Source organism: Colwellia sp. E150_009, from assembly GCF_053543955.1.
In genome coordinates, this window is sequence record NZ_JBHFOM010000027.1 from 1 (window position 1) to 57,080 (window position 57,080).

Annotated in this window: 52 protein-coding genes and 1 pseudogene; 40 read left to right on the forward strand and 13 right to left on the reverse strand. The window is 36.2% G+C overall.

All coding sequences use genetic code 11. From position 1 onward, the window contains the following. A pseudogene (locus ACE1OF_RS12465) lies at positions 1-183 on the reverse strand (transposase zinc-binding domain-containing protein); the annotation flags it as partial. Between the two features lie 362 nt (positions 184-545). Between ACE1OF_RS12465 and ACE1OF_RS12470 the strand changes: the two are divergent. Next, a complete protein-coding gene (locus ACE1OF_RS12470; RefSeq protein WP_448894899.1) occupies positions 546-776 on the forward strand; it encodes a hypothetical protein in 231 nt (76 codons plus the stop codon). Between the two features lie 710 nt (positions 777-1,486). Here ACE1OF_RS12470 and ACE1OF_RS12475 read toward each other — a convergent pair. Further along, positions 1,487-2,065, reverse strand: a complete 579-nt coding sequence (locus ACE1OF_RS12475; protein ID WP_448894900.1) for a YceI family protein — start codon at positions 2,063-2,065, stop codon at positions 1,487-1,489. 157 nt (positions 2,066-2,222) lie between these two features. Further along, on the reverse strand, positions 2,223-2,819 hold the full coding sequence (locus tag ACE1OF_RS12480; protein WP_448894901.1) for a Maf family protein: 597 nt from the start codon (positions 2,817-2,819) through the stop codon (positions 2,223-2,225). A gap of 169 nt (positions 2,820-2,988) precedes the next feature. Here ACE1OF_RS12480 and yceD point away from each other — a divergent pair, with 169 nt between their 5' ends. The 13 genes from yceD to ACE1OF_RS12545 all read left to right on the forward strand — a co-directional run bounded on the left by yceD (position 2,989) and on the right by ACE1OF_RS12545 (position 13,245). Then, positions 2,989-3,501, forward strand: coding sequence for a 23S rRNA accumulation protein YceD (gene yceD / locus ACE1OF_RS12485; protein ID WP_448894902.1), 513 nt, complete (start codon positions 2,989-2,991; stop codon positions 3,499-3,501). Between the two features lie 48 nt (positions 3,502-3,549). Then, positions 3,550-3,720 (forward strand): 50S ribosomal protein L32, encoded by a 171-nt coding sequence (rpmF, locus tag ACE1OF_RS12490; RefSeq protein WP_116000475.1) that lies wholly within the window; start codon positions 3,550-3,552, stop codon positions 3,718-3,720. A gap of 90 nt (positions 3,721-3,810) precedes the next feature. Beyond that, entirely contained in the window at positions 3,811-4,821 is a 1,011-nt protein-coding gene (plsX, locus tag ACE1OF_RS12495) for a phosphate acyltransferase PlsX (protein ID WP_448894952.1), read from the forward strand. A gap of 106 nt (positions 4,822-4,927) precedes the next feature. Continuing rightward, positions 4,928-5,884: an ACP S-malonyltransferase gene (gene fabD, locus ACE1OF_RS12500; protein WP_448894903.1), complete on the forward strand. Its 957-nt coding sequence runs from the start codon at positions 4,928-4,930 to the stop codon at positions 5,882-5,884. A 54-nt stretch (positions 5,885-5,938) separates the two neighbouring features. Beyond that, on the forward strand, positions 5,939-6,673 hold the full coding sequence (gene fabG, locus ACE1OF_RS12505) for a 3-oxoacyl-ACP reductase FabG (RefSeq protein ID WP_448894904.1): 735 nt from the start codon (positions 5,939-5,941) through the stop codon (positions 6,671-6,673). A gap of 163 nt (positions 6,674-6,836) precedes the next feature. Then, positions 6,837-7,070, forward strand: coding sequence for an acyl carrier protein (gene acpP, locus ACE1OF_RS12510; protein ID WP_159820781.1), 234 nt, complete (start codon positions 6,837-6,839; stop codon positions 7,068-7,070). Between the two features lie 132 nt (positions 7,071-7,202). After that, entirely contained in the window at positions 7,203-8,438 is a 1,236-nt protein-coding gene (gene fabF / locus ACE1OF_RS12515; protein WP_448894905.1) for a beta-ketoacyl-ACP synthase II, read from the forward strand. Positions 8,439-8,536: 98 nt separating this feature from the next. Continuing rightward, positions 8,537-9,346 carry an aminodeoxychorismate lyase gene (pabC, locus tag ACE1OF_RS12520; protein ID WP_448894906.1) on the forward strand — a complete coding sequence of 270 codons (810 nt, stop codon included), beginning with the start codon at positions 8,537-8,539 and terminating at the stop codon, positions 9,344-9,346. A gap of 21 nt (positions 9,347-9,367) precedes the next feature. Then, positions 9,368-10,372 (forward strand): endolytic transglycosylase MltG, encoded by a 1,005-nt coding sequence (gene mltG / locus ACE1OF_RS12525; protein ID WP_448894907.1) that lies wholly within the window; start codon positions 9,368-9,370, stop codon positions 10,370-10,372. Between the two features lie 52 nt (positions 10,373-10,424). Further along, positions 10,425-11,090: a dTMP kinase gene (gene tmk, locus ACE1OF_RS12530; protein ID WP_448894908.1), complete on the forward strand. Its 666-nt coding sequence runs from the start codon at positions 10,425-10,427 to the stop codon at positions 11,088-11,090. Position 11,091: 1 nt separating this feature from the next. Further along, on the forward strand, positions 11,092-12,069 hold the full coding sequence (locus tag ACE1OF_RS12535; protein WP_448894910.1) for a DNA polymerase III subunit delta': 978 nt from the start codon (positions 11,092-11,094) through the stop codon (positions 12,067-12,069). A gap of 1 nt (position 12,070) precedes the next feature. After that, a complete protein-coding gene (locus ACE1OF_RS12540) occupies positions 12,071-12,397 on the forward strand; it encodes a PilZ domain-containing protein (RefSeq protein WP_448894911.1) in 327 nt (108 codons plus the stop codon). An 80-nt stretch (positions 12,398-12,477) separates the two neighbouring features. Continuing rightward, on the forward strand, positions 12,478-13,245 hold the full coding sequence (locus ACE1OF_RS12545; RefSeq protein WP_448894912.1) for a TatD family hydrolase: 768 nt from the start codon (positions 12,478-12,480) through the stop codon (positions 13,243-13,245). Positions 13,246-13,724: 479 nt separating this feature from the next. Here ACE1OF_RS12545 and ACE1OF_RS12550 read toward each other — a convergent pair whose 3' ends face one another. Further along, complete coding sequence (locus ACE1OF_RS12550) at positions 13,725-15,305, reverse strand: cation:proton antiporter domain-containing protein (protein ID WP_448894913.1); 1,581 nt, start codon at positions 15,303-15,305, stop codon at positions 13,725-13,727. A gap of 142 nt (positions 15,306-15,447) precedes the next feature. Then, complete coding sequence (locus ACE1OF_RS12555) at positions 15,448-16,068, reverse strand: arylesterase (protein ID WP_448894914.1); 621 nt, start codon at positions 16,066-16,068, stop codon at positions 15,448-15,450. Here ACE1OF_RS12555 and ACE1OF_RS12560 point away from each other — a divergent pair. From ACE1OF_RS12560 to ACE1OF_RS12570, 3 genes are all read left to right on the forward strand, one after another. Further along, positions 16,067-16,780, forward strand: coding sequence for an ABC transporter ATP-binding protein (locus ACE1OF_RS12560; protein ID WP_448894915.1), 714 nt, complete (start codon positions 16,067-16,069; stop codon positions 16,778-16,780). The genes ACE1OF_RS12555 and ACE1OF_RS12560 overlap by 2 nt on opposite strands. Beyond that, a complete protein-coding gene (locus ACE1OF_RS12565; RefSeq protein WP_448894953.1) occupies positions 16,770-19,295 on the forward strand; it encodes an ABC transporter permease in 2,526 nt (841 codons plus the stop codon). Before ACE1OF_RS12560 ends, ACE1OF_RS12565 begins: the two co-directional genes overlap by 11 nt. 93 nt (positions 19,296-19,388) lie before the next feature. After that, entirely contained in the window at positions 19,389-20,462 is a 1,074-nt protein-coding gene (locus tag ACE1OF_RS12570; protein WP_448894916.1) for an AI-2E family transporter, read from the forward strand. 37 nt (positions 20,463-20,499) lie between these two features. Here the strand turns inward: ACE1OF_RS12570 and ACE1OF_RS12575 are convergent, their stop codons facing one another. The 3 genes from ACE1OF_RS12575 to ACE1OF_RS12585 form a co-directional block, all read right to left on the reverse strand. Then, complete coding sequence (locus ACE1OF_RS12575) at positions 20,500-20,904, reverse strand: lysozyme inhibitor LprI family protein (RefSeq protein ID WP_448894917.1); 405 nt, start codon at positions 20,902-20,904, stop codon at positions 20,500-20,502. A 149-nt stretch (positions 20,905-21,053) separates the two neighbouring features. Next, positions 21,054-21,356 carry a YciI family protein gene (locus ACE1OF_RS12580; protein ID WP_448894918.1) on the reverse strand — a complete coding sequence of 101 codons (303 nt, stop codon included), beginning with the start codon at positions 21,354-21,356 and terminating at the stop codon, positions 21,054-21,056. An 8-nt stretch (positions 21,357-21,364) separates the two neighbouring features. After that, the gene (locus tag ACE1OF_RS12585; protein WP_448894919.1) at positions 21,365-21,988 is read right to left on the reverse strand and encodes a septation protein A; all 624 of its coding nucleotides are present in this window, start codon (positions 21,986-21,988) and stop codon (positions 21,365-21,367) included. Positions 21,989-22,188: 200 nt separating this feature from the next. On the opposite strand from ACE1OF_RS12585, the gene ACE1OF_RS12590 reads away from it, so the two are divergent. From ACE1OF_RS12590 to ACE1OF_RS12625, 8 genes are all read left to right on the forward strand, one after another. Continuing rightward, positions 22,189-22,980, forward strand: coding sequence for an AAA family ATPase (locus ACE1OF_RS12590; protein WP_448894920.1), 792 nt, complete (start codon positions 22,189-22,191; stop codon positions 22,978-22,980). 37 nt (positions 22,981-23,017) lie between these two features. Continuing rightward, complete coding sequence (locus ACE1OF_RS12595) at positions 23,018-23,635, forward strand: cytochrome c oxidase subunit 3 family protein (protein ID WP_448894921.1); 618 nt, start codon at positions 23,018-23,020, stop codon at positions 23,633-23,635. Positions 23,636-23,655: 20 nt separating this feature from the next. After that, complete coding sequence (locus tag ACE1OF_RS12600; RefSeq protein ID WP_448894923.1) at positions 23,656-23,916, forward strand: cytochrome C oxidase subunit IV family protein; 261 nt, start codon at positions 23,656-23,658, stop codon at positions 23,914-23,916. Between the two features lie 37 nt (positions 23,917-23,953). Further along, a complete protein-coding gene (locus ACE1OF_RS12605) occupies positions 23,954-24,322 on the forward strand; it encodes a hypothetical protein (protein WP_448894924.1) in 369 nt (122 codons plus the stop codon). A gap of 113 nt (positions 24,323-24,435) precedes the next feature. Further along, positions 24,436-26,283: a VWA domain-containing protein gene (locus ACE1OF_RS12610; RefSeq protein ID WP_448894926.1), complete on the forward strand. Its 1,848-nt coding sequence runs from the start codon at positions 24,436-24,438 to the stop codon at positions 26,281-26,283. 10 nt (positions 26,284-26,293) lie between these two features. Then, entirely contained in the window at positions 26,294-26,488 is a 195-nt protein-coding gene (locus tag ACE1OF_RS12615; RefSeq protein WP_448894927.1) for a DnrP protein, read from the forward strand. A gap of 233 nt (positions 26,489-26,721) precedes the next feature. Further along, entirely contained in the window at positions 26,722-29,115 is a 2,394-nt protein-coding gene (locus ACE1OF_RS12620; RefSeq protein WP_448894928.1) for a phosphoketolase family protein, read from the forward strand. A gap of 250 nt (positions 29,116-29,365) precedes the next feature. Next, entirely contained in the window at positions 29,366-29,986 is a 621-nt protein-coding gene (locus ACE1OF_RS12625; RefSeq protein WP_448894929.1) for an HvfX family Cu-binding RiPP maturation protein, read from the forward strand. A 76-nt stretch (positions 29,987-30,062) separates the two neighbouring features. On the opposite strand, the gene yfaE is transcribed toward ACE1OF_RS12625, so the two are convergent. From yfaE to nrdA, 3 genes are all read right to left on the reverse strand, one after another. After that, complete coding sequence (gene yfaE, locus ACE1OF_RS12630; protein WP_448894930.1) at positions 30,063-30,347, reverse strand: class I ribonucleotide reductase maintenance protein YfaE; 285 nt, start codon at positions 30,345-30,347, stop codon at positions 30,063-30,065. A 20-nt stretch (positions 30,348-30,367) separates the two neighbouring features. After that, positions 30,368-31,498, reverse strand: a complete 1,131-nt coding sequence (nrdB, locus tag ACE1OF_RS12635; protein ID WP_448894932.1) for a class Ia ribonucleoside-diphosphate reductase subunit beta — start codon at positions 31,496-31,498, stop codon at positions 30,368-30,370. Between the two features lie 165 nt (positions 31,499-31,663). Beyond that, complete coding sequence (gene nrdA / locus ACE1OF_RS12640; protein WP_448894933.1) at positions 31,664-33,934, reverse strand: class 1a ribonucleoside-diphosphate reductase subunit alpha; 2,271 nt, start codon at positions 33,932-33,934, stop codon at positions 31,664-31,666. Between the two features lie 918 nt (positions 33,935-34,852). Between nrdA and ACE1OF_RS12645 the strand changes: the two genes are divergently transcribed. From ACE1OF_RS12645 to ACE1OF_RS12665, 5 genes are all read left to right on the forward strand, one after another. Continuing rightward, positions 34,853-36,439 (forward strand): cytochrome ubiquinol oxidase subunit I, encoded by a 1,587-nt coding sequence (locus ACE1OF_RS12645; RefSeq protein ID WP_448894934.1) that lies wholly within the window; start codon positions 34,853-34,855, stop codon positions 36,437-36,439. Between the two features lie 11 nt (positions 36,440-36,450). Continuing rightward, positions 36,451-37,605, forward strand: a complete 1,155-nt coding sequence (cydB, locus tag ACE1OF_RS12650; protein WP_448894935.1) for a cytochrome d ubiquinol oxidase subunit II — start codon at positions 36,451-36,453, stop codon at positions 37,603-37,605. 68 nt (positions 37,606-37,673) lie between these two features. Further along, positions 37,674-37,799, forward strand: a complete 126-nt coding sequence (gene cydX / locus ACE1OF_RS12655) for a cytochrome bd-I oxidase subunit CydX (RefSeq protein ID WP_448894937.1) — start codon at positions 37,674-37,676, stop codon at positions 37,797-37,799. Between the two features lie 105 nt (positions 37,800-37,904). Beyond that, positions 37,905-39,713: a thiol reductant ABC exporter subunit CydD gene (gene cydD, locus ACE1OF_RS12660; RefSeq protein ID WP_448894939.1), complete on the forward strand. Its 1,809-nt coding sequence runs from the start codon at positions 37,905-37,907 to the stop codon at positions 39,711-39,713. Next, on the forward strand, positions 39,714-41,519 hold the full coding sequence (locus tag ACE1OF_RS12665) for an amino acid ABC transporter ATP-binding/permease protein (RefSeq protein WP_448894940.1): 1,806 nt from the start codon (positions 39,714-39,716) through the stop codon (positions 41,517-41,519). Positions 41,520-41,572: 53 nt separating this feature from the next. Here ACE1OF_RS12665 and ubiG read toward each other — a convergent pair whose 3' ends face one another. Continuing rightward, complete coding sequence (gene ubiG, locus ACE1OF_RS12670; RefSeq protein WP_448894954.1) at positions 41,573-42,292, reverse strand: bifunctional 2-polyprenyl-6-hydroxyphenol methylase/3-demethylubiquinol 3-O-methyltransferase UbiG; 720 nt, start codon at positions 42,290-42,292, stop codon at positions 41,573-41,575. Positions 42,293-42,607: 315 nt separating this feature from the next. Between ubiG and gyrA the strand changes: the two genes are divergently transcribed. The 9 genes from gyrA to pyrF all read left to right on the forward strand — a co-directional run bounded on the left by gyrA (position 42,608) and on the right by pyrF (position 53,639). Beyond that, positions 42,608-45,346 carry a DNA topoisomerase (ATP-hydrolyzing) subunit A gene (gene gyrA, locus ACE1OF_RS12675; protein WP_448894941.1) on the forward strand — a complete coding sequence of 913 codons (2,739 nt, stop codon included), beginning with the start codon at positions 42,608-42,610 and terminating at the stop codon, positions 45,344-45,346. A 117-nt stretch (positions 45,347-45,463) separates the two neighbouring features. Then, positions 45,464-46,552, forward strand: a complete 1,089-nt coding sequence (gene serC, locus ACE1OF_RS12680; protein WP_448894942.1) for a 3-phosphoserine/phosphohydroxythreonine transaminase — start codon at positions 45,464-45,466, stop codon at positions 46,550-46,552. Between the two features lies 1 nt (position 46,553). Beyond that, on the forward strand, positions 46,554-47,834 hold the full coding sequence (gene aroA / locus ACE1OF_RS12685; RefSeq protein ID WP_448894943.1) for a 3-phosphoshikimate 1-carboxyvinyltransferase: 1,281 nt from the start codon (positions 46,554-46,556) through the stop codon (positions 47,832-47,834). A 104-nt stretch (positions 47,835-47,938) separates the two neighbouring features. Continuing rightward, entirely contained in the window at positions 47,939-48,619 is a 681-nt protein-coding gene (cmk, locus tag ACE1OF_RS12690) for a (d)CMP kinase (RefSeq protein ID WP_448894944.1), read from the forward strand. A 145-nt stretch (positions 48,620-48,764) separates the two neighbouring features. Beyond that, entirely contained in the window at positions 48,765-50,426 is a 1,662-nt protein-coding gene (rpsA, locus tag ACE1OF_RS12695; protein WP_448894945.1) for a 30S ribosomal protein S1, read from the forward strand. A 144-nt stretch (positions 50,427-50,570) separates the two neighbouring features. Beyond that, entirely contained in the window at positions 50,571-50,858 is a 288-nt protein-coding gene (ihfB, locus tag ACE1OF_RS12700) for an integration host factor subunit beta (protein WP_448894946.1), read from the forward strand. Between the two features lie 460 nt (positions 50,859-51,318). Then, positions 51,319-51,564, forward strand: coding sequence for a lipopolysaccharide assembly protein LapA domain-containing protein (locus tag ACE1OF_RS12705; RefSeq protein WP_448894947.1), 246 nt, complete (start codon positions 51,319-51,321; stop codon positions 51,562-51,564). Positions 51,565-51,578: 14 nt separating this feature from the next. Continuing rightward, complete coding sequence (lapB, locus tag ACE1OF_RS12710) at positions 51,579-52,748, forward strand: lipopolysaccharide assembly protein LapB (RefSeq protein ID WP_448894948.1); 1,170 nt, start codon at positions 51,579-51,581, stop codon at positions 52,746-52,748. 195 nt (positions 52,749-52,943) lie between these two features. Further along, entirely contained in the window at positions 52,944-53,639 is a 696-nt protein-coding gene (gene pyrF / locus ACE1OF_RS12715; RefSeq protein ID WP_448894949.1) for an orotidine-5'-phosphate decarboxylase, read from the forward strand. Between the two features lie 144 nt (positions 53,640-53,783). Here pyrF and gap read toward each other — a convergent pair whose 3' ends face one another. Further along, the gene (gap, locus tag ACE1OF_RS12720; RefSeq protein ID WP_448894950.1) at positions 53,784-54,788 is read right to left on the reverse strand and encodes a type I glyceraldehyde-3-phosphate dehydrogenase; all 1,005 of its coding nucleotides are present in this window, start codon (positions 54,786-54,788) and stop codon (positions 53,784-53,786) included. Positions 54,789-55,157: 369 nt separating this feature from the next. Between gap and gndA the strand changes: the two genes are divergently transcribed. Continuing rightward, on the forward strand, positions 55,158-56,687 hold the full coding sequence (gene gndA, locus ACE1OF_RS12725) for an NADP-dependent phosphogluconate dehydrogenase (protein WP_448894951.1): 1,530 nt from the start codon (positions 55,158-55,160) through the stop codon (positions 56,685-56,687). The last annotated feature ends 393 nt before the right edge of the window (positions 56,688-57,080 follow it).

Sequence of the window (57,080 nt, forward strand, 5' to 3'; positions counted from 1 at the left end):
CATAAAATAATCAACGGGTAAGCGCTTTGCTTTTTGCCTCGTTAGCCACTGTGACGTGGTGTTTTGTAAACACTGTGGGCAATTGCGGTTTCCGCAAGACAGTGGCGTTTGCTCATGGTGCGAGCAATGATGACACGCCCACAGTGATTGACGCTGCTGCGTGGTTTTACACACCAACATGGCAACACCACCAGAAACATTAGCCTAAAAAGTAATATCAACTAATAAAGAACAAACCACCAAGCATCAATTATCGATTGGCCGTTTACTGTACCTAGCGTTTACAAAAACCTAAAATATACTCACATTTTCGACAGCTTAGGTGAGTTAACCTATCTAATCGACACCTTATTTTGAAAATAGAGAAAAGTTCATCGATTGCATTTGGTAATATTTGTAATTTAATTGGATGTCCTTATTAATCTATGATAAATTAATTAAAATCTTTAACTTGTTGTTTTATTAGTTATTAAATTTACAAAATGGCAGTGTTTTCTCGAGAATAGAGAAATTCTACAGTCTCGTTATATGCAAATGGAGTTCGCATGAAGTATTTATCACTACTAATCATTATCCTTATATCAGGCTGTTCATCTCAACCTGTTAGTCATCAAGTTGCTAATGTCATCTTGGGGAAGGTTTTTGAAAAAACTACAAGTACTAAAATAAGTCACAATGCTTCAAGTTGTCCTAATGTAAAGCGAACCTGTTCAAGTGGTAATTACCAAGAGTGGTATCAAAAAAATGGCAAAAAGGCTTGTGCTTGTAATAAGTAACTGCATATAACACATATGAGCCCATCTCGCGTCAATAGTCAATAGTGTTCTGTTAGCTACCGCTAGGTAGCTAATTGTTTTCAATCAGTAAATTCGTCTTCTTCGTTATGTCAGTTAGCCATTAAACGCTCGTTTACGGCAAACACATATTGAGGCTCTCTTAGTGTGATCTCATCACTGCCTGCTTTTTCTTAATCCTTTTTGGTAGTAGGGGCACTAGACATTCATCGGTTAACCTTTTGCTGGCACTATTCAAGTAGGATGATTACTTGGTGTTAAACAGGTCTCAGTTAGTTTCAGGCTCAGTTAAGGTGTAAACGAGTTTACTCATTGCTCTTATAAGGTAATGCGCACCAATGGCGTGCCTAATCAAGACAACGTGGCTTGAACTACATGGCATAGTAATCATCATGAACAACAATTGGCTTGACGATTAATATGATGCTCTTTTTCATTCAGTTAGGCGAGAAGCTCACGCCATTGTGCTACTTAACCTTTTAAAAATTTAGTTTCATCAAATACAGTTTTATCCCTCAGCATGAAATAAATACAACGATATGCCGACAATAACATCGTCAATATAAGGTTCGAGTAATCGCAGTAAAGCCTTTGGGGATAAAGCTCAATAAGTATTAAGTCATTCAAAAGGACAAATAACAGTTGGTTTGTGCTCCTTTGTCGCTTGTTTTAACCAACTGTTTTCAATCACTTTACTTTTTATCAAAGATTAAGCTAAACGAAACAGGCACTGTTGTACTGATTGATGGAAGTTTTGCAATATCACGTAATTTGTTAATACCTTCAGCTAAATTATATTGTTCAGCATCAATAATGATTGGGGTTAATGAGAATGCTAGCAATTTATCTTTCGTTAGTTTTACAACGCGTATGTTGGCAGTGATTTCTTTTGATACACCATGCAAGGATAATTTGAATTTAATTGGGTTAGTGTAGGTATCACCAATGTTAAGCGCATTAAGCTTTTTAAGGTCTAAATTGGCAAGAATATTTGCTTTGGTAAAAGAGGTCGTTTCAAAAAGTATTGTTTTTACACGTTCATTACGAATTGGAATATTGGTTTCCACACTTGCTAAGTCGATATCTATAGATAGCGAACCATTATCATTTAATGTTCCGTTAAGCATATTAAAGTGATTTAACTCACTTACTTTTGATGATTTTATAGAAATATAATTAACCGTTGATTCATCATTGATGAGACTCCACTTTGCTAGAGCGTTTGAAGAGATAAGCAGCGTTGAAAATATAAATATATATTTTTTAAACATTATTTTTTCCTTAATTTTTAATGTATTTGATTCAATTTAGTTTACAATGAAAATAGTGTGAGTATCCGTATAAATGATAATTCAGATAGATCATTTAGTAATAAGAGTAAAAGAGCATAGCGTGAGTGTAAACTCTTTTATGTTACGTGATGTTACGTTATAGTGCGTGTTGCTCTTTTAAAGTGTCTAAACCATGTTGTTTAAGTAAAGCAACTAATTTTATGAGCGGTAAACCGATAAGCGTATTGGGGTCATCACCTTCTAATTTTTTAAATAGGCAAATGCCTAAACCTTCACTCTTGAAGCTACCTGCGCAGTTATAAGGTTGTTCTGCCTTTAAATAGCTTTCTATTTCTGATAATGACAACTCATTAAAATGTACAATAAAAGGTTCCACTAATGATTTTACGGTATTTTCACTGCTATCATAAACACATAGACCAGTGTAAAAAATAACACTTTTATTACTAAACTGAGTTAACTGTTTTACGCCGTTATCAAAAGTATGAGGTTTACCTAAAATTTCACCATCGCAAACGGCGACTTGATCTGAACCAATAATTAATGCATTTGAAAATTTATGTGCAACAGCTTTTGTTTTTTCAATGGCTAATCGTTCAACTAACGCTTGTGGTGACTCATTAACTAACGCTGTTTCATCAATATCAGGTTTAGCACATTCAAAAGGTAAGTTAAGCTTTTCTAAAATACTTTTACGAAAAGGCGAGGTAGAGCCTAAAACTAAGGTTTTCATAAAGATCCTTAAAATAAATGATATAAGTGAATCAGTTGCTCATTTTTGATACAAAATATAACAAAAATGATTATTTAGCTGCTATTATTGGGTCAATCTATCGTTTTTAAATGAAATATGCTAATTTTCTTTTGACACTTGCCGCTAGGGGCTTTATTATGCGCGCCTTATGCAGAATCTTAAGCTTCCGATAACAATTAGCCCAACCCGAAGCGCACAACGTAGGCTTGTGTGTGAAGGTATTTTTAACGTGTCGGAAATGACTCGACTGCTTGCTGTCAGCGAAATGCGAAGCGAGCATGTTCAAGTTAGTGTTAAGTTTGATGTGGATGAACGTGGTTTGACAGTAATGTCAGGTACAGCATCGGCATTAGTTGCATTAACTTGTCAGCGGTGCAATGAACTTTTTGATACTGAATTGAAAGTAGATTTTGTTTTCAGTCCTGCAAAAAATGAAGAAGCCGCGATGAATATTCCATCATATTATGATGTAATAGAATTAAATGAAGATGGTGAAGTAAACTTGCGAGATCTAGTGGAAGAAGAGTTATTACTCGCAATTCCATTAATTCCAAGGCATGAAATCGAAGACTGTTCAGCTGATGCTGATAGTGTTTGGGGTGAATTGCCAGAAGAGCTTGAGAAGCCGAACCCATTTGACGTATTAAAACAACTTAAATAGTTAAGCGCATTAAGCAATTTAACTAATAACCCGATTTAGGAGTAACTCATGGCAGTTCAAAAAAGCAAAAAGTCTCGTTCAAGACGTGGCATGCGCCGTTCACATGATGCTTTAACAGCAGAAAACTTATCAGTAGATCCAGTATCTGGTGAAACGCATCGTCGTCACCACGTAACAGCCGATGGCTTTTACAAAGGCGTTAAAGTAATCGCTAAATAAGCGATTACATTTTAACTCCCTATTTTAAGCTCATAGCTACTACAGTTAAGCTTGAATAGTCAAAAAATACTAACCTTAGCGTTAGATGTTATGGGGGGCGATAAAGGCCCCTCTATAACTATTCCCTCTGCGGTTATGGCAATTAATTATTTGCCTAATTTGCACCTGATTCTTTGCGGTGATAAAAATATCATTGCAGCAGAACTTGCCCTATTAAATATTTCTCAACAAACATTAGATAAACATAAACAACTCTCTGTTTTTCCAACAACTGAAGTGGTTGAAATGGATGAAAAACCAGCTTTTGCGTTACGAGCTAAAAAAGATTCGTCTATGCGTAAAGCATTAGACCTTGTTAATGAGGGTAAAGCGCAAGCCTGTGTGAGTGCTGGTAATACTGGTGCTTTATTTTCGATGGCGCATTTTGTCTTAAAAACTCTCCCAGGTGTTGAACGACCTGCATTAATATCTTCTTTACCAACACATAATGATGATAAACATGTATTTATGCTGGATTTAGGCGCAAATGTATTTTGTGATTCTCACGTGTTGTATCAGTTTGGTGTTATGGGATCTGTTATGGCTCAACAAGTTGATGGAATAGAAAACCCTCGCATAGCCTTGCTAAATATGGGCGAAGAAGCTATCAAAGGAAGTGATCATATTAAGCAGGCAGCACTTGAACTATCTGAAAATAAAGCGATTAACTATATAGGTTTTATTGAAGGCGGCGATATTTTTTCAAATAAAGCCGATGTAATAGTTTGTGATGGTTTTGTGGGAAATGTTGCCTTAAAAACGTGTGAAGGAGTCGCTCGTTTGGTGTTTGACAAATCTAAAACACTGTTCAAACAAAATATTTTAGTTAAAATGTTAACGTTTATTATCAAGCCTAGCTTAAAAAAATTGTTTAAATCAATGAACCCCGACCAGTACAACGGTGCAAGTTTGATAGGATTGCGCGGTATTGTAGTAAAAAGCCATGGAAATGCTAATTCAAGTGCATTTTTTTCGGCTATTTTAGAGGCAGTTAAAGAAGTTGAAAGGCAAGTACCTGAAAAAATAAAGAACTCTTTAGAACAAGGTTTGTTAGTACAATAATTGTTTATAGTACTGTTTACCTATTCATCTACATTGTCGCCCACATTGTTTTATATAAAAGCGTAATTAATAAAAGCCTAATAAATAAAAAAGAGTAACAACAAAAATGCAAAATATATCCTTACAAGGTAAATTAGCCTTCGTATTTCCTGGCCAAGGCTCTCAAGCTGTGGCGATGTTAAGTGATTTTAGTGATAACACCATTGTTCAAAAAACTTTTAGCGAAGCATCTGACGCGCTAGGTTATGATTTATGGCGACTTATTGCTCAAGGGCCTGCAGAGCAGCTCAATCAAACACATATTACTCAACCAGCATTGTTAACGGCAAGCGTGGCGTTATGGCGCGTTTGGCAAGCTGAGTCTGACGTTATTCCCTCTATTTTAGCTGGGCATAGTCTAGGCGAATATTCAGCGCTTGTTTGTGCTGGGGTGTTATCATTAACTGATGGTGTTAAATTAGTTGAAAAGCGTGGGGAGTACATGCAAACGTGTGTTCCTGCTGGTGTTGGTGCGATGGCAGCTGTTATAGGTTTAGAAGATCAAGCCATTATTGATGCTTGTACGCAAGCACAAGCTGATGAAGTGGTATCAGCCGTTAATTTTAATTCGCCAGGTCAAGTCGTGATTGCGGGTCATAAAGCGGCTGTTGAACGAGCAGGTGAATTATGTAAAGCAGCAGGAGCAAAACGTGTATTACCTTTGCCTGTTAGCGTTCCTTCTCATTGTGCTTTAATGAGTGATGCTGCTGACAAATTAGCGACTGATTTGGAAAGTATTACCTTTAACACACCTACCATTAATGTCGTTAACAATGTTGATGTGTCTATCGAAACTAGCGGAGAAGCAATAAAAGCAGCTCTAGTTAAACAATTATACAGCCCAGTACGTTGGAGCGAAACTGTCAGCCAATTGGGCGAGCAAGGTATTACTCAAATGGTTGAAGTAGGGCCTGGAAAAGTATTACAGGGGTTAGCAAAGCGTATTAATAAATCTATTAGCTGTGTATCTTTAAATACGCTTGATTCGTTAGAACAAGCGAAAGTGTTAACACAAGCAAGCTAGTAATTATCCGTTTATTTATAAATAACGAAGAAATAAAAATCAATAGGAAATAGTATGTTTTCATTAACAGGAAAAGTAGCCCTTGTAACAGGCGCTAGTCGTGGCATTGGTAAAGCGATTGCAACACAACTAAAGGTATTAGGTGCAACGGTCATTGGCACAGCTACATCAGCTAATGGTGCTGAAAAAATTGCTGAATATTTAGGTGCTGGTAATGGTTTGGTCTTAAACGTCACAAGTGACGATTCTATTGCTGAGGTCTTTACTGCAATTAAAGAAGTGCATGGTGGAGTTGATATTTTAGTAAATAATGCTGGTATCACGCGTGATAACTTGTTTATGCGTATGAAAGATGATGAATGGCAAGATATTTTAGATACTAACCTTACTTCTGTTTTTAAAGTTAGCAAAGCTGCAATTCGCCCCATGATGAAAAATCGTAATGGTCGAATTATTAATATCGGTTCTGTGGTTGGTACTATGGGAAATGCTGGGCAAGTTAATTATGCTACTGCAAAAGCTGGATTATTAGGTTTTACTAAGTCACTTGCTCGTGAAGTTGCCTCTCGTGGCATCACTGTGAACACTATAGCGCCTGGCTTCATTGATACTGACATGACAAAAACGTTAACAGATGAACAAAAAGAAGGCATTTTTTCTCAAGTGCCAGCAAATCGTTTAGGTAAACCTGAAGAAATTGCGAGCACAGTTGCGTTTTTAGCCTCAGATTCTGCCGCATATATTACGGGTGAAACAATTCATGTTAATGGCGGTATGTACATGGTGTAAGCCTTTATAATTAAGGGCTTCGTTGTTATATATGAATTTTTTTGTGGTGAAAACAGGTTAGACCACAAAAAAAAATAATCGCTTAGGCTTGCATGGCAAGCTTTTGGCGAATACACTACACGCAATTTGAAAAAATATACTTTCAGTAAGTAAAGGAAAAAAAATGAGTACTATCGAAGAACGCGTAAAAAAAATCACTATTGAACAACTAGGTGTGAGTGAAGCAGAAGTTAAAACTGATTCATCTTTCGTTGATGATTTAGGTGCTGATTCATTAGACACAGTAGAGTTAGTAATGGCGTTAGAAGAAGAATTTGATACTGAAATTCCTGACGAAGAAGCTGAAAAAATTACTACAGTTCAAGCAGCAATCGATTACGTTAACGCTAATCAGTAATTGTTGATAAGTAACGATGGGTTATGTTGAGAAACATAACCGTAAAATGTAATTGAGAAAGAGCGGTATACTTATCATTTAAGTGACCGCTTTTTTTATATCTCCTATTTAATCTTTTTGAGGTAGAACACAATGAGACGTGTTGTAGTTACCGGTATTGGTATGCTTAGCCCGTTAGGTAATACACCTGAGGCTACTTGGGAAAACTTACTGCTTGGTAAAAGTGGTATTAGTAATATTGATCATTTTGACACCACGGAATACAGCACGAAATTTGCTGGCTTAGTGAAAGATTTTGATGCACAAAACTATATGGAAAAGAAAGAAGCCAGAAAAATGGATCTTTTTATTCAATATGGTGTTGCGGCTGGTGTACAGGCAATTAAAGATTCAGCGTTTGAAGTGACAGAAGAAAATGCACCCCGTATTGGGGTCGCCGTAGGTTCAGGCATAGGTGGTTTAGGTTTAATTGAACAAAATCATGAAAAAATGGTAAAAACAGGTAGCCCTAAAAAACTATCGCCATTTTTTGTACCTTCTACCATCATCAATATGATCTCAGGTCATTTATCGATAATGTTTGGCTTACAAGGTCCTAATATATCTATTACCACCGCTTGCACAAGTGGTGTGCATAATATCGGTCATGCTGCGCGAATGATCGCCTATGGCGACGCTGATGTGATGGTGGCTGGAGGTGCTGAAAAAGCATCGACAACTTTAGGTATGGGGGGCTTTGGCGCTGCTCGTGCTTTATCTAAACGTAATGATGACCCTCAAGCTGCTTCTCGTCCTTGGGATAAAGACAGAGATGGTTTTGTTTTAGGTGATGGTGCTGGCGTTGTGGTTGTTGAAGAATACGAACATGCGAAAGCGCGTGGTGCAAAAATTTATGCTGAATTAGTCGGTTTTGGTATGAGTGGTGATGCGTATCATATGACCTCGCCACCAGCTGATGGTGCTGGTGCAGCACGTGCAATGCAAAATGCACTCAATGATGCCAAACTTAATGCAAATCAAATTGGCTATATTAATGCACATGGTACTTCAACACCTGCTGGTGATATTGCTGAAACCAATGCAGTAAAATCAATTTTTGGTACTAATGCATATAATGTAATGATGGGCTCTACAAAGTCGATGACTGGGCATTTACTTGGCGCAGCGGGAGCTGTTGAGAGTATTTTTAGTATACAAGCGTTAATCAACGGTTCAGTGCCTCCTACCATTAACTTAGATAATCCTGATGAAGGCTGCGATCTAGATTATATTAAAGGTGGGGCTCGTGATATTCATTTAGATTACGTTCTGTGTAACTCATTTGGTTTTGGCGGAACAAATGGCTCATTGATATTCAAAAAGATGTAAAGTCGCTTGAAATTATATAATTAAGCCTGAATACTTGATGCAAGTATCAGGCTTTTTTTCTGTTACTTTCTTTTTCCAATAATTAAAGAGATAACGTTATGAAGTTTTGCTGCGTTAATGGAATACAACAAAATCATATGGATATTGAAAGTCGTGGTCTTGCTTATGGCGACGGATTATTTACTACTGCAAAAATCATTAACGGTAACGTTCAATATTTAGCACAACATATCGACAGATTAGTTTTGGGCTGTAAAAAATTAGGTATTACGTCTCCTTCCTCAAGTCAATTATCAAAGCAATTAGCCATTACAGCCAAAAGCTATGCTTTAGCCGTACTTAAAGTTATTATTTCAGCGAAAGCTGGGGGAAGGGGGTATGGGCGCTCACCGTGCAACAGCCATGATTTAATTATTATGGTACATGATTACCCCAAACAGTATGATGAACAAGTTCTTAATGGTATTTCACTGGGTCTAAGTGAACAAAAAATAGGGCTTAACCCTATGCTTGCAGGTTATAAACATTTAAACCGCCTTGAGCAAGTGTTATTGAGGAATGAACTGTCAATAAGAACAGAAGATGATTTATTAGTGAGTAACTTAAATAATGATGTGATTTCAGCGACGAGTGCGAATGTGTTTATTAGCCTAGATAAAAAATTATATACACCTGACTTAACGCTAAGTGGTATTAACGGTATTATGCGTCAAGTTATTCTAAAACATTACCCAAGTGCTATGGTAAAGGCGCTTTCTGTAAATGAGATATCTCAGGCTCAATCAATGTTTATCTGTAACAGTGTGATGGGCGTAATGCCAATAGCTAATTTTAATGGACGTTTATTGTCAATAGATTTACCGTTAGCTATTCGGGATGAAATTAATGATAAAACGATAGCAAAATAATAGTGAGTTAATGGCTTTTTAATGAAAAAAATTCTTTCCATTTGCATTAGTAGCATACTTGCTTTGTTGTTAGTGTTTTTTCTTTTATTAGAAAAAAACATGAATCAACCATTACAGGTTACACAACAGCAATTGTTTACCGTTAAACAAGGCACTTCCGTTGCTTCTTTTTCAAAAAGATTAGTTAGTAATAAGTGGTTAAATAATCGCTTTTGGCTTCGAGCTTATGCGCGTTTATACCCTGAAAAAGTCGTAATCAAAGCTGGAACTTATCAAGTTGTGCCAAATATAAGCTTACAAAACCTCTTAGCACTTATTACTCAGGGAAAAGAACATCAATTTAGCTTTACCATTGTTGAAGGGACTACATTTAATCAATTAATTGCGCAATTACAAAATCAACCTCAATTAACCCATACATTAACGTCGTTCAATGGTGAGCAAATATCTAAACGCTTAGGTATTGAACAAAAAAATCCAGAAGGTTGGTTTTTTCCTGAAACCTATGCTTTTACTCAAGGCACTACAGATTTTAATATTTTAGTACGTGCACATAACGCAATGAAAACCACCCTGAATGTACTGTGGCAAGAAAGAGCTATTGCTTTACCTTATGAAACAGCTTACCAAGCGTTGATCATGGCATCAATTATTGAAAAAGAAACTAGCCACATACCTGAACAGCCATTAATAGCCTCTGTATTTATTAATCGATTAGCTAAGAACATGCGATTACAAACAGACCCCACTATCATTTATGGATTAGGTGAACGTTATCAAGGGGATATTACCCGAGCCCATATAAAAGAAAAAACAGCATATAATACTTATAGAATAAATGGTCTACCGCCAACCCCCATTGCTATGCCTGGCTTATCAGCAATTAAAGCGGCACTTAACCCAAAAACAAGTGATTATTATTACTTTGTTAGTGATGGCAATGGCAAACATATTTTTAGTAAAACATTAAAAGCGCATAATGCGACGGTTAGAGACTTTTTGAAAACACAGAGAAGTAATGAATAAAAATCTTGTTTATTATATGCTTGTAAACATACTTTACTAAATTGAGAAAACGATGAATAAAGGTTTTATGGTTGTATTTGACGGCAGTAATGGTGCTGGTAAAACAACTGTTATTAAAAGTGTTGAAAATTACCTTGTTTCTAAAGGGTTTGATGTTGTACTTACTAGAGAACCAGGTGGTACACCTATTGGTGAGAAAATTAGAAATGTGATTTTAGATCCCTCAACGCCAGAAATGTCTTTTATGACTGAGCTTATGTTGTTTGGTGCTGGGCGTGCGCAACATATTCAAGAAAAAATAATTCCAGCACTAGAAAAAGGCAAAATAGTACTATCAGACAGATTTGACGCAGCCACGTTTAGTTTTCAGCACTTTGCTCGAGGTATTGATTTAGATACTATCATTAAAATTAATAATTTAGCATTAAACGGCTTTAGCCCTAGCATGAATATCATTTTAGATTTAGAACCGTCAGAAGGGCTAAAACGAGTACGTAGTCGTGGAGAGGGGCTTGACCGTTTAGAAGATGAAAAGTCAGATTTTCTAATCAAAGCTAGGAATGGTTATCTAACGCAAGCGGCTCAATCACCTGAGAAATTTACTGTTGTTGATGCAGCACAATCGAAAGAAAAAGTTTTAGAAGAGGTAATAAAAATTATAGATACGTTAATTGATAAGTATCGATTCAGTTCGCTTCCACAGAGTATAGATAATTAAAATGCAACCTTGGTTACTTTCATCTCAGCAGATATTTAGCGATCAATACGGTCGTGATATTTTACCCCATGCAATTCTTCTTAATGGCGTTACAGGGTCGGGTAAATCTGAATTTGTACAGTGGTTATTACATTTATTAAGCTGTCAACAGCCACAACAAATAATGAATAATGAGGTTACTTTTTTACAACATTGTGGTGTATGTAAAACATGTTTGTTGATGCAGAGTAATACCTATCCTGATCACCTGAGTTTAATTGCCGAAAAAAATAATTTAGGGATTGACGATGTTCGTTATGCTAACCTATTTTTGCAAAAAAAAGCGCATTTAGGTAAATTCAAAACAGTATTAATTGAAAATGCTGAAACAATGACGATTGCAGCCGCTAATGCATTATTGAAAACCCTAGAAGAACCCAATGAAAATAGTATTATTATATTATTAACTAGTGATATCGACATATTATTACCGACAATCGTGAGTCGGTGTAGGGTTATTAATATTAAACCCAATGTTGGTCAAACATTATTGCAAAATATATCAAATCAATTAATACGTAATGAAACACAGTTTAATGTGAATAATGCTTTTACTAATATTACTCAGTTACCAGAGTTAACAGATAAGGTATTAAATGAAGCATTCGAAAGCTTTAAAATAGATTACTTTAACTTTCTTACTGGCCAGCAAACAGCATTACAGTTACTTGACCAACTATTGAAAAACGAACACGGATTACGTTGGTTAGAGCAATTGACGGTTAACTTGTTAAGAAAACAATTTATTAGTACAACAGAACCTGTAAATTATCCCATTTTAAGTGCTGAACTATTGAATAAAATCTATAAAGTTATCATTAATGGGTGTAAAGTAACAAAATCTTATGTACAAGCAAACAAACAGTTTGTTTGTGAGCAACTTATCCTGAAGATAAGTGATGAAATTGAGCAAACTAATATAAACACGCAGGAGACCTAGTTTGATCCCAATTAATATTGAATTTCATTCTGAACACGACTTATACATAGCTTATATGCCTTTTTTAAAAGAAGGAGGCTTATTTATCAGAACAGCTAAACATTTCGAATTAGGTGCAGAAGTTGAATTAAATGTATTATTACCAGACTCTTTAGAACCGTCTTTAATTATGGGTGAAGTATGTTGGTTAACACCATTAGGTGCACAAAATGGCACACCTCCTGGTATAGGTGTGAGTTTTACAAGTGATCCAGATAAAATACGGCATCAAATTGAAACGGCTATAGCTCGGCAACTAAATTCATCAGAGCCAACGTTAACAATGTAACGTATTACTTCTAAGTACTATTCTACTTAGCCCATTTATGGGTTTTTTTATTTATAATGTATTAATTTTGGAGTGTTCTGTTGTTTATTGATTCACATTGCCATTTAGATCGGCTTAACTTGTCACTGTATGAAGATGACCTAGCGAATGTTGTACAAGCGGCAAAAGAGGTCAAAGTAAATAAACTTTTGTGTGTAAGCGTTACTTTAAAAGACTTTCCTGCTATGGTGGCGAAAACTCAACAGTTTGATAATGTTTTACTTTCTTGCGGTATGCACCCACTTAATCAAGAAGATGAAGTCGATATTGATCTGCTTCGGCGCTTATCAGATGATCCCGCAGTCATTGCTATTGGTGAAACAGGCTTAGACTATCACTATGCGCCAGAAACTAAGGCCATACAGTTAGATTCTTTTAAAAAGCACATAAAAGTAGCACGTGAACTTAATAAGCCATTGATTATTCATACACGTTCTGCCCAGCAAGATACGCTTGATATGTTACGCGCAGAGGAAGCAAGTAAAGTAGGCGGCATTTTGCACTGTTTTACTGAATCTTGGGAAATGGCTGAGCAGGCAATAGCACTAGGTTTTTATATTTCTTTTTCTGGTATTGTAACGTTTAAAAATGCAAAAGAATTAAGAGAAGTTGCTAAGCTTGTGCCTGATGATAAGTTTTTAATTGAAACCGATGCACCATACCTTGCGCCTGTTCCGCATCGAGGTAAAGAAAATCAACCTGCTTATGTGGTTGAAGTTGCTAAGCACTTGGCCAGCATTCGCGGTCAATCAGTTGAAGACATTGCTAAGTTATCAACCGATAACTTTAACCGCTTGTTTAAGTTATAGGTGTTTTATGAAAAAAAAAGCCCAAACGATAAATTTGGGCTTAAAGGAATGGCTCAAAGGGGTTTGAGCCGTGCGCTATTCAATTTTCAATACTGATTAATTAACTTAATATATTTATATTAAGTTAAGTTGCTGCGAGCATTTCTCTATTGCAAAATGCATAGAGAGGAAATATGGTGATTACCAGCTACTGCTACTCGTAATATATTAGCGATGGTCTTATCCATAAAATATTTATAATAACATCGCAATAATTACTCGGTTCACACAAACTCTATATATTAAAGAGTGATTCCTTGTAACAATTAAGTGTAGTGTAAAATTACATTAACGCTAATTATTTTTGTTTGTTTTTTAGTCTGTTGAATAAAAAGGTTTTTTTAGGTTATTTTTTACAAATTATGTTTTTATGAAATATTTTTCAACAACTTTAACATGTTTTGTTAATAGGTTTGTCACAGGTTATGCACAAGGTGTTTTTAGGCTTTAATACTACTATCTTCTATCAATGCCATACTTTCATCTGCAAAACCAACACCTGCTTCATTGTAAAAGTTAAACACTTTGTCAATTCCGAATTCTTCTAATTGCAGAGGTTCATCATCGTAGCGTGCTATTGCCGCTATTTTACCTCGGTAGCCAGCAGACCTTAACTGGTCGGTTATGCTCATACTATCAATCACTTTGGGAAGAGCGAGTAAAACAAGGTGAATGTTAGATAAGTTTATACGCTCCCAAAAAAAAGCATCCTCAGCATCACCGTTATAAGCTTCTATGCCTTGTTCTGCTAGCCATGTCACTTTTTCAGGCTCAGCATCTAACCCCCAAACAAGTTTGTCACCATGCTCTGTTATCGCTTTATAAGCTCCCAAACCTACACGACCTAATCCTATAATAACAATAGGAGCTTTAGAGGGTTGACAGAAAATATCTTCAGCCAGAGGTTGTTGACGTTCAAATTGATGAAAAAACCCTTTAGTGTGTGCAAAAAAGGTGTGGGCATAACGATATGAAACAGTAGTCAGAATAAATGACATTGAAACGGCTAATGCCAAAATAACAAGCCATTCATTACTTAACCAGCCATTAGCGACACTAATAGCAGCAACTATTAACCCAAATTCACTAAAATTACTTAACGCTAAAGCAGATAAATAAGCGGCTCTACAACGAATTTTTAATAGACTTAATATGCCGAAAAATAAGGTAAATTTGATAGGGATAATCAAAACAAGTAATATGGCTAAACCTAGCATCTCTAAAGTAGGAATTGCGCTGAAGCCGATAGATAAAAAGAAACCGATAAGAAACAGATCTTTAAAACTTAATAATGATTTATTTATTTCAGTTGATTTAGCATGTGAAGAAAGGAACATGCCAATAATTAATGCACCTAAATCGCCCTTGATATTGACTAATTCAAATAATTCATAACTGCCTAATGCAATAAAAAAACCTGCTAACGGTAATAATTCACCATGTCCCACGTGGTCTATAATTTTATTAATTAAAGGTTTTAAGACAAATAAAAGTAATAATGCTAAAGCCCAAATTGAAGGTGTTTTACCTGTAGCAAATACTAAAAAGCTAACAGCTACAATGTCTTGTATTACTAATATACCAACGGCCAATTTTCCATGACGAGTACGCATTTCGCCATTCTCTTCTAATAATTTAATAACACATACAGTACTACTAAAACTCAATGCAAAGGCAATAAGGCCTGCGGTAAATACATCTAATCCTGAAAAATAACTCAGTGCAGATATCGCTAGTAATTTAATAATAATAATGGTGACAACTAGCCAACTAATGGTATGAAGTGAGCTTGTTAACCAAACCTCTTGCTTGAATAAACTGCTCACATTAAGCTTTAAACCAATAGTAAATAGCATCAAGGTAATGCCTAAATTACTTAAAATAGATAAGCTATCATCAGCTTGATAACCAAAGAAATTTAATGCAAAACCAGCTAAGAGATAACCAATAGAGGGGGGAAAAGAACTTGATTTGGCTGCTAGGCCACAAAGAAAAGCAAAAAAAATCCAAATAAAATCCATAATTAGGCTCTGATATGTTGCGAAAATGTATGTGCATGTTAAGGAAAAGTTTATTTTTAAATAGCAAGCTGTAACAATTTAAACTATAAAATTTAGTTGCTTAGCATACCATTAAGTTGTTTTTTTTTATATTGTTATCATTTTAATTTTTCAACCATGTATTAATTTCTTGGTACATAAAATCTCTAATAATAGGCTGGGCTTTTGCGTTTGGGTGCAAGTTATCGTTTTGCATTAAGTCTGCATTTATTGCAATTTGAGTCATAAAGTAGGGCATAAGGTAGGCTGAAGTTTTCTGTGCAACTTTATGATAACTGTCAACAAACATTGTTGTATACCTAACCCCTAAATTAGGTGGGATTTGAATCGCCATTAAAGCCACTTTTGCGCCTTGTGCTTGACTTTTAGTAACTAGCTCGGTTAAATGTTTTTGTAATAATGAAATTGGAAACCCTCGGATACCGTCATTACCGCCAAGTTCAATCAATACATGCGTAGGTTGGTATGTTTTAAGCCATGTATCTATTTTTAATAATGCATTATCAGTGGTTTGTCCGCTAATAGCGGTATTGATTAAAAGAATATCAGTATCGTTTTCATCATACTTATTTTGTAACAAATGAACCCAAGCTTGTGCTTGCTCTAATCCATAGCCTGCACTTAAGCTATCACCAATAAGTAATATTTTATCTTTAGCTAATGTTGTAAACGAGAAGCAAATTAGTGTGATTATAAAAGCTAAATATAGGAAAAAACGTGTCATGTCAGTACTTTCTCAGTTGAATGTTATTAGAGTTTTAGGATTAAGCAAACGTGTAAATACGTATGAAGGCAGTCTTACTATCCTTAGCGATATTAACTTTTCTGTCAAGTCTGGTGAATCTATTGCTATTGTCGGGGCATCAGGATCAGGTAAATCAACATTATTGAGTTTATTAGCTGGGTTAGATGTGGCTAGTGAAGGTGAAATTTATTTAGACGGTGATGCGTTAAGTACCCTTAATGAGGAAGATAGAGCACGTATTAGGGCAGAAAAGGTAGGCTTTGTTTTTCAATCTTTTATGTTAGTGCAAAGCTTAACCGCACTTGAAAATGTTATGTTGCCTGCCGAACTTGCAGGTAAGCAAGATGCTAAAGAACAAGCATTAGCCTTATTAGAAAAAGTGGGGCTTTCAAGTAGATTATCACATTACCCTTCACAACTATCTGGAGGAGAACAGCAGCGGGTAGCTATTGCACGTGCATTTATTGGTTCCCCTAAAATACTTTTTGCTGATGAACCGTCTGCAAATCTTGATAGTAAAAATGGTCATTTAATTGAAAAATTGTTATTTGATTTAAATAAACAAAATGGCACAACCCTAGTTTTAGTAACGCATGACGAGCAGTTAGCGAAACAATGTCAGTCTATTCTTCATATTGAAGGTGGGCAGCTTGAAAAAATTAGTAATGGGGATGCTACTCATGTGGGTTAATTTAGCACTAAAGTTGTTTACACGTGAGCTTAGACGCGGTGAGTTAACAATTATTTTTGCTGCTATCGCACTCGCTGTGCTAACCGTGTTTAGTTTATCGTCAATAACCGAACGCATTGGTTTGAATATTGAACAAAAAAGTAGTGATTTTATTGCGGCAGATAGGCGGCTTTCAAGTAACCATGCTTTTGAACCAGCAATATTGAATAAAGCGCAAGAACAAGGCCTTAAAACCGCGCAGATGTTGTTTTTTGATACCATGCTATTTGCCAATGATGCGTTAGTTTTAGGTGCCGTAAAAGCCATTACTCGGTCTTACCCTTTACGGGGAAAAATCACTATTAAAGACAGTTTATCAGGCCAAGCATATGAAGTTGATAGCGGACCTAAGTCTGGTTCTGTTTGGTTAAGTGAAGGGCTGTTTTATCCTCTTAATGTCAGTGTTGGCGATAAAGTTGAGCTTGGCGCTGGAACGTTTTTAATTAGTAAAGTGTTGGTTAGCGAGCCAGACGCCCCTTTTTTTTCGTTGTCAGGTAATAAACGTGTATTACTTAACTATGACGATATTGCGATAACAAAAGCAGTTCAAGCTGGCAGTAGGGTGTTTCATCGATTACTCTTTGCTGGCACAGAGCAGGAAATTAAAAATTATTATGCTTGGTTAAAACCACAACTTAAAAATAATCAAAACTGGGAAGGCATTAAAGACAGACAATCACCGTTAGGAAATAATTTAGAACGGGCAGAGCGCTTTTTGCTGTTAGCTGGTTTATTTGGCATTATGTTAGCCGCTGTAGCGATGGCTGTATCTGCTAAACGTTATTGTGAACGGCAGTATGACCCTGTTGCTATGATGAAAACGTTAGGTGGCAGTCGTACCACTATTCGAAATATTTATTTACTTCATTTGAGCTTAGTCACATTGTTTTCTATCGCTATTGGCTTAGCTATCGGTTTTTTACTGCAATATATTGGGAGCGGATATTTAGCCAAATTTATGGGAACAGAGTTACCACCATCTGGTATTCGGCCTTGGTTGCTATCATGCTTTGTTGGCCTTGTGTGTGCCTTAATGTTTTCGCTAAAACCTTTGTTAGATTTATTTGATATTCCACCGCTACGCGTATTACGTCGTAACTTGGGCGATTCATTAGCATTAAGCCGTATTCATATTACGTTATCATTACTTACCATTTTTGTTTTGATGTGGTTATTTAGTGGAGAAATGATCACAACACTAATATTGTTCGGTTCAACTTTATTAGTCATTGTGCTTTTGTTTGGGCTTTCAAGAGTGTTTTTCTCTGCAGGACGTCGATTAGGACTTAGACCTGGTACAAGCTGGTCTTTAGCAATTGCAACGTTACAAAAAAGAGCGAATGCAAATGCTATTCAACTGATCAGTTTTGCTTTAGCAATCAAACTTATGTTGTTTTTAGTCGTATTAAAAAATGACATGATTTCAGATTGGCAAATGCAAATACCAGCAGATGCACCGAATATGTATATTATTAATATTGCTAAAGCAGAAGTGGCCCCTATAAAGCAATTTTTTGAAGATAAAGGCATTATACACGAAGATTTCTATCCCGTTTTTAATGGCAGAATTGATGCCGTTAATGGTGAAGAATTTGCTCGACGAATGTCAAAACAAGAAGGTGAGGAAAATGCTAAAGATGCGCGGAAAGGAGTAAGGCGAGAACCTAATTTAACTTGGTTAGATACTTTACCCGAAGGTAATGAAATAACAGAAGGCGAATGGTTCTCTAATACCAATGAAAAGGTAGGTGAAGATAGCGATGTAATCGAAGTCTCGGTATTTGAAGGCTGGAAAGATGACTTAGATTTAACGTTAGGAGATACCTTAACTATTTTAGTGAATGAACAAAAATTTGATGTGAAAGTGACAAGTTTTCGACGAGTGAATTGGGGAAACATCAAGCCAAATTTTGTGATGATTTTAAGTCCTAACATGGCAGGAAAGGTGCCCGTTACTTATTTTAGTGCTGCGCAGTTACATGAAAAAAATATTAAAGATATTAGTCAACTATTACAACGTTACCCAACAGTTAGTATGATAGATATTAAAGCGCAAATGAAACAAGCCCAGTCAATTATTTCACAGGTCACTTTAGCTATTGGCTTTGTCTTATTTATTGTATTGATCAGTGGTGCTTTAGTGCTTATTTCTCAGGTGCAAGCGAGCTTGGCTGAACGTATGCAAGAAGTTGTGATATTGCGTACATTGGGTGCTAAAGGGCGCTTAATAAAGTTAGCGACACTATATGAATTTTTATTGTTAGGTGCTATTTCTGGTTTGGTTGCTGCAATTGTTAGTGATATTACTTTGTTGATTATACAGCAACAACTTTTTAATCTTGACGGAAGGTTGCATCCCTATATATGGCTGCTTGGTCCAGCAAGTGGTGCAACATTTGTAGCCAGTATTGGTTACCTTATGGTTGCGCAAACCATGCAACAAAATACGCAAGGTTTATTAAGGAAGATTACATAAGTTAATTTGTATAAGTAAAGTCAACTTTACTAGCTAGTGAATACTATGGATTTCAGGTATATTGGTGCGACAAGTACGTAAGGATTAATTTTCATGGGTTCACTAGCTAAAAATAGCTCTTTAGTAAAAGGTTTTGTTACTGTTGCGGCTATATTTATCATATTCGCAGGCATCAAAACCGCAGCACATATTTTGGTGCCATTTTTATTATCTTTGTTTATCGCTATCATTTGTAACCCACTTGTGGCTAAAGCCAGTCAGTTTAAAATTCCTAAAGCGATTTCTGTCATTTTAGTTATTGTTATTTTTGTCACAATAGCGTTATCTTTAGCTGGTTTAGTTGGTAAATCATTAAACGAATTATCTGAACTTATCCCTGTTTACCGATTGCAATTTAGAGAACAATTTACTTGGATTACAAATTTTCTCGCTAGCTATAATATCCAAATATCCTCAGCTATATTACTTGAATATTTTGACCCTGCAGCAGCCATGGGCATGGCAGCTAATATGCTTAGTGGTTTTGGTTCGGTAATGGCAAACCTATTTTTGATTATACTCACGGTTATTTTTATGCTTTTTGAAGCATCTTCTTTTCCGCTTAAGTTACATTTTGCACTAGACGACCCTGAAATGCGTTTAAAACAAATTGAACGTTTTTTGGAATCAGTTAATCATTATATTGCTATCAAAACTATGGTAAGCATTGCGACAGGTTGTATTGTATCTCTTATGCTTTGGATTTTTGGTTTAGATTTTTATTTATTGTGGGGCGTGTTTGCTTTTCTGTTAAATTACATTCCTAATATTGGCTCTATTATTGCGGCCGTACCTGCGGTAATGCTTGCTGCTTTACAGCTAGGTTTAGCCGAGGCTGGCTTTATTGGTTTAGGTTATGTTGCTATTAACATGATTATGGGCAATATGGTTGAGCCAAGGTATTTAGGAAAAGGTCTTGGTTTATCTACCCTTGTGGTATTTTTATCTTTAATTTTTTGGGGATGGTTATTAGGAACTGTAGGGATGTTGTTAAGTGTGCCTTTAACCATGATATTAAAAATTGGTTTTGAAAGTTCACAGGGCGGGCGTTGGCTAGCTGTATTGCTAAGTGATGAGGAAAGCGTAGAGCAAGAAATAGAGCAGGCTCAAACTCAAATGAGTAAGTAAGATTAATACTATTTCTTTGTAACAATCAACAATGCTTTTAAGGAATTTTACTTAATTCATCTATACGACTTTGTGTTACATTAATATAACATTTTTTATATGCTAACTCAGCTCCTTTACCTGGAGATATGGCAAGATATTGCCATCGACAGTCATTGTCACGAAAAGTAATAAAATCGTTTTGTGATCGTTTAAACATTTTTAATGCAGCGTAGCGTCCTGTTGATAACACCTTTTCTTCTAAATTAAAAACATGGTTGTTTACCCATGTTTGTAACTTTCGGTCAAGCTCTGCTTTTATATTATCCAAACAACGAGATTGGTTCTTTGGTGTTGCAGACATTTTTTCACATTCGTCTACTGAATTTTGAGCAAATACAATGGGTGATAATAGGTATTGTGAAATAATAAAAACACTTAATAATAATATTTTATTTGTCATATGCTTATTACTGAAAAATAGGGAAATGTTCATGCTTGCTATTAGCATTTTTAAGCTGCTAATAGCATAGTTGATAATGTTAAATATAAAAAGTTAGGCGAATAGCTTACGCATGAATTTTTATAGTATTAATTTTTATTGCATTAATATTAAGCAGGAAGGACTTTTTTATAGGGTTTAACGATAACTTTTTCATAAACACCTGCGGCAATATAGGGATCTTCGTCAGCCCATGCTTGTGCTTGAGCTAAGTCATTAAATTCCGCAATAATTAAAGAACCAGTAAAGCCAGCTTCACCTGGATCATTACTATCAATAGCAGGGCAAGGGCCAGCAACGAATAATCTACCTTCATTTTGTAAGGCAGTTAAACGAGCCAAGTGATGCTCTCTTACAGATAGTCTCTTTTTTAAGCTGTTGGTAACATCTTCACTGTAAATTACATATAACATGAGTTTTCCTATATTTTGTCATTGTCTTTATTATGTTGGGGTTTGCTTATTACATTTGAAGTTATCTCAACACTGTCTTCAATTGCATCGCTGATGTCATCACTGTCATTAGTCATATACTTACTTAAAGACAATATTGTGATAATTGAAAAAGCAAACATAAGGCCTGTGAGTCCAAATACTTTAAAGTTTACCCAGGTTTCTAAAGCAAAATTAAAAGCAATATACCAGTTTAATGCGCCACAAAAAGCAAAGAAAATTGCCCACGCAAAGTTTAACTTAACCCAAATAGAGTCAGGTAGAGATATTGATTCTGAAAGAAATTGTTTAATAATATTTTTCTTGAAAGCGTAGTAACTAATAAGTAATGTCAAGGCGAATATTTCATTGATTATCGTAACTTTCCATTTAATAAAAGCATCATCATGTAAAAAAATAGTCAGTCCGCCAAAAACAACAATTAAACCAAAAAATATCCAATTACGAGTAGGTACTTTTTCTTTTTTTACATAATAATATAGTATCTGTAACGCAGAAGTGACTATTAATGAGGCTGTAGCCCAATAAATATCAACAAATTTACTGACAATAAAAAAAATGACTAAGGGGATGTATTCAAAAATTGCGTGCATATTACAACTATTTTAAAGGAAGGTGCTTATACATTGATTTTAACTAAACTTTCTTAACTTTAAAAGTTAAAGCTTATATCTTGTAGAAATAAGCTAACTTTCACCTTTCAATGATCCTTATCAATTAAGCTGACGATCTGATTTGAACTTTAGTGGTTGCTGAGGTATTTTACCCACAAGAATTTTTATTGAGTTAACTAATGACTATGACAACTAAAGCGCCTTTCTACCAAGAACAAGGTAATGAAATCACATTGTTCAATCACGCCTTTGAACATCAGCTACCCGTTCTAATTAAGGGGCCTACAGGGTGTGGTAAAACACGTTTTATTGCCCATATGGCTGCAAAATTAAATAAACCATTATATACCGTAGCTTGTCATGATGATTTAACTGCTGCTGATTTAGTTGGTCGTCATTTGATTGGTCCGGAGGGAACTTATTGGCAAGATGGCCCATTAACCCGAGCGGTGCGAGAAGGCGGTATTTGTTATTTAGATGAAGTAGTAGAAGCACGAAAAGATACAACTGTTGTGTTACACCCTTTAGCTGATGATAGACGTGTGTTGCCACTAGAAAGAACAGGTGAATTACTTGAAGCAGCCCCAGGTTTTATGTTGGTTGTATCATATAACCCAGGGTATCAAAATTTACTTAAAGGAATGAAACCAAGTACCAGACAACGCTTTGTTGCGTTACGTTTTGACTATCCCACGGTGGAAGTTGAACAACAAATACTCATTAATGAAACTGGTGTTGATGCCCATTTAGCATTTAAATTAGTGGAGTTAGCTGGTGCACTTCGAAAATTAGAACAAAATGATTTAGATGAAGTTGCTTCAACTCGTTTGTTAATATACGCAGCCCGTATGATAAGCACAGGTATGAATGTTTTAGATGTTTGTCGCTGCTGTTTAGCTGAGCCGCTATCAGATGACCCTCAAACAGTGAAAGCGTTGATGGATGTTGCTAAAATTTATTTTGATGAATAACCAAACTATGTGAAGTGGCTAATGGCTGGAGTTACCTTTGAATAAAACAATCAGTGCTGATGCACTATCTTCTGAAATTGAAATAAACCAATCTTCATTGTTGCTAAATCGTCTACCGGGTGATTTAGCAATGTGGTTTTTTATTTTAGCTGAATTAACAGTGTTTGCTATTTTATTTATTGGCTTTGCTGTTTCTGAACAATTAAACCCTGAAATTTTTACCCAAGGAAAGGCAAAGTTACATCAAACATCTGGCCTTATTAATACGCTTACACTGATTACCAGCAGTTATTTTGTTGCGCTTGCGTTAGCAAAAATGCATCAAGGTAAGGGAATGCAAGCAACTAAATTATTGATTATTGCTAAGTTAGTCGCTTGCATCTATATCGGTGTAAAAATATGGGAATATTTATCTTTATTTGAACAGGGTATTGGTATTGAAACTAATACCTTTTTCACGCTGTATTTTATGATTACTTTTTTTCATTTAATGCACGTGTTGTTAGGTATGGTAATTCTTATTTTTGTTGCGATAAAAGCAGCTAAAAACGAATATAACGCAAGTAATATTTCAGGGTTTGAATCAGGTGCAAGTTATTGGCACATGGTTGATATGCTTTGGATTATATTATTTCCTTTAATTTATGTGATTTAACGCTGATGTCATCAATTAATATGAATAAAAAAAATACGTTAAGCTGGCTTTGGCTACTAGCTTTAACTATCCTTTCTGTTTATGTAGGTACAATATTTGAATCGTTTAATGCGCAAAAAAGCTTGTTTATTGGTGTTGTTTTATTTATTGTTTTTTTAAAAGGCCAGCAAATAATTGATGTTTTTATGGAGCTTAAACATGCGCCTAAACTGTGGCGACGATTATTATTAGGTTATGTTATTGTACTTCCTATTATAATAGGCATTATATATTTGGTATAAGTTCTTTATTCGGTATACATATATGGGGTAAGTAAACATGAAATCAAATGAAGACAACAAGCCAGCTATTATTTATCAATCCCTTTATTTATCTAATTTACTTCTTATTCCATTAGGCAGTTTTTTGCTTCTTGTGTATTACCTTTTTCAAAGTAAGTTAAATGGTGCTAAATCAAAAAAAATTTCAAATTATAATAAAATACACTTGATTCGCAGTATTCAAGTGTCAGCATTAGCAGGTTTAATGTTGGGGGTAGCGCCCATTTTTTATATATTTTTTTCAGACCAGTTTGATGTGTCAGTTATGATAACTGTTTTTTATTTTGTCACCTTGCATGCCTGCTTTGTATTGGTTGGTATGTTTAATTTAGCGCGCGCTATGGCACATAAACTGCCGATATTCTAATTTTCTCTTAAATACATGTAATGTACTTTAGTAATCTTGACCCAAATCACACACAGAGTGAGATCATTTGATACAATTGCTATATTACTTATTAATTAAATGGTTTTAGGCTTATGGAAGAATGGGTTGGTGGCCTATGGCACAAATATATTACGCGAAAGGCAAACCCTGAATTTGACCAAGCACGAGTATCTTTTGATGAAGTGAGCAAGTCAGTAGGTATGATCTTTCGTGCTTTGGGGGGGCATGCTGTTAAGCGTATTGAAGCTGCAACAGGACGAGAATATTTAAGCCGTAGAAGCTTCCTGCAAAAAATCTCTGGTGATACGCAACTGGTTAGCTTAGCTTGGCAAGATGAAGAAAGCTTACGTTTACCTGAATCACTTGCCCTATTTAATGACAAATCTTTAAATTATGATTTATATATTTGGCTAGCGGTTTTAGCTTCGCAGCATACTGGTCGCTTTTCACATTGGGCGACAGATAATCAACTATTAGTGGTTGATGTTTTAAAAAAATTCCCTGCATTACGTAACCGTTATACACGACTAGCGCAAGCTTTTGTGGCGAGTAGACCCGATGTAAACACATTGCCAGATGCTGAAAAAGAAATGGAACAAGCCATTGTTAATGCTATTGTAACGCCGGGTTCGGTAACTGAATTCCCCATGGTAAATTTTGCCCCTAAAGCTGTCTATTTATGGCTTTATCCATCATCTTCTTCAGATAATGTATTAATGCCTGAATATCAAGAGGTTGAAAGTGAAGGGGAGGATGAAGCAGAGAAAAAAAATTCAGTAAAAAAATCTCAAACTAGTCGCAAAGAAGCAGAGCGTGTTGATTCGCCTGATGAGCGCAACGGTATGATGATTTTTCGTCTTGAAAGTTTGTTTTCTTGGAGTGAATTCTCAAAACTTGATCGCGGTTGTGACGATAGCGATGATGATGAAGATATGTCAGGCACGGTAGAAGATCTTGATAAAATTACATTAGCAAAACAGCAAGAACAACAAAGAAGTGGGCAGATTAAAATAGATCTTGATTTACCATCAGCTTCAGAAGACGATATTCCTCTAGGTGAGGGAATAAAATTACCTGAATGGAATTATAAAAAGCAAACCTTAGAAGAAGACCGGTGCTTACTTCAGCCAATGCTACCAAAAGATGCTAAAGCTGAGAAACTACCTGTACGTTTACAAAAAATATCAAAACTTATTCAAGCACAATTTGAACAATTACGCAGTGTACGATATTGGTTAAAAGCCCAGCCTCAAGGTGAAGAAATTGATTTAAGTGCTTGGTTAGACTTTCATGTAGAAAGTAAAATAACCCCGAGTGCTGAAAAAGGCTTATTTAGATCTTTTCGGGGTAATAATCGTGATTTATCTTGTTTATTGCTGGCAGATTTATCCATGTCGACCGATGCACACTTAGATAATGACAACCGTGTTATTGATGTTGTACAAGACAGTTTATTATTATTTGGTGAGGCACTTCAATCAGTAGGCGACAATTTTGCTATGTATGGTTTTTCGTCTGTGAAACGACACAATGTTCGTTTTACAATGCTTAAAAACTTCAATGAAAATTACACTGATCACGTTAGAGGGCGCATTCAAGCAATTAAACCAGGGTTTTATACCCGTATGGGAGCAGCCATACGACAAGCAACGCAAGTTATTAATGAGCAAAAAAGTAGTGAAAAATTACTGCTCATTTTAACTGATGGTAAACCCAACGATATTGATCACTATGAAGGTCGTTTTGGTATAGAAGATACTCATAATGCTATTAACGAAGCGAAACGCCTTGGTATAAAACCTTTTTGTATAACCATAGATACAGATGCACAAGAATACCTACCTTATCTTTTTGGGGCTGATGGTTTTACTGTTATTTTAAGACCAGAACAATTACCTTTACGTTTGCCTCAGTTATATCATCAATTGACCTCTCAATAAGGAATTTAGGATGAATGAAGAAGTGAAAAAGTGCCTTTATTGTCAGGGTAAAAATAAAGCGACTGATAGCCACTGCCAACATTGTGGTATGGCATTGCCAGTAAAACATCCACATAGTAAACGCAGTAAAATTAAGTTTTTTGTTAAAGTGTTTTGGGCTATTGTTATTTTTTGTGTCATTATGATTTTTTATTTACCGAGGTAATAAAATTTAAGTCTGCTTAATGTTATTTGTGTGAATTATTTTCAAGTAATAGGATGTTTTTCTTTAGCTGTATTTTAATTTGCTTAACCATGCTAATAACAATGAAATATGGACAGAAACTAGTTCTATAACGCTTAAAAAATAAACGCACACATCATGCATATAATAGATGATTTACGAGTGATTATGTCGTATTGTTAAATGAATAGAAAATTATAATGTGTGGTGTTTAAATGGAAATTTCGAACAAAGTAAAGCAAAATACTAATCCACTTTCAGACAATGAATTACATCAACTTAACGCTTATTGGCAAGCTTGTAATTATATTGCCGCAGGCATGATCTTCCTTCAAAACAACCCTTTATTACAGCAACCTTTAGCCCGAGAACATATTAAAAAAAGGCTTTTAGGGCATTGGGGCGCTAGTCCTGGGTTGTCCTTTATGTATATTCACATGAATAGGCTTATCAACAAATATGACCTTGATGCCATATTTCTTGCAGGGCCAGGACATGGGGCGCCAGGTGTATTAGCACCTGTGTACTTAGAAGGTACTTATTCTGAAATTTATCCTGATGTGAGTTTAGACATTACTGGCATGAAACGACTTTTTAAACAGTTTTCATTTCCAGGAGGGATTGGTAGTCATTGTACTCCTGAACTACCGGGCTCTATTCATGAGGGAGGTGAACTTGGTTATAGTATATCTCATGCCTTTGGTGCGGCATTCGACAACCCAGATTTAATTGTAACAGTTGCTGTGGGAGACGGCGAGGCGGAGACAGGGCCTTTAGCAACGTCTTGGCATTCAAGTAAATTTATTAACCCTATTCGCGATGGGGCAGTTTTACCTATTTTACATTTGAATGGTTACAAGATAAATAATCCAACATTATTGTCACGAATTCCACACGACGAACTTGAAGCCTTATTTATTGGGTATGGCTGGAAACCCTACTTTGTCGAAGGGAATGATCCAACACTGATGCATCAAAGCATGGCAGAGGTAATGGAAAATTGCATTAAAGACATTCGTGCTCATCAAAAAGAGGCACGCACATCAGGTAAAGCATCACGTGTGCATTGGCCAATGATCATTTTACGTTCTCCTAAAGGTTGGACAGGACCAAAAGAGGTTAATGGCAATAAAGTAGAAGGGTTTTGGCGTGCGCATCAAGTGCCTTTAACAGGAGTACTTTCTGATACAGAACAATTTGCAATGTTAGAACAATGGTTAAAAAGCTATCAGCCCGATAGCTTATTTAATAAAACGGGACGGTTAATGCCTGAATTAGAGGCACTAGCACCCAAAGGCTTACGACGTATGAGTGCTAATCCTCATGCTAATGGCGGTTTAATAAAACGAAATTTACGGATGCCCGATTTTCAAAACTATGCCGCAAAAGTAGATAAACCTGCACAAACCAATGCAATGAACACTAGACCGTTAGGTGAAATGTTACGTGATATTATGCGGATGAATCATGATAATTTTCGAGTGTTTGGACCAGACGAAACATCATCAAATAAATTAGAAGCCATTTATGAAGTCAGTAAAAAGTTATGGTTATCTGAATATTTACCTGAAGATGATAATGGTGGAGAACTGAGTCCTGATGGTCGTGTTTTAGAAATGTTATCTGAGCATACTCTTGAAGGATGGTTTGAAGGTTATGTGCTAACTGGACGACATGGTTTTTTTGCTACCTATGAGGCTTTTGTGCATGTAATTGACTCTATGTTTAACCAACATGCGAAATGGTTGGCTATCAGCGAAAAATTGTCTTGGCGCGCACCTATTTCATCTATTAATTTATTAATTACTTCTACCGTTTGGCGTCAAGATCACAATGGTTTTACGCATCAAGATCCCGGTTTTTTAGATCTTGTTGTTAATAAAAATCCCGACGTTACCCGAATATATCTGCCGCCTGATGTTAATTGCTTACTTTCAACAGCAAATCATTGCTTGCGTAGTGAGAATGATATCAATGTGATTGTTTGTGATAAGCAATCACACGTACAATACCTTGATATGGATAGTGCCATTAAGCATTGTACTAAGGGTTTGGGAATATGGAGCTGGGCAAGTAATGACCAAGGTCATGAGCCTGATGTTGTCATGGTAGGATGCGGCGATATACCAACGAAAGAAGCGTTAGCAGCAACAGCCTTACTAAGAGAGCATTTTCGACAATTAAAAGTGCGTTTTATTAATGTGGTGGATTTGTTTCGTTTAACAAGTGAAACAGAGCATCCCCATGGTTTATCTGATAATGATTTTGATAGTTTATTTACTTTAGATAAGCCTATAATTTTTAACTTTCATGGATACCCTTGGTTAATCCATCGTTTAGCCTATAAACGCAATAATCATAAAAACCTGCATGTACGTGGCTATAAAGAAAAAGGCAATATAAACACACCGCTTGAGTTGGCGATTGAAAATCAAATTGACAGATTTAGTCTTGCCATAGATGTAATTAACCGTGTACCTAGCTTGAAAGTGGCTGGAGCACATGCAAAACAATTGTTTAGAGACCGTCAAATTGAATGCTGCCAATACGCCCATGAACACGGCGTAGACATACCCGAAGTTAATGATTGGGTTTGGCCTTATAGCTAAATTAAGCTTAATGTGAAACTGAAACTCAATAGTCAATACACTTAATTAGCGATAACCTACTATAAAAAGCATATTGTTGAATAATGGTGAGTTTACTAATCTAAGCAGACCGATTTTCAATAATATGTTCTTTCAAAAAGTTGTAACCTTTTTTCTTGGGTAGCATCAAATAATTACACTAACGAATATTTATCTAAAAATTACTATTTAATATATCGCTTTTTTAAATAGTTTTTGCAAGGAGTAAACTTTGAAATCATACTTAATAAAAATCCATACCTTACTAAATAAAACCCAGCAACTTGATTTTTTAGCACCTTTTATGTTGAGGATGTACTTAGTGCCTGTTTTTTGGATGGCAGGCACTAAGAAAGTTGAAGGCTTTGAGGGTATTGTTGAATGGTTTGGAAATACTGAGTGGGGTTTAGGTTTACCATTTCCTTTTTTGATGGCTATTTTGGCTACCGCGACTGAATTTTTTGGTGCGATAGCACTTTTTTTTGGCGTTGCCGTAAGATGGTTTTCAATTCCGTTGATGATTACTATGATTGTTGCCGCAGGAACAGTTCATTGGGACAACGGTTGGCAAGCTATAACTGACCCTAATGCGCCTTTTGCTAATGAACGCGTGATAGAAGCCTCAAATAAATTGGGGATTGTAAAAGAAGTATTACAAGAGCATACCAATTATGATTATATAACCTCTTCAGGTAGTGTTGTGATGTTAAATAATGGTATTGAGTTTTCTGTTACTTATTTTATTATGTTATTAGCTTTGTTGTTTATGGGCGCAGGACGTTATGTCAGTGTTGATTATTGGCTTGAGCGTGCTTTGTACAAAGAGCAAAAGGCGCTTTCCTCAAATGAATAACTAGTTTATTGCAAGTAAATTGAACCATGAAGTTAGGAGATAGCCGTGAGATAAGCATGTATTAAGCCTACCTTAGTTATTCAATGGTTAAACTAATATCTGTAATAGGTATACAACAGCAAGGTAAAATTTCATCTTCGCCTACATAAGCTAAAGGTTCGCCGTTGGGATAACTTACTTTTCCTGATGTTAATGTAACACGACAAGCACCACAAAATCCGTCTCTGCAATGATAATGCACTTCGATTTTAGCCTGCTCTAAACATTCTAATAGGGTTTGCTTCTTTTCCGTAAACGCTATTGTTTTTCCATTGGCGCTAATTTGTGGTGTTAGCTCCGAAGGCTTAGTTAAGGCAGGCATAACAGGGTATTAAAATACTATTATAAGTCAAAATCATCAAAGTCATCAGCTTCAATGCTCGAATCAACTTGTCCAACTAAGTAACTTGATATTTCAGTTTCTTGTGGGGCAACTTGTACATTATCACTGACTAAATACGCATTCATCCATGGTAGCGGGTTGCTTTTTATGTTGAACGGCGCATCAAAACCAATCGATATAAGACGTTGATTTGATATGTACTCAATGTATTGATTTAATATTTCAGCATTTAAGCCAATCATTGATCCATCTTTAAATAAATACTGAGCCCACTCTTTTTCTTGATCGACAACATCGAGGAATATTTGTAAACCTGCTTGACGCATGTCTTTACTGACTTCGGCCATTTCAGGATCATCTTTTCCTGACATCCAAAGATTCAATATATGTTGAGTACCCGTTAGGTGAAGTGCTTCATCACGTGCAATAAGTTTTATTATTTTTGCATTACCTTCAAGTAATTCTCGCTCAGCAAAAGCAAAAGAGCAGGCAAAACTTACGTAGAATCGTATTGCTTCAAGGGCATTAACAGAGCAAACAGCAAGGTATAAACGTTCTTTTAATTTTCGGGTGCTTACTGCAATTGTTTTTCCGTCAATCTCGTAACTCCCTTCACCTTGCGATTGTAATAATTGGGTTGTTAAAATCACGTCATCAAAGTATTTAGCAATGCTACTAGCGCGTTTTAAAATAGCAGGGTTAACGATGATATCATCAAAGACTTCGCCAGGTTCAGTAAATAAATTTCGGAGAATATGCGTATAAGAGCGTGAATGGATGGTTTCACTAAAGGCCCAGGTTTCTACCCATGTTTCAACTTCAGGTAAAGAAACTAAGGGGAGCAAAACAGCATTAACAGAACGTGCTGCCATTGAATCAAGCAGGGTTTGATATTTTAAATTTGAAATGAAAATATGTTTTTCAGATTCAGTTAATCCTTGCCAGTCAGATCTGTCTTTCGATACATCTACTTCTTCTGGGCGCCAAAAAAATGAAAGTTGTTTTTCAATTAATCGTTCAAAAGCAACATAGCGTTGTTGATCATAGCGAGATACGTTAACACTATTACCTAAAAACATAGGTTCGAGTAAAGCATTATTGGGTGTTTGATTAAACGTGGTGTACGTCATTAGCCATTTTTCCTTAATATATTGCTACTATTTTGTCTTTAAATTGCTCTTAAGATAGTGGGCAATAAAGAACCCAGTAACATGACTAGGTTCATATGATTTTATTGTTTGATTATTGTTTGATTATTGATTGTAAATTACTTGAGAAATATACCGTTTCAAGTATTAAATTTTACAAGCACCACCAGCACAACCATCATCTTCAACTTCTACGTCATCACTCGCGCCATCACGAGTGTTATGGTAATACATGGTTTTTACGCCAAGTTTGTAGGCAGTTAAAATATCTTTCAATATTTGTTTAACTGGCACTTTTCCACCTTCAAACTTTGCAGGATCATAGTTGGTATTGGCAGAAATAGTTTGGTCAACAAATTTTTGCATAATCCCTACAAGCTCTAAATAACCTTCATTACTCGGAATATTCCAAAGTAACTCATAGTTACCTTTAAGTTTTAAATATTCAGGCACAACTTGTTTTAGTACACCATCTTTACTTGCTTTAACACTAATTAAACCGCGTGGTGGTTCAATTCCGTTAGTTGCATTTGAAATTTGAGATGATGTTTCTGATGGCATTAATGCAGAAACGGTCGAGTTACGCACACCATGCTTTTGAATGCTTGTACGTAAAGACTCCCAATCTAAATGTAATGGTTCACCCGTGATATCATCAATAGTTTTTTTATAGGTATCAATAGGTAAAATACCTTGTGCAAGGCGTGTCTCATCAAATTTAGGGCAGGCACCTTGTTCTTTTGCTAATTCGTTAGTGGCCTTTAATAAATAGTATTGAATAGCTTCAAACGTTTTATGAGTTAAATTATTGGCACTACCATTTGAGTAATATAAGCCATTTTTTGCTAAATAATAGGCATAATTAATAACACCTATACCTAAAGTACGACGTGATAAGCTAGCATTACGTGCAGCAGGAATAGGGTAGTCTTGGTAATCAAGTAAACTATCAAGTGCACGTACGGCTAAATCAGCTAATGGCTCTAATTCATCAAGTGACTCTATTGCCCCTAAGTTGAATGCAGATAAGGTACACAATGCAATTTCACCTGATTCATCATTAACGTCGTTCATTGGCTTAGTAGGTAAAGCAATTTCTAAACATAAGTTACTTTGACGAATAGGCGCTTTACTAGGATCAAATGGACTATGTGTATTACAGTGATCAACATTTTGTAGATAGATTCGGCCTGTACTTGCACGTTCTTGGGCAAATAAGGTGAATAACTCAATAGCTTTAATACGCTTTTTACGAATTGAATCATCATTTTCATATTGAATATAAAGTGCTTCAAATTTTTCTTGATCTTCAAAGAAAGCATCGTAAAGTCCAGGCACATCGCTTGGGCTAAATAATGTAATATGACCACCTTTAATCAAACGTTGATACATAACTTTGTTAAATTGAACACCATAATCTAAATGGCGTACACGGTTTTCTTCAACACCACGGTTATTTTTAAGTACCAGTAAACTTTCTACTTCTAAATGCCACAGTGGGTAAAATAATGTTGCTGCGCCACCACGAACACCACCTTGTGAACAACTTTTAACGGCTGTTTGAAAGTGTTTGTAAAAGGGAATACAACCCGTGTGAAATGCTTCACCATTACGAATAGTACTACCTAATGCACGAATACGCCCAGCATTTACACCAATGCCAGCACGTTGAGAAACATATTTCACTATCGCACTTGACGCAGCATTTATGGAATCAAGCGAATCATCACATTCAATTAACACACAAGATGAAAACTGACGAGTTGGTGTACGAACCCCAGCCATAATCGGGGTAGGTAATGATATTTTAAAGGTTGATATGGCGTTATAAAAGCCTTCAACATAACTTAAGCGAGTTGCTTTGGGATATTTAGCAAATAAGCAGGCTGCGACTAAAATATACAGAAATTGTGCGCTTTCATAAATTTCACCGTTAACGCGGTTTTGTACAAGATATTTACCTTCAAGTTGTTTAACCGCAGCGTAGCTGAAATTTAGGTCACGGCTGTGATCTAAAAATAACGACATATGCTCAAAATCACTTTCGTCGTAATCTACTAATAAATGTTGGTCATACTTACCAGACTCAACCATATTAACAACATGTTTATAAAGAGAGGGGGGCTCAAATTGTCCATATGCCTTTTTACGCAGATGAAACACAGCAAGCCTAGCAGCTAAATATTGATAATCAGGGGTTTCTTCTGATATTAAATCAGCAGCGGCTTTGATAATAGTTTCATGAATATCCGCCGTTTTAATACCATCATAAAATTGAATATGTGATTTTAATTCAACTTGAGAAACTGACACATGCTCAAGGTTCTCAGCAGCCCAAGCGATAACTCGGTGAATTTTTTCTAAATCAATGGGTTCTTTTTCGCCATTCCGTTTGGTAACAAAAAGCTTATTATTCATGAAAGACCTGTGGTGTAAATTATGGTTGTTTTCTTTAGCATGAATAACATATGTTTTGCTAAAGAGTGTTTAATTAGTTCTACTTTCTAAATACTTTTAAAAAATATGCTAGTTATGTGGAGTACACAACATCTAGGGTTTTTTATAAAGATAGACACAAGATAGTGAGGTTTTGTCTTTATTGCAAGATATAAAAAGCGCTAAATTTTACTATAATTTTATTTGTCACCGTTAGGTTAGCAACGACTAACCTAGTAACGTTAAAAGCTTTAGTAACTTACCAAAATCAATCGTTTTTTGAAAAAAAATTTTTAAATGAAATTATTTTAATTAATTTTTACAAGTTTATATACTTATTAGTAATATATAAAATTATATCCTTATAAAACAGATGGTTATAATGTTGCTTTTAGTTTGAACAACTTGGGTAAAAAAGAGGCAGGCAAACAAATAATTTAATAATTTCTAAAGATCTTTGCTAACTAGGAAAGCTAATTAAAAGTTAGAAATTGAATTTACTTTCACTATATTATCAATCGTTTTTTCCGATTACACTAATCAGTTTTAATCATTGTAATTCTTGTGTTGTTAAGCTTGTATTTAAGTTATATTAAGTTTATCTAATTTAGTTGTTACTACTACACAATGTAAGGCGTAAGGCATAATAACGTAAGGTATGAATTATGGATGACGACTCAAAGAACACACTAGATTCTATCTTATTTTCAGTTATCGCTAATTACTATTGCGCTAACACTCATCGATTTCGTAAAAAGTGGTTGAATAACTGATGTTTTGATTACTTATTCAACAGTTAAGAAATGGTCGCTTTTTGATTAACACTTACAATATATATTTTTATTTCAAGCGTAAAAAAAAGTAGCACACAGCACAAGCATAGCAAGGAGATTTATTAATATGATCAGTGAAACTCTAGTTGAACTATCTCGGTGGCAGTTTGCTGTTACTGCGTTATTTCATTTTTTATTTGTTCCTTTAACTTTAGGGTTAACTTGGATTCTATTTATTATGGAAGCTGTCTTTGTTATGACTGGCCGCGAGATCTATCGTGACATGACAAAGTTTTGGGGAAAGTTGTTTGGTATTAACTTTGCCATTGGTGTTGCAACAGGCCTAACAATGGAATTTGAGTTTGGTACCAATTGGTCATATTACTCGCATTATGTTGGTGATGTCTTTGGTGCGCCACTAGCAATTGAAGGGTTAATGGCTTTTTTCCTTGAATCTACTTTCGTCGGGATGTTTTTCCTAGGGTGGGAACGTTTAAGTAAACGACAACATTTATTGGGCACTTTCCTGATGGCATTAGGTACAAACCTGTCAGCTTTATGGATATTAATAGCCAATGGTTGGATGCAAAACCCTGTAGGTAGTGAATTTAACTACCTAACTATGCGTATGGAGCTGGTTAGTTTTAGCGAAATTATATTTAACCCAGTTGCACAAGTTAAATTTATACATACCGTAGCAGGAGGGTATGTTGCAGGGGCAATGTTTGTTTTAAGTATTAGTAGTTATTATTTACTAAAAGGCAGAGACGTTGCCTTTGCCAAACGATCTTTCTCTGTTGCGGCAGGCTTTGGTATTGCTGCTATCCTTTCTGTCATATTATTGGGTGATGAATCGGGTTATGAAGTGGGTGAAGTACAAAGAGTAAAACTTGCCGCCATTGAAGCTGAATATCATACAGAAGAGGCACCAGCAGCGTTTACTATTGTGGGGATGCCTGACGATGAAGCCATGGAAACGCATTATGCAGTTAAAATTCCTTATGCTTTAGGGCTTATAGCTACTCGCTCGCTAGACGAAGAAGTGGTTGGTTTACGTGATTTACAAAAAGCACATGAACCTCGAATACGTAACGGTATGATCGCGTATGAGTATTTAGTTAAGTTACGCAATGGCGAAGAGACACCTGAAAATTTGGCTAGGTTTAATGAAACCAAGCATGATCTTGGGTATGGATTACTACTTAAGCGATATACTGAAAACGTTGTAGACGCCACTGAAGAGCAAATTCAAATGGCAGTTAAAGATTCTACACCGCCGGTGGCCCCTGTTTTTTGGGCATTTCGTATGATGGTTGCTTCAGGTTTTATAATGTTATTACTATTTGGTTTAGCTTTTTACTATAACGCTAAACGTCAAATTGAACAAAAACGTTGGTTACTTAAATCGATATTTTTTGCTTTACCTTTACCTTGGGTAGCTATTGAAACAGGTTGGTTTGTCGCTGAATTTGGGCGTCAACCATGGGCAATTAGTGAAGTGTTACCAACTTTCTTATCTACCTCAGATTTAGCTGTCGGTGATGTGTTATTTTCTCTTGTCGCTTTTATCATTGTTTATACTATTTTATTTATTATTGAAATGTACTTAATGGTTAAATTTGCTCGCTTAGGTCCAAGCGCATTACATACAGGACGCTATCATTTTGAGCAAGGTTCAGCATTAACTTCTGGTCTTCGCAGTCAGAATTTTTAAGGAGAAGTATTATGTTTGATTACGAAACATTAAAGTTTTTGTGGTGGGGTCTTATCGGTTTTCTGTTTATTGGCTTCGCAATTACTGATGGTATGGATATGGGCGTTGGAGGGTTATTACCCTTTGTTGCGAAAAAGGATGTTGAACGTCGGGTGGTGATTAATACGGTAGGTGCACATTGGGATGGCAACCAAGTTTGGCTTATTACAGCAGGAGCTTCGTTATTTGCTGCATGGCCACTAGTTTATGCTACAGCATTTAGCGGTTTTTATTTTGCCATGATGTTAACCTTATTCAGTTTGTTTTTACGCCCACTTGCTTTTGATTATCGTAGTAAAATTGAAACGCCAAAATGGCGGAATAATTGGGATAAAGCCTTATTTGTTGGCTCTATGGTACCGCCATTAGTTTTTGGTGTTGCTTTTGGTAACTTACTACAAGGTGTTCCGTTTGGGTTTGATTCATTAATGCGTGTAACCTACACAGGCTCATTTTTCTCATTATTTACACCGTTTACGCTGTTGACTGGTGTGGTAAGTGTGGCAATGGTGTTAATGCATGGTTCAACTTGGTTAGTTATGCGAACTGATGCGAATGTTGCGCAACGTGCCGTTAATATCGGTCGTATTGTCGCTATTGTTTTGTCGCTTGCTTTTTGTGGGGCGGGTGTAATGGTTTGGCAAAATATTGATGGTTACATAGTTACTAGTGTTATTGATACGATGGCACAGGCACAACCAAAAACAAAAGAAGTAACTATAGCTACGGGATCTTGGTTAAATAATTATGAAAGAACACCTATTTTGTGGTTAATTCCTGCTATGGGAATTGTTATGCCTTTATTTGTTTCGTATTTATTAGGTAAAAAGAATAAAACTACGTCAATCAAAGTGTTTGCTTTTGTCGGCAGCTCTTTAACTATTGTTAGTGTTATTTTGACCGCTGGTGTTGCTATGTTTCCGTTTGTTATGCCATCAAGTAGTCAACCAAACCATAGTTTATTAATGTGGGACGCGGTTTCTAGCGAAACAACATTAGGTCTTATGTTTATAGTTGTTGGCGTTTTTACGCCTATAATTCTTGGTTATACTTTGTGGTGTTATAAAAAAATGTGGCGCACGGTAACTATAGCTGAAATTGAGCAAAATAATCACACGGCCTATTAATACTGAATAAATACTATTAAGTAAGGTTAGTAAAGTGAATAAAATGGATACAAAAAGAGGAATATATTATGTGGTATTTTAGTTGGATATTGGGTGTATTACTCGCAGTGTCATTGGGGATTATCAATGTGATGTGGTACGAAATGCAACAGCATGTTGATAATGTTTCTAAAGATCAAAATAGCGATGATTAATTATTGATACCGACAAGTCGCCATATCGTAGAATGACAATATTTCAAACGCTGAAGTATTATGCTTAATAGATAAGCCATAAAGCACATTGAAAAGTAGATTAAGATGAGAAAGAAGCATGATCAGCAACAAAAACACGTTAATCATTGGCTTAAATCTCAAAAAAAATATGCTCATGGCAAATTAAGTCGTGCTATTGCTTTCGGGGCTGTGAATGGTCTTTTAATGGTAGTGCAAACAGCAATGTTTGCCTACCTAATAAACTTGGTGATATTTCCACAAGATAAGTTAGCGATAACGGATGATTTAAATACATCTAAATTGCTTGATAATGATACTTTTACGCAGGAATTATTCTCCAATAGTTACTTCTCAGACATTACGCTAGCAATTATTGCTATTAGTTTTATCATCTTTTGTCGTGCTCTATTAGGTTATCTTAGTGAATGTTATAGCCGCCGTGGGGCTATGGATATTAAAGCCAATATTCGTTCGCGAATACTAAATAGGTTATTACAACTGGGCCCTTCATACACTCAAGCGAAAGGTGGGGCTAAAATAGGGCAGTTATTATATCAGGGGATTGATTCATTAGAAGATTATTTTGCTGGGTATCTTCCTGTTATTGCTTATTGCACTGTTATCCCTCTCGCTATACTTATTGCTGTGTTTCCCATTGATTGGCAATCTGGATTAATCTTATTATTTACTGCGCCAATGGTACCCTTTTTTATGATCCTAATAGGACATAAAGCACAACGCTTAAATCAAACGCATTGGGCGAAACTACAGCGCATGAGTAGTCATTTTTTCGATATTATTCAAGGTATAACACAACTTAAAATATTTAATGCATCACGAAGGGAAATCGCTGCGGTAAAAAAAATTAGTGATGATTATGGTGATGAAACAATGGGGATTTTAAAAGTCGCTTTTCTTTCTTCATTTGTTTTAGAGTTTTTAGCTTCAATTTCAATTGCTTTGGTTGCAGTGGTATTAGGTTTTCGTTTGTATTATGGCGATGTAGACTATGTATTTGCTTTATGGGTATTATTGCTTGCTCCCGAATTTTACTTGCCATTTAGGCAACTTGGTACTCAATATCATGCCAAAATGGCTGGTGTTACTGCAGCAGAAGATCTGGTTGAAGTTCTTAGCCAACCGCAAATAAAAAATGCTTCCACACAACTATTTACAGCGCCATTCAATATTGGTTTACAGCAAGTTGATTTTGCTTACCCTGAGCGTAGCAATACATTGTCCCAAATCAATATACAATTTTCTTCTAAAGGCTTGTATGCGCTTATTGGCGAAAGTGGGGCGGGAAAATCAACCTTGGTGGATATGATATTAGGCTTCGTTCAACCAAGTTCAGGTCAAGTCCTGATAAACAATAATGCGTTAACCGCTAAAAACCGTGATAACTGGTTACAATATTGTGGCTGGATATCACAACAAGTAGAAATTTTTCATGGTTCATTAGGGTTTAATATCGCATTGTCAGAAAATTACGATCAACATCAAGTAGTTGAGGCGCTGAAAAACGCGGGGTTAAACGATTTTGTTAATACATTAGAACAAGGTGTTGATAGTGTTATTGGTGAATCGGGAGCAGGGCTTTCAGGTGGCCAAGCACAGCGTTTGGCCTTAGCCCGAGTATTTTATCATAAACCTGATGTATTGATTCTTGATGAGCCAACTAGTCACCTTGATCAAGAAACTGAAAAAATTATTACTGCCTCTATCAAAGCTTATGCAGCCGAACATCTAGTCATTGTTATAGCGCACCGTTTGCATACAGTGATTGATGCTAAAGAAATTATAGTACTTGAGCAAGGTAAAATAATTGAATCAGGTTCACATCAAGCGCTTTTATCGCATAATGGTTATTATGCCCAGCAGGTGAGTATTTAGATGAAAGAATTTTTCCGTTTACTTGGCTTATTTAAACCGCAATTGCCTTTAATGTTGCTGGGTGCATTAGTTTCTGTAATGACTATTTTAGCGAATATCAGTTTATTAGCCCTATCAGGCTGGTTTATTACGCTTATGGCGGTAGCAGGTGTAACAGGTATAACTGTTAATTACTTTACGCCAGCAGCCATTATTAGGTTTTTGGCAATAGTGCGCACAGCAGGTCGTTATACAGAACGTATGCTAACACATAGAGCGACATTTAATGCGTTATCACATTTACGGTATTATTTTTATCAACAGCTTGAACCTTTACTGCCTTACTACCGTGTTGATTTACGTTCAGGTGATTTGTTAGCGCGACTCCAGCAAGATATTGATAATTTAGATAATTTTTATTTGCGAATTTTATTACCTATCGTTGTTGTTTTTATTTCGGTACCAATTATTTGTTATGCCCTAGCTATTTTATCTTCAACTATTGCTTGGGTAATGTTAGTTGCACTATTATTAGTCGCTTTTATTTTACCAATGTTTAGTTATTTGGCTTCAGCAGGGCTAGCTAAAGAAAAAGTTAATTTAGAAAGTGAACTTACGCAAGCCTTGATTGTAGGCGTTAATGCGATTAAAACCTTGTTAGTTTATCAAGTCGCTATTCCTTACCAGCGCTCAATAGCAAAGATGACAAAGCAATATTATGATCTAAGGTATCGTTTAGTAAAAATTAACGCGGCTACCAATGTGTTAATATTTTTACTTATTCATTTTTCAGCATTAGCCTGTTTAATTATTTTATTACCTCAAGTAGCAGCGAATACAATTGATATTAAATATTTAGTGGCAATACTTTTGTTAGTTCTGGTTAGTTTTGAAAGTGTTAGCACCATGCCATTAGCTCTACAGTTATTGCCGCAAAGTTTAGCCAGTGCTGCACGATTGTTTGAAATTATTGATAAAGAAAAACCAACACAAACACTGAGTGAAAAAGGAGGACTTGTTGGTAAGGGATTGCAATGTGTGAAACAGGGGGATATTCACTTTGAAAATTTAACCTTTAGTTACCCAGAACAAGAAACAGCGAGTTTGTTTAATATAAATTTATCGATTAAGGTTGGCGAAAAAATAGCGATTATTGGCGCAAGTGGTGCAGGTAAATCAACTTTAGTCAACTTGTTGATGGGATTTTGGCCTACAGGTGCAGCGTTTGTGAGTAAAAGTACAATATTAAACGATGTTACTAAAGTGAGTAATAAAGGTAGAATTACTATAGCTGATAGTGATTTAAGTTTGATAGATCATGAATCTTTACGACAACATATTGCTTTAATGAGCCAACAAGGTCATCTCTTTGATGCCAGTATTGCAGATAATTTACGTTTAGCTAAAGCAGATGTGACGTTAGATGAAATGTATCATGTGTGCGAATTAGTTAATTTAACGGATTTTATTAATAGCCTATCAGATGGTTTCAACACTTGGTTAGGTTCTACTGGGCTTGGCCTATCAGGTGGCCAAAAACAGAAATTACAAATAGCTCAGCTATTACTTCGTAACGCCAAAGTGCTTATTTTAGATGAGCCAACGAAAGGGTTAGACAGGCGTAACGAAGAACAAATAATGACGAATATCCTCACCCATGTAAAGGCGCAACAACAAACGTTAGTGGTTATTACGCATAAACCTTTGATGTTAGATAAAATGGATAAAATTGTGGTTATGGAACAAGGAAAGGTTATTGCTGAAGGTAGTCATTCATCCTTATATAGCAATAACGACTATTATAAAAAGTTACTAAATTATTTTTAAATACAGCTGTTTATGTTAAGTATTAAGCAGCGCTGTAGAACGCTGTGAGGGCATTATACTTTTTGACAACATAAAATATAGTTAACTTCTAAGCTTGAGGTAAGCTTATGATTTTCAGAAATAGGATTGTAATGAATACCGCTAGCATCAATACAATTTAATCCACTTTCAGCGGCCCACTGAATAAGCTGAGAAGGTTTTATAAACTTTTCATGTTCATGCGTGCCATCAGGTACTAATTTAAATATTTTTTCCGCAGCCAAAATAGCAAGAAGGTAAGACTTTATGGTTTTATTTAACGTGGAAAAAAACACTAAACCACCTGGTTTTACTAAATTTGCACAGGCGTTAACAATTGACGCTGGGTCAGGCACATGCTCTAACATTTCCATGCACGTTACCATGTCAAATTGTTCGTGACATTGTAGTGCTTTTTCTTCGGCTGTTATTTTTTCATAGTTTATGCTTAAGCCTGATTCAAGCGCATGTAACTTAGCAACATTAAGGGGTTCATTGCCCATATCAATACCCGTAACATTTGCGCCAAGTTTAGCGAGAGATTCTGACAATATACCGCCACCACAACCTACATCTATTACGTTTTTAGAAAAAAGTTCACTTTGTTGTTCACTCATGTGCTGACAAATAAATTGTACTCTTAATGGGTTTACTTGATGCAAAGGTTTAAAGTCACCTGATAGATCCCACCATTGACCTGCTATTTGTTCAAATTTTTCAATTTCAGCTTCATTTACATTAGGCTCATCATTAATTTCTGTCGTGGTCATAGTCGTGGATATGTCTGGTTGATTTTTGATTGACATGATTCTAAACGAAAGCAGTAATTAAGCAAAGAGGCAACAATGAATAAAGAAACGAAATAGATCAATTATTCGTGAATTGTGCTGCTTTTAGCACCACTTTTATTATGACACCCCACCTCCTTGTTATTGGGCGAATAAAGCAGTTTGGCATCACTCAAATTTGTGCTAGTATGCTGCGTTGATTTACATCTTTTTTATGAAAAGATAATAATAAAAATCGTGTGATTTTAAAGTTACATTTTAAGTTAAGGGAAACGTCTATTTATGTCAGATCTGGCCAAAGAAATAGTTCCAGTAAATATTGAAGATGAGTTAAAAACCTCCTATCTAGATTATGCTATGAGCGTTATTGTTGGGCGTGCGTTGCCTGATGTGCGTGATGGATTAAAACCTGTTCATCGCCGCGTATTATTCGCAATGGATGTTTTAGGTAATGATTGGAACAAAGCTTATAAAAAATCGGCTCGTGTGGTTGGTGATGTAATAGGTAAATATCACCCGCATGGTGATACTGCTGTATACGACACGATTGTTCGTATGGCACAACCGTTCTCTATGCGTTATATGCTAGTGGATGGTCAAGGTAATTTCGGTTCAGTTGATGGTGATAGCGCGGCGGCAATGCGTTATACCGAAATTAGAATGGCTAAAATTTCACATGCAATTTTGGCTGACTTAGATAAAGAAACGGTTGATTTTGTACCTAACTATGATGGTACAGAATTTATTCCAGCCGTTATGCCAACACGTATTCCTACATTATTAGTGAATGGTGGCTCTGGTATTGCTGTTGGTATGGCTACCAATATTCCACCACATAATTTAACAGAAGTGATTAATGGTTGTTTAGCATTAATAGAAAATAGTGATATTACTTGTGAAGAATTATTAACGCATATTCCAGGCCCAGATTTCCCTACCGCAGCTATTATTAGTGGCCGTGCGGGTATTGAAGAAGCATACCGTACAGGTCGTGGTAAAATAAAAATTCGCGCTCGTGCTGAAATTGAAGTGCATGAAACTTCTGGTAAAGAAACAATCATTGTGCATGAATTGCCTTATCAAGTGAACAAAGCGCGCCTTATTGAAAAAATGGCAGAGCTTGTTAAAGAAAAACGTCTTGAAGGTATTTCAGCTTTACGTGATGAGTCAGATAAAGACGGCATGCGTATGGTTATTGAAATCAAACGTGGTGACGTCGGCGAAGTTGTTTTAAATAACTTATATAAACTCACTCAAATGCAGGTGTCTTTTGGTTTTAATATGGTGGCATTAGGAAATGGCCAACCAAAAATATTTAACCTAAAAGAAATGCTTGAAGAGTTTGTATTACATCGTCGTGAAGTGGTTACACGTCGTACTATTTTTGAATTAAGAAAAGCTCGCGATAGAGCCCATATACTCGAAGGTTTATCAATTGCCCTTGCCAATATTGAACCGATTATTGAGTTGGTGAAAACTTCACCTTCAAGAAAAGAAGCAGAAGAACAATTAGTTGCTCAAGGTTGGGATTTAGGTAATGTTAGCGCTATGTTAGAGCGCGCAGGTACGCATGCAGCTCGTCCTGAGTGGCTTGAACCACAATTTGGTATTCGTGATAACAAATACTATTTAACACCAGTGCAAGCAAAAGCAATTGTTGAGCTACAACTTTATAAATTAAGTGGCCTTGAACACGAAAAAATTCTAAATGAGTACAAAGAGTTATTAGACCTAATTGCTGAATTAATGCATATTTTAGGCAGTCCTGAACGTTTAATGGAAGTAATCTGTGAAGAACTTGTTGCGATACGAGATGAATTTGGTGATGAACGTCGTACTGAAATTACTAATGCTTCTCATGATTTATCGCTAGAAGATCTCATCACAGAAGAAGATGTTGTTGTTACCCTTTCTCATGAAGGTTATGTAAAATATCAAGTATTAAGTGACTATGAAGCACAGCGTCGTGGTGGTAAAGGTAAAGCTGCGACTAAAATGAAAGAAGAAGATTTCATTGAGCGCTTGTTAGTGGCCAATACTCATGACACTATATTATGCTTCTCTGATAGAGGTAAACTGTATTGGCTTAAAGTGTATCAGTTACCATTAGCAAGTAGAACCGCGCGTGGTCGTCCAATTGTCAATATTTTACCATTAGAAGATGATGAACATATTACTGCCATTTTACCTGTACGTGAATACGCCGAAGATAAATATATTATCATGGCGACTGCGTCAGGTACGGTGAAGAAAACAGCATTAACCGCATACAAAAACCAACGAGCTAACGGTATTATTGCGTTAAACCTTCGCGATGACGATACGCTAATAGGTGTTGATATTACCGATGGTAATAACGACATTATGCTGTTCTCTGATGCTGGTAAAGTGGTGCGCTTTAATGAAAAAGTACGTGATAGTGAAACAGGTGAGATAAAACTTGATCCTGAAACAGGCGAACAACGTTGGGCATTAAAACCTATCGGTAGAACGGGTACAGGTGTTCGCGGTATGAAACTAGAAGAGGACCAAAAAGTTGTTTCTTTGATCGTACCTAAAAAAGATGGACCTATATTAACTATCACAGAAAACGGCTTTGGTAAACGTACAGACTTAAATGAATATCCTGCGAAAAGTAGGGCAACCAAAGGGGTTGTTTCAATTAAAGTGAGTGAACGTAACGGCAAAGTTGTTGGTGCAGTACAAGTTGATGAACTTGACGAAATCATGGTGATTACGGATAACGGTACATTAGTACGTACGCGTGTTAATGAAGTGAGCGTTATAGGCCGTAATACTCAAGGTGTACGCTTAATACGTACTGTTGAGGGTGAACATGTTGTTGCATTACAGCGTATTGATGAAATAGAAGAGCCTGCTGTTATAGCGTCAGAAGAAACCCCTGATGGCGTTAGCGAAACCGATGTTTCTGCTGTGGCAGATGATTCATCATCACACAACCCTGAGCAAAGCGCCCAGCAAGTAGATGACGAAAGTACATCGGGCGACGAGAAAGAATAAAGGTCGCACACTACTGAAAGGCGGCTAATAACCGCCTTTTTTTATGTTTAGAAAAAAGGTATATCGAGCTAATTAAACAAGTTTGATAATTTATATTTACCCATTTGAGAAGAAATCATGTCAGAAGTTTTTAATTTTTGTGCGGGCCCCGCAATGTTACCTACACCTGTAATGGCAAAAGCGCAAAAAGAATTTATCAATTGGAGCGATACGGGTTGCTCTGTTATGGAACTGAGTCATCGTAGCGCTATTTATATTGAAATGGCAGCACAGGCCGAAGCCGATTTACGCGATCTTATGGCTATTCCTGACAACTACAAAGTCTTATTTTGTCATGGCGGTGGTCGTGGTCAATTTTCAGCGGTGCCATTAAACTTATTGTCTGCTGGAAAGTCGGCTGACTATATTGTTAATGGCTCATGGTCGAAAGCTGCGGCAGCAGAAGCGAAAAACTTTGGCGATGTTAACGTGATCAATATTCGCGAAGAACACAATGATGGCGAAGTTAGCCTAACGCCAAGCGAAAAGTGGCCGCTTAATAGCGATGCAGCCTATGTACATTATTGTCCTAATGAAACGGTTGATGGTATTGAAATTAATGAAATACCAGATACTCACGGGGTACCGCTTGTGGCCGATATGTCATCAACTATCTTGTCACACGAAGTGGATGTATCAAAATTTGGTTTAATTTATGCTGGCGCACAAAAAAATATTGGCCCTTCAGGTTTAACTATTGTCATTGTACGTGAAGATTTACTTGGTAATGCTCAAAAAGCAACACCTTGTATAATGAATTATAAAACGACAGCAGATAATGACTCTATGTATAACACACCACCAACGTATGCTTGGTATTTAGCGGGTTTAGTTTTTCAGTGGCTTAAAACGTTAGGTGGTGTCAAAGCTATTGCAAAAATCAATCAAGATAAAGCTGAGTTATTGTATAGCGCAATTGACAGAAGCGATTTTTATCAAAACAATATTGAAGCGCATTATCGCAGTAAAATGAATATTCCTTTTTGGTTAAAAGATGAAAGTTTAAATAAGTTATTTTTAACTCAAGCAGAAGAAAATGGTTTGATGGCGTTAAAAGGCCATAGAAGCGTAGGTGGTATGCGCGCTAGCTTATACAACGCGATGCCCATTGAAGGCGTGCAAGCACTGGTTGATTTTATGCAAAAATTTGAAAAAGGAAACACATAGCATGGAACAGCTAATATTAAATCCAATAAATAAAATTAATGGTGAGGTTTTTTTACCTGGTTCAAAAAGTTTATCTAACCGTGCTTTATTAATTGCCGCGTTGGCTAATGGCGAGACCAAAATAACCAATTTACTTGTCAGTGATGACATTAAGTACATGTTGGATGCCTTAACAACCCTTGGTGTTAACTATACGCTGAGTGATTGTGGCACAGAGTGTACGGTTAATGGCAACAATGGTTTTTTCAACGTTAGCGACCCTGTAGAATTATTTCTTGGCAATGCGGGTACTGCAATGCGCCCGTTGTGCGCAGCACTGGCAGCAAGTAAAGGTGAATTTATTTTAACGGGTGAACCAAGAATGAAAGAAAGGCCTATTGGTCACTTGGTTAATGCATTAATGCAGCTTAATGCAGATATTCAATATTTAGAAAATAAAGATTATCCGCCAGTAAAAATTAAAGGTACCTCCTTATCTGCAAGCACCGTGACTATCGATGGCTCTATTTCTAGTCAGTTTTTAACGGCAATATTGATGATAGCGCCATTATTAAAAACAGATACTAGGATAGACATTGACGGTGAATTAGTTTCTAAGCCCTACATTGATATAACGCTTGATATCATGAAAAGATTTGGCGTAACAGTACAAAATAACAGTTATCAATCTTTCATGGTAAAAGGTAATCAATCTTACCAAGCTGTTACCAAATATATGGTAGAAGGTGATGCTTCTTCAGCTTCGTATTTCTTAGCTGCAGGCGCAATTAAAGGTGGAGAAATAACAGTACACGGTGTTGGCAAGTTAAGCGTTCAAGGCGATAAATATTTTGCTGATGTACTTGAAAAAATGGGCGCTGAAGTAACGTGGAATGATGAATCAATTACTGTTGTAGGAAAACCATTAACGGCGGTTGATATGGATATGAATCATATTCCTGATGCTGCTATGACAATTGCGACAACAGCATTATTTGCAAAAGGCACCACAACTATTCGAAACATTTATAACTGGCGTGTAAAAGAAACCGATAGATTAGCCGCAATGGCGACAGAGCTAAGAAAAGTTGGTGCAGAGGTGGTTGAAGGCGAAGATTACATATCAATTACGCCACCCAAAGCATTAATTCACGCTGAAATTGATACTTACAATGACCATCGCGTTGCTATGTGTTTTTCGCTTGTTGCGCTAAGTGACACACCAGTCACAATTAATGATCCTAAATGTACAGCGAAAACATTCCCTGATTATTTTGATAAATTGTCACAAGTTTCTTGCTAAAATAGGTAAATATAACTAAGAGCAAGGAATAAACTTAATCACATTGGTATTAATCTCTAGATCACGTATAATGCCGCCGATTTTTGACATTAGGAGAGATATGTATGCAGGAAAGTGTTCCAGTAATCACAATAGATGGTCCTAGTGGCGCAGGCAAAGGAACTGTGGCTAGAATTGTTGCTGAACAACTTGGATGGCACTTACTTGATAGTGGCGCTATTTACCGTGTTTTAGCGGTTGCAACACAGCACCACCACGTTAGCCTTGATAATGAAGAGCCACTGATCCCAATGGCGGCTCACCTTGATGTACAATTTGAAATTAGCAGCCAAGGTGAAAGTAAAGTAATTTTAGAAGGTGAGAATGTTACTGATACTATTCGCAGCGAAGAAATTGGTTCATTAGCCTCTAAAGTTGCTGCATTCCCACGCGTTAGAGAAGCCTTATTGCGCCGTCAACGTGCGTTCAGTGTTGCGCCAGGTTTAGTTGCTGATGGCCGAGACATGGGCACAATTGTTTTTTCTAAAGCCCCTGTAAAAGTATTTTTAACTGCAAGCGCTGAAGAGCGGGCTGAACGACGATTTAATCAGTTGAAAGAGAAAGGCTTTGATGTTAAAATCGGGCGCCTTTTGGATGACATACGTCAGCGTGATGAGCGTGATCGCAACAGAGAAGTTGCTCCACTTATTCCAGCAGAGGGTGCGTTAATTATTGATTCTACTAGCCTTTCTATACAAGAAGTGGTTAATAAAGTCCTTTCATTTGCGAATGGAAAATTAACATAAAACCTTATCATTTACTTATATTTAACTTAAGTTTAAGTAACGGTAATTTATTTAAAGCCTACGTCAAGGATGTACCGAGGCTACTTTAACAACCCCATGAAACAATGATGTTGATTGGATTAATAACTGAGTTAATAGACAAGTTATGACTGAAAATTTTGCACAACTTTTTGAAGAAAGTTTAAAAGAAATCGAAACTCGCCCGGGTTCAATTATCCGTGGCACAATCGTAAAAGTAACCAAAGACAACGTAATTGTTGACGCTGGCCTTAAATCTGAGAGCGTGATCTCAATTGACCAATTTAAAAACACTGCTGGTGAAGTAGAAGTTTCTGTTGGTGATGAAGTCGATGTATCACTTAAAGCGACAGATGATGGTTTCGGTGAGACTGTGCTTTCACGTGATGACGCAAAACGTCACGAAGCATGGCAAGTGCTTGAAAAAGCCTACGAAGAAAAAGAAACTATTATCGGTGTTATCAACGGTAAAGTTAAAGGTGGTTTCACGGTTGAAGTTAGCAATATCCGTGCTTTCTTACCGGGTTCATTAGTTGATGTTCGTCCTGTACGTGACACAGCTCACCTTGAAGGTAAAGATTTAGAATTCAAAGTTATTAAGCTTGATCAAAAGCGTAATAACGTCGTTGTTTCACGTCGTGCTGTAATCGAAGCTGAAGGCAGTGCAGAACGTGATGAATTACTAGAGTCATTAGCAGAAGGCCAAGAAGTTAAAGGTATCGTTAAAAACCTTACTGACTACGGTGCATTCGTTGACTTAGGTGGCATTGACGGCCTACTTCACATCACAGATATGGCTTGGAAACGCGTTAAGCACCCAAGTGAAATTGTAAATGTTGGTGATGAAATTCAAGTTAAAGTATTGAAATTTGACCGTGAACGTACTCGTGTATCTCTAGGTATGAAGCAGTTAGGCGAAGATCCATGGGTAGCAATTGCTAACCGTTACCCAGAAGGTTCTAAACTTTCTGGTCGTGTAACTAACTTAACTGACTACGGTTGTTTCGTTGAAATCCAAGAAGGCGTTGAAGGTTTAGTTCACGTTTCTGAAATGGATTGGACTAACAAAAACATCCACCCATCTAAAGTTGTTAACTTAGGTGACACTGTTGAAGTACTAGTATTAGAAATTGACGAAGAACGTCGTCGTATTTCTTTAGGTCTTAAACAATGTATCGCTAACCCTTGGGAAGAGTTTGCTAAAAACTTCAACAAAGGCGACAAAGTATCAGGTAAAATCAAGTCAATTACTGACTTTGGTATCTTCATTGGTCTTGATGGCGGCATAGATGGTTTAGTTCACTTATCTGATATTTCATGGGCTGGCGGTGAAGAAGCTGTTCGTGATTATAAGAAAGGCGATGAAATTGATGCTATCGTACTTCAAGTTGACCCAGAACGTGAGCGTATCTCGTTAGGTGTTAAACAAGCTGAAGACGACCCATTCAATATGTATCTGACAGATAAGAAAAAAGGTGCTATTGTTACAGGTAAGGTAACTGAAGTTGATGCTAAAGGCGCTACAATTGAGTTAGCTGAAAGTGTTGAAGGTTACTTACGTGTTAGCGACATCTCTGTAGAACGTGTTGAAGATGCATCTACAGTATTAAAAGTTGGTGATGACGTTGAAGCTAAGTTTATGGGTGTGGATCGTAAGAACCGTACTATTAGCTTATCTATCAAAGCGAAAGACCAAGCTGACGAACGTGAAGCTATGGATAACTTAAACCAAGTTGAAGAAACAGGTTTAAGTGCAATGGCTGCAGCGTTTAAAAACGCTAAAAATTAATAACTTGTAACAAGAAATTTATTTTATTTCTTTGCACTTTTTCTAGTTTTTATTAAACTAAGAAGAGACTAGGGGAGGAGAATGTATAATTCTCCTCTTATATTAACCTCATTAGCGCGAAGCTAGATGAATACTGGAGGTCTTATGACCAAATCAGAACTCATTGAAAAACTAGGTGATAAATTAAGTCATTTGTCAGCTAGAGATGTAGAACAATCGATTAAAGAAATCTTAGAGTTAATGGCACAATCTTTAGCTAAAGGTGACCGCATTGAAATCAGAGGGTTTGGTAGTTTTTCATTACATTATCGTGCACCTAGAGTTGGTAGAAACCCTAAAACAGGTGAATCAGTTGAGTTGAGTGGCAAATACGTACCTCATTTTAAGCCTGGTAAAGAGTTACGCGAAAGAGTTAATCTTTCAGGAGTTTAATTAAACTTAGCTCACTATATAGCGCTTTAACTAGAATACGCTTTTAAATGTACAGTTTTTTTTTATGTACAAACAGTAGTGTATGTTAGCCCTTATATTGCATATTAAAACGGTCTATAAATTTGATAATAAATCAAATTTATAGACCGTTTTTTATTTATGTATTATTTTAATTGTTTATCTTAAGTGTATCGTGCGTGGTTTTTAACTAAGCATTTATATTTTCTATAGTCATGATCGCTTTCATCTTATGATCATGAACAAAATTTGAGTCTTTAAACACATTTCATGTTAGAAATACGTAATTAGTTTAGACTCATTTCATATTGGACAAGGCTCTGCATTGCAAAAATATTAAAAAAAATAGATAATATATAGCATCTATTTGGTGTGCCGTAATCTATCTGCTATCCATGCTATAGTAACCTTTACCAATAACTTCTAACCGAGATTAATCAACGTGCGTCTTTATTTCACTTTACTCTTAGTTTTACTTTTACTCGCAATCGCTTTTGTTTTTGGTAGTCAAAATGAACAAATTATTTCTTTAAATTATATGATTGCACGAGTAGAACTGTCTATTGCTGCTGCGGTTAGCTTGTTTACCGCGATAGGTTTTCTGCTTGGGCTTCTTGCTACAATTATATGGCGATTAATTCGTAAAGGGAAAAAATCCTTAGCTAGAAAACGATCAACCGAGACTTAAGCCCAAGTGATAAAATGATAGAGTTACTCTTCTTACTACTTCCTGTCGCCATGGCTTATGGTTGGTTTATGGGTAGAAACAGTATTAAACAAAAAGACCAAACCATAAAACAAGACTTGTCTATTAAGTACTCTACTGGTTTGAATTACCTTTTGTCGAACCAAAAAGATAAAGCAATAGATTCACTGCTAGATGCATTAAAAGTTGAAGATGATAGCGTTGAAGCACATTTTGCAATGGCCAATCTTTTTCGTAAACGGGGTGAACTTGACCGTGCATTAAAAGTTCATGAACATTTAGTACGTCATGGCAACCTGCCCACTAAAAACAAACAACAAGCTGTATTCGAGTTAGGTAAAGATTTTTTAAGTGCGGGTTTATATGATCGCGCTGAAACTATGTTTAACAAGTTACTAAAATCGCCAGATTACGGCTTAAAGTCATTAACCTACCTTTTACAAATTTTTCAATCTACCAAAGATTGGCAACAAGGTATTAGCCACCAAAAATTGATTGTAAAATTAAATGATAAACGTTTATTACACACCTTAGCCAATTTTTACTGCGAACAAGCCACCAGTGCTTTTGAACAAGATAAATTTATTGAAGTAATTGAATTACTTGAACAAGCCCTTAAACTTGACCCTAATTCATGTCGAGCTAATTGGTTAATGGCAAAAATATATGAAAATCATAAACAATGTGAATTAGCGTGTAAGTGTTATCAAGACATTTACCAACAAGATAAAGAGTTTTTTCCTGATGTTATTGACCAAATGTATCAATGTTATCTTGATCTTGATGCCAGCGATGAATTCTTTCGTTTTATCAAAAAAGTGTATGATGAAACAGCAAGTTCTAGTGCATTAATTTCATATATGAGTCATGTAGAAAAAAAGCATGGTAATAAAAAAGCAAAAGAATTTATGTTATCGGCACTTAAGCGAAGACCAACAATACGCGGTTTTAAGCATTTAGTTAAAATGGAAATGAAACAAACTGATGATGTTGAAAACAATGCCAGTTTAGATTTAATAAAAGAATTAATTGGTGAGTATTTAAAAATTAAACATAGATACAGCTGTCGACATTGTGGTTTTAATAGTTCAACCCATTATTGGTCTTGTCCATCGTGTCACGAGTGGGAGCAACTTAAACCAGTTCGGGGCCTCGAAGGCGAATAAATAATAGCTTCTTTACTACTTTCATCAATATTTTTGTCAACCGTACTCACTGACTAAAGTCAGCTCCGTGCGCTTTCCTCAATCTTGAAGAAACTAGCTTTGAATCTAACATTTATTAATGTAATTTATATTGTAAAGAGACTGACTCTACTAATAAGTAGTTAGTTATAGAAAGATTTGAAAATAGGAAATCCCATGTTAGATCCAAAAGTAGTGGTCGCTTTAGACTTTGATAAGAAAAATGATGCTTTATCGTTTGTTGATAAAATTTCGCCAAGCGATTGTAAACTAAAAGTAGGCAAGGAAATGTTTACCTACTTTGGGCCTGAGTTTGTAAAAACGTTAACAGGGAAGGGGTTTGATGTTTTTCTTGATTTGAAATTTCATGACATTCCCAACACTGTTGCCAAAGCAGTTACCGCAGCGGCTGATTTAGGTGTGTGGATGGTTAATGTTCATGCCAGTGGTGGCAGTCAAATGATGACTAAAGCCAAACAAGCGCTTGAGATTTATGGTAATGATGCCCCTTTATTAATTGCTGTTACTGTACTTACCAGTATGTCAGAAAGTGATTTACGTGGTTTAGGTATTAATAAAACACCCGCTGAGCAAGTGAGCTTTTTAGCAAAGTTAACTAAAGACAGTGGTTTAGATGGTGTTGTTTGCTCTGCAATGGAAGCTGAGCAGTTAAAATTATCTCTTGGGAAAGAGTTTAAACTCATTACACCAGGTATAAGACCAGCAGGGTCAGCTCAAGATGATCAGCAACGCATCATGACACCAGAGCAAGCTATCCGTGTTGGCGTAGACTATTTGGTGATCGGACGTCCAATTACTAAAGCGGTTGACCCTCAATTGGTGTTAGAGCAGATAAATGCATCGATAAGTTAAAAACACTGAAATAAATTATTTGTTATTATCTTAGTAAATAAACTCAAATAAAAAGGCTAAATGGTAACATCTAGCCTTTTTTGATCTAATAGTTTTTTGATCTAATAATTACAAAAGTAATTTCAAAATGATTATTTTAATTGCTTACTTATTATAGTTATGAATATAACTAACTAAGTCTAATACTTTGTTTGAATAGCCAATTTCATTGTCATACCAAGAAACCACTTTTACAAACGTATCCGTTAAGGCAATACCTGCTTTTGCATCAAATACAGAAGTACATACTTCACCAACAAAATCGTTAGAAACAACGGCATCTTCGGTATAACCTAAAATACCTTTTAATTCGCCTTCAGCCGCAGCGCTCATCGCTTGACAAATAGCGTCATAGCTTGCTGGGTTTTTTAAATTAACGGTTAAATCTACAACAGACACATCTGGCGTTGGTACTCTAAATGCCATACCTGTAAGCTTACCATTTAACGCTGGAATAACTTTGCCAACGGCTTTTGCCGCACCAGTTGATGAAGGAATAATGTTTTGACCTGCGCCACGACCACCACGCCAATCTTTAGCTGATGGGCTATCTACTGTTTTTTGTGTGGCAGTAGTTGCATGAACTGTAGTCATTAAACCGTCTTTAATGCCCCAGTTGTCATTTAATACTTTAGCAATTGGGGCTAAGCAGTTAGTTGTACAAGACGCATTAGACACAACGTCTTGTCCTGCATATTCAGTTAAGTTAACGCCACAAACAAACATAGGCGTATCATCTTTGGAAGGTGCTGAAAGTACAACTTGTTTAGCTCCAGCTTCAATATGCTTACGTGCAGTTTCGTCGGTTAAAAACAAACCAGTTGATTCAACGACGACATCAACGTCAATTTCATTCCATTTTAAATCAGCAGGATTACGTTCAGCAGTAACACGAACTGCTTTACCATTAACAATTAATTTTCCGTCAATAACATCAACCGTTCCATTAAAACGACCATGAGTAGAGTCATACTTAAGCATGTAAGCCATGTAATCAATATCAATTAAATCATTAATACCAACTACTTCAATATCATCTCTTGCTGCCGCTGCTCTAAATACAAAACGACCGATACGGCCAAAACCGTTAATGCCAACTTTAATTTTCATGATAAACCTCTTAGAAACCTAATATGTAGTAAAATTACATCATTTTGAGAATAATTCAAGTTAAAAATAGTTATTTGGACTAATTAGTAAAGATTAATTGGTTTTTTTACGTTATTTTGCTGTTATGACACTAATTTCATATAATTGTTTGTATATTTTGTGCTTTTATTCGCTATTTGCATGATTTAGGTATTGCTGCGTGTTAGAATGCAATAAATTTCGTTGTGTGGTATTTATCTTTCGGTTTGAATAACTTGGCTTTTGATCTGAAAGTTACCAAACATCTAATTTACTCACTTTTTATATTTTTTGCACACTGTGACAAAGGCAAGCTCTCTGTGTAGTGCATTGATTTAGGAAAATAATTTTATGACACAGAATAAAGTTTTGTGTGACATTGGTTTTATCGGCTTAGGCGTAATGGGCAAAAACCTTGTACTTAACTTAGCTGATAATGGCTATAATATTGCTGCTTTTGACTTAAGTAATGACAAAGTTCATGGTGTAATTGAGCAAGACAAAGTTGAAAATACTACGGGCGTAGCACGTGTATACGGTTGTTCATCTTATACTGAGTTATTGTCGCAGTTAAAAGCACCCCACCTTATTGTACTTAGCGTACCTGCTGGCTCTCCTGTTGATCAAGTGTGCGAAAGTTTAATAGGTGCAGGTATTAAACCAGACGATATTGTGATAGACACGGGGAATAGCCTTTGGGTTGATACTGTGGCGAGAGAAAAAAAATATCAAAACAACTTTTTGTTATTTTCTTCGGCGGTTTCTGGTGGCGAAGTAGGGGCAAGATTTGGTCCGTCTTTAATGCCAAGTGGGTCTCCTTATGCGTGGACACGAATTAAACCTATTTGGGAAGCGATTGCAGCGAAAGTTGATGCCAACACTGGCAAACCAATCGAACGCACTAAACCAGGACAAATTGTAAATGATGGTGAGCCATGTGCTGCTTATATAGGGCCAGCAGGAGCAGGTCATTATGTAAAAATGGTGCATAACGGAATTGAATATGCAGATATGCAAATTATCTGTGAAGCCTATCATATTTTAAAAGCAGGCTTAGGGTTAAGTGCGAATGACATTGCTGACATCTTTGAACAATGGAACAATGGATTACTTGACAGTTATTTAATGGAAATTAGTGTTGAAGTGCTTCGTCATAAATCTGTTGATACTGGCACCAGCTTAGTTGACTTAATTTTAGACAAAGCAGGGCAAAAAGGCACTGGGTTGTGGACAGCAATGAGCAGTTTAGAGCTTGGTTGTCCTGCACCCACGATTGCTCAGGCGGTTTATGCGCGTTCTATTTCTTCGTTTAAATCGTTGCGTGATAAGGCTTCTCCTATGTTAAGTGGGCCAGAACAAGTTACAATGTCAATTCAAGACAAACAAGCCTATATACTTGAATTACATGATGCTGTTTATTGCGCTAAAATCTCTGCTTATGCTCAAGGGTTTCAGCTAATGAAGTTAGCTGAAAAAGAACATAGTTGGTCACTTAACTTTGCCAGTATTGCTAAAATTTGGCGAGCAGGCTGCATTATTCGCGCTACGTTTTTACAATCAATCACCCAAGCTTATGAACGTAATGAAAATTTAGAAAATTTATTACTCGATGAATTTTTTGCTGAACAATTAAGCGAACGTCAATTAAATTGGCGCAAAGCTGTTTGTGGTGCAAGCATGTTTGGCATTCCCAATGGTGCACTTTCCTCGGCTTTGTCCTACTATGATTCCATGCGTTGTCAAACATTGCCTGCAAACCTGTTACAAGGGCAGCGTGACTTTTTTGGTGCGCATACTTTTGAACGTATTGACAAACCTGATGGTAAAAAATATCACGTTGAATGGTCTACACCAGAACGTAAAACCATTATCATAGATTAGGGTCTGTTGAGCTTTCATGTTTAAATTTTGTTCGAATTAAATGCTTTTTGATCGCGGCGCTAGGAATACAGCATAGTTTTTCTATGTAAATTCCTTGCAACAAAGAGCAAGAAGCATTTAAACGAATCCGTAGGACAGCGTTTATTAGCCATTTCTACTGCGTTATTGCTTATTAGCGTAACGCTACATGGATGTAGCTTATTAGACAATGCAGGAGCTTATTGTCCTGAACAACTACACAACATAAGCTCTGCCTTGTACAAAAGGCTAATAATACCAAGTTGATTAAGTTCTTTCCCACTCAGCGAGAATTAAAAGGCTTAGAGGCAAGGCATTGATTGAAGAGAATGGTCATTCCCTTGTCAAAATCAATAACGCCGCATATAAGCCTTT

Bases quoted from the DNA above. Each gene is read 5' to 3' on its own strand.
- ACE1OF_RS12470 (WP_448894899.1), top strand. From the start codon at position 546: ATGAAGTATTTATCACTACTAATCATTATCCTTATATCAGGCTGTTCA.
- ACE1OF_RS12475 (WP_448894900.1), bottom strand. From the start codon at position 2,065: ATGTTTAAAAAATATATATTTATATTTTCAACGCTGCTTATCTCTTCA.
- ACE1OF_RS12480 (WP_448894901.1), bottom strand. From the start codon at position 2,819: ATGAAAACCTTAGTTTTAGGCTCTACCTCGCCTTTTCGTAAAAGTATT.
- yceD (WP_448894902.1), top strand. From the start codon at position 2,989: ATGCAGAATCTTAAGCTTCCGATAACAATTAGCCCAACCCGAAGCGCA.
- rpmF (WP_116000475.1), top strand. From the start codon at position 3,550: ATGGCAGTTCAAAAAAGCAAAAAGTCTCGTTCAAGACGTGGCATGCGC.
- plsX (WP_448894952.1), top strand. From the start codon at position 3,811: ATGGGGGGCGATAAAGGCCCCTCTATAACTATTCCCTCTGCGGTTATG.
- fabD (WP_448894903.1), top strand. From the start codon at position 4,928: ATGCAAAATATATCCTTACAAGGTAAATTAGCCTTCGTATTTCCTGGC.
- fabG (WP_448894904.1), top strand. From the start codon at position 5,939: ATGTTTTCATTAACAGGAAAAGTAGCCCTTGTAACAGGCGCTAGTCGT.
- acpP (WP_159820781.1), top strand. From the start codon at position 6,837: ATGAGTACTATCGAAGAACGCGTAAAAAAAATCACTATTGAACAACTA.
- fabF (WP_448894905.1), top strand. From the start codon at position 7,203: ATGAGACGTGTTGTAGTTACCGGTATTGGTATGCTTAGCCCGTTAGGT.
- pabC (WP_448894906.1), top strand. From the start codon at position 8,537: ATGAAGTTTTGCTGCGTTAATGGAATACAACAAAATCATATGGATATT.
- mltG (WP_448894907.1), top strand. From the start codon at position 9,368: ATGAAAAAAATTCTTTCCATTTGCATTAGTAGCATACTTGCTTTGTTG.
- tmk (WP_448894908.1), top strand. From the start codon at position 10,425: ATGAATAAAGGTTTTATGGTTGTATTTGACGGCAGTAATGGTGCTGGT.
- ACE1OF_RS12535 (WP_448894910.1), top strand. From the start codon at position 11,092: ATGCAACCTTGGTTACTTTCATCTCAGCAGATATTTAGCGATCAATAC.
- ACE1OF_RS12550 (WP_448894913.1), bottom strand. From the start codon at position 15,305: ATGGATTTTATTTGGATTTTTTTTGCTTTTCTTTGTGGCCTAGCAGCC.
- ACE1OF_RS12560 (WP_448894915.1), top strand. From the start codon at position 16,067: ATGTCAGTACTTTCTCAGTTGAATGTTATTAGAGTTTTAGGATTAAGC.
- ACE1OF_RS12555 (WP_448894914.1), bottom strand. From the start codon at position 16,068: ATGACACGTTTTTTCCTATATTTAGCTTTTATAATCACACTAATTTGC.
- ACE1OF_RS12565 (WP_448894953.1), top strand. From the start codon at position 16,770: ATGTGGGTTAATTTAGCACTAAAGTTGTTTACACGTGAGCTTAGACGC.
- ACE1OF_RS12570 (WP_448894916.1), top strand. From the start codon at position 19,389: ATGGGTTCACTAGCTAAAAATAGCTCTTTAGTAAAAGGTTTTGTTACT.
- ACE1OF_RS12575 (WP_448894917.1), bottom strand. From the start codon at position 20,904: ATGACAAATAAAATATTATTATTAAGTGTTTTTATTATTTCACAATAC.
- ACE1OF_RS12580 (WP_448894918.1), bottom strand. From the start codon at position 21,356: ATGTTATATGTAATTTACAGTGAAGATGTTACCAACAGCTTAAAAAAG.
- ACE1OF_RS12585 (WP_448894919.1), bottom strand. From the start codon at position 21,988: ATGCACGCAATTTTTGAATACATCCCCTTAGTCATTTTTTTTATTGTC.
- ACE1OF_RS12590 (WP_448894920.1), top strand. From the start codon at position 22,189: ATGACTATGACAACTAAAGCGCCTTTCTACCAAGAACAAGGTAATGAA.
- ACE1OF_RS12600 (WP_448894923.1), top strand. From the start codon at position 23,656: ATGAATAAAAAAAATACGTTAAGCTGGCTTTGGCTACTAGCTTTAACT.
- ACE1OF_RS12605 (WP_448894924.1), top strand. From the start codon at position 23,954: ATGAAATCAAATGAAGACAACAAGCCAGCTATTATTTATCAATCCCTT.
- ACE1OF_RS12610 (WP_448894926.1), top strand. From the start codon at position 24,436: ATGGAAGAATGGGTTGGTGGCCTATGGCACAAATATATTACGCGAAAG.
- ACE1OF_RS12615 (WP_448894927.1), top strand. From the start codon at position 26,294: ATGAATGAAGAAGTGAAAAAGTGCCTTTATTGTCAGGGTAAAAATAAA.
- ACE1OF_RS12620 (WP_448894928.1), top strand. From the start codon at position 26,722: ATGGAAATTTCGAACAAAGTAAAGCAAAATACTAATCCACTTTCAGAC.
- yfaE (WP_448894930.1), bottom strand. From the start codon at position 30,347: ATGCCTGCCTTAACTAAGCCTTCGGAGCTAACACCACAAATTAGCGCC.
- nrdB (WP_448894932.1), bottom strand. From the start codon at position 31,498: ATGACGTACACCACGTTTAATCAAACACCCAATAATGCTTTACTCGAA.
- nrdA (WP_448894933.1), bottom strand. From the start codon at position 33,934: ATGAATAATAAGCTTTTTGTTACCAAACGGAATGGCGAAAAAGAACCC.
- ACE1OF_RS12645 (WP_448894934.1), top strand. From the start codon at position 34,853: ATGATCAGTGAAACTCTAGTTGAACTATCTCGGTGGCAGTTTGCTGTT.
- cydB (WP_448894935.1), top strand. From the start codon at position 36,451: ATGTTTGATTACGAAACATTAAAGTTTTTGTGGTGGGGTCTTATCGGT.
- cydX (WP_448894937.1), top strand. From the start codon at position 37,674: ATGTGGTATTTTAGTTGGATATTGGGTGTATTACTCGCAGTGTCATTG.
- cydD (WP_448894939.1), top strand. From the start codon at position 37,905: ATGAGAAAGAAGCATGATCAGCAACAAAAACACGTTAATCATTGGCTT.
- ACE1OF_RS12665 (WP_448894940.1), top strand. From the start codon at position 39,714: ATGAAAGAATTTTTCCGTTTACTTGGCTTATTTAAACCGCAATTGCCT.
- gyrA (WP_448894941.1), top strand. From the start codon at position 42,608: ATGTCAGATCTGGCCAAAGAAATAGTTCCAGTAAATATTGAAGATGAG.
- serC (WP_448894942.1), top strand. From the start codon at position 45,464: ATGTCAGAAGTTTTTAATTTTTGTGCGGGCCCCGCAATGTTACCTACA.
- aroA (WP_448894943.1), top strand. From the start codon at position 46,554: ATGGAACAGCTAATATTAAATCCAATAAATAAAATTAATGGTGAGGTT.
- cmk (WP_448894944.1), top strand. From the start codon at position 47,939: ATGCAGGAAAGTGTTCCAGTAATCACAATAGATGGTCCTAGTGGCGCA.
- rpsA (WP_448894945.1), top strand. From the start codon at position 48,765: ATGACTGAAAATTTTGCACAACTTTTTGAAGAAAGTTTAAAAGAAATC.
- ihfB (WP_448894946.1), top strand. From the start codon at position 50,571: ATGACCAAATCAGAACTCATTGAAAAACTAGGTGATAAATTAAGTCAT.
- lapB (WP_448894948.1), top strand. From the start codon at position 51,579: ATGATAGAGTTACTCTTCTTACTACTTCCTGTCGCCATGGCTTATGGT.
- pyrF (WP_448894949.1), top strand. From the start codon at position 52,944: ATGTTAGATCCAAAAGTAGTGGTCGCTTTAGACTTTGATAAGAAAAAT.
- gap (WP_448894950.1), bottom strand. From the start codon at position 54,788: ATGAAAATTAAAGTTGGCATTAACGGTTTTGGCCGTATCGGTCGTTTT.
- gndA (WP_448894951.1), top strand. From the start codon at position 55,158: ATGACACAGAATAAAGTTTTGTGTGACATTGGTTTTATCGGCTTAGGC.